Origin of the sequence: Micromonospora sp. NPDC005291, from assembly GCF_040607415.1 — a bacterium.
In the GTDB taxonomy this organism is placed as follows: domain Bacteria; phylum Actinomycetota; class Actinomycetes; order Mycobacteriales; family Micromonosporaceae; genus Micromonospora.
In genome coordinates this window covers 1-55,884 of the sequence record NZ_JBEXGR010000031.1, presented here as the reverse complement: position 1 = coordinate 55,884, position 55,884 = coordinate 1, and the positions used below count along the sequence as shown (strand labels likewise).

53 protein-coding genes, 3 tRNA genes and 3 pseudogenes (1 of these 59 only partly in view) are annotated in these 55,884 nt (G+C 69.7%); 32 read left to right on the top strand and 27 right to left on the bottom strand.

Annotated elements, in window-relative coordinates; genetic code table 11:
- The 4 genes and pseudogenes from ABZT18_RS29320 to ABZT18_RS29305 all read right to left on the bottom strand — a co-directional run.
- On the bottom strand, positions 1-17 hold the 5' end (the start) of the coding sequence (locus ABZT18_RS29320; protein ID WP_354997708.1) for a hypothetical protein. It extends 223 nt beyond the left edge of the window; 17 of the gene's 240 nt are visible here — the first part of the coding sequence; it begins with the start codon at positions 15-17; its stop codon lies beyond the left edge, outside the window.
- Positions 18-186: 169 nt separating this feature from the next.
- Positions 187-327 carry a hypothetical protein gene (locus tag ABZT18_RS29315; protein WP_354997709.1) on the bottom strand — a complete coding sequence of 47 codons (141 nt, stop codon included), beginning with the start codon at positions 325-327 and terminating at the stop codon, positions 187-189.
- A gap of 102 nt (positions 328-429) precedes the next feature.
- On the bottom strand, positions 430-2,922 hold the full coding sequence (locus ABZT18_RS29310) for an AAA family ATPase (RefSeq protein WP_354997710.1): 2,493 nt from the start codon (positions 2,920-2,922) through the stop codon (positions 430-432).
- 307 nt (positions 2,923-3,229) lie between these two features.
- Positions 3,230-4,028: pseudogene (locus ABZT18_RS29305) on the bottom strand (IS5 family transposase).
- Between the two features lie 511 nt (positions 4,029-4,539).
- On the opposite strand from ABZT18_RS29305, the gene ABZT18_RS29300 reads away from it, so the two are divergent.
- Positions 4,540-4,932: a hypothetical protein gene (locus tag ABZT18_RS29300; RefSeq protein ID WP_354997711.1), complete on the top strand. Its 393-nt coding sequence runs from the start codon at positions 4,540-4,542 to the stop codon at positions 4,930-4,932.
- Between the two features lie 429 nt (positions 4,933-5,361).
- On the opposite strand, the gene ABZT18_RS29295 is transcribed toward ABZT18_RS29300, so the two are convergent.
- Both ABZT18_RS29295 and ABZT18_RS29290 read right to left on the bottom strand, forming a co-directional pair.
- Positions 5,362-5,434 (bottom strand) — tRNA-Arg (locus ABZT18_RS29295).
- A gap of 35 nt (positions 5,435-5,469) precedes the next feature.
- A tRNA-Ser gene (locus ABZT18_RS29290) sits at positions 5,470-5,560 on the bottom strand.
- Positions 5,561-6,185: 625 nt separating this feature from the next.
- Between ABZT18_RS29290 and ABZT18_RS29285 the strand changes: the two genes are divergently transcribed.
- Complete coding sequence (locus ABZT18_RS29285) at positions 6,186-7,022, top strand: hypothetical protein (RefSeq protein ID WP_354997712.1); 837 nt, start codon at positions 6,186-6,188, stop codon at positions 7,020-7,022.
- A 4-nt stretch (positions 7,023-7,026) separates the two neighbouring features.
- Here the strand turns inward: ABZT18_RS29285 and ABZT18_RS29280 are convergent, their stop codons facing one another.
- On the bottom strand, positions 7,027-7,797 hold the full coding sequence (locus ABZT18_RS29280) for a CPBP family intramembrane glutamic endopeptidase (RefSeq protein WP_354997713.1): 771 nt from the start codon (positions 7,795-7,797) through the stop codon (positions 7,027-7,029).
- A gap of 145 nt (positions 7,798-7,942) precedes the next feature.
- Here ABZT18_RS29280 and ABZT18_RS29275 point away from each other — a divergent pair, with 145 nt between their 5' ends.
- Entirely contained in the window at positions 7,943-9,058 is a 1,116-nt protein-coding gene (locus ABZT18_RS29275; RefSeq protein WP_354997714.1) for a globin domain-containing protein, read from the top strand.
- A gap of 70 nt (positions 9,059-9,128) precedes the next feature.
- Here ABZT18_RS29275 and ABZT18_RS29270 read toward each other — a convergent pair whose 3' ends face one another.
- Positions 9,129-10,658: a peptide deformylase gene (locus ABZT18_RS29270; RefSeq protein ID WP_354997715.1), complete on the bottom strand. Its 1,530-nt coding sequence runs from the start codon at positions 10,656-10,658 to the stop codon at positions 9,129-9,131.
- Between the two features lie 328 nt (positions 10,659-10,986).
- Between ABZT18_RS29270 and ABZT18_RS29265 the strand changes: the two genes are divergently transcribed.
- Positions 10,987-11,769, top strand: coding sequence for a hypothetical protein (locus ABZT18_RS29265; protein ID WP_354997746.1), 783 nt, complete (start codon positions 10,987-10,989; stop codon positions 11,767-11,769).
- 10 nt (positions 11,770-11,779) lie between these two features.
- On the opposite strand, the gene ABZT18_RS29260 is transcribed toward ABZT18_RS29265, so the two are convergent.
- The gene (locus ABZT18_RS29260) at positions 11,780-13,615 is read right to left on the bottom strand and encodes a hypothetical protein (RefSeq protein WP_354997716.1); all 1,836 of its coding nucleotides are present in this window, start codon (positions 13,613-13,615) and stop codon (positions 11,780-11,782) included.
- 211 nt (positions 13,616-13,826) lie between these two features.
- Between ABZT18_RS29260 and ABZT18_RS29255 the strand changes: the two genes are divergently transcribed.
- On the top strand, positions 13,827-14,537 hold the full coding sequence (locus tag ABZT18_RS29255; RefSeq protein WP_354997717.1) for a class I SAM-dependent methyltransferase: 711 nt from the start codon (positions 13,827-13,829) through the stop codon (positions 14,535-14,537).
- 125 nt (positions 14,538-14,662) lie between these two features.
- Here the strand turns inward: ABZT18_RS29255 and ABZT18_RS29250 are convergent, their stop codons facing one another.
- Entirely contained in the window at positions 14,663-15,205 is a 543-nt protein-coding gene (locus tag ABZT18_RS29250; protein WP_354997718.1) for a YbhB/YbcL family Raf kinase inhibitor-like protein, read from the bottom strand.
- A gap of 143 nt (positions 15,206-15,348) precedes the next feature.
- Here ABZT18_RS29250 and ABZT18_RS29245 point away from each other — a divergent pair, with 143 nt between their 5' ends.
- From ABZT18_RS29245 to ABZT18_RS29235, 3 genes are all read left to right on the top strand, one after another.
- A complete protein-coding gene (locus tag ABZT18_RS29245; protein WP_354997719.1) occupies positions 15,349-15,504 on the top strand; it encodes a hypothetical protein in 156 nt (51 codons plus the stop codon).
- Between the two features lie 51 nt (positions 15,505-15,555).
- Entirely contained in the window at positions 15,556-15,804 is a 249-nt protein-coding gene (locus ABZT18_RS29240; protein ID WP_354997720.1) for a hypothetical protein, read from the top strand.
- Between the two features lie 930 nt (positions 15,805-16,734).
- Positions 16,735-19,494: a DNA methyltransferase gene (locus ABZT18_RS29235; protein WP_355252975.1), complete on the top strand. Its 2,760-nt coding sequence runs from the start codon at positions 16,735-16,737 to the stop codon at positions 19,492-19,494.
- A gap of 21 nt (positions 19,495-19,515) precedes the next feature.
- Here the strand turns inward: ABZT18_RS29235 and ABZT18_RS29230 are convergent, their stop codons facing one another.
- Together ABZT18_RS29230 and ABZT18_RS29225 are read right to left on the bottom strand one after the other, a co-directional pair.
- Entirely contained in the window at positions 19,516-20,211 is a 696-nt protein-coding gene (locus tag ABZT18_RS29230) for an HAD family phosphatase (protein WP_355252973.1), read from the bottom strand.
- Positions 20,208-21,074 (bottom strand): GntR family transcriptional regulator, encoded by an 867-nt coding sequence (locus tag ABZT18_RS29225; protein WP_354814720.1) that lies wholly within the window; start codon positions 21,072-21,074, stop codon positions 20,208-20,210. Before ABZT18_RS29225 ends, ABZT18_RS29230 begins: the two co-directional genes overlap by 4 nt.
- Positions 21,075-21,473: 399 nt before the next feature.
- Between ABZT18_RS29225 and ABZT18_RS29220 the strand changes: the two genes are divergently transcribed.
- The 12 genes and pseudogenes from ABZT18_RS29220 to ABZT18_RS29165 all read left to right on the top strand — a co-directional run bounded on the left by ABZT18_RS29220 (position 21,474) and on the right by ABZT18_RS29165 (position 31,029).
- Positions 21,474-21,719: a DUF6284 family protein gene (locus tag ABZT18_RS29220; RefSeq protein ID WP_355252970.1), complete on the top strand. Its 246-nt coding sequence runs from the start codon at positions 21,474-21,476 to the stop codon at positions 21,717-21,719.
- Positions 21,719-22,093 (top strand): RRQRL motif-containing zinc-binding protein, encoded by a 375-nt coding sequence (locus ABZT18_RS29215; RefSeq protein WP_355252967.1) that lies wholly within the window; start codon positions 21,719-21,721, stop codon positions 22,091-22,093. Before ABZT18_RS29220 ends, ABZT18_RS29215 begins: the two co-directional genes overlap by 1 nt.
- Positions 22,090-22,881 carry an ABC transporter permease gene (locus tag ABZT18_RS29210; RefSeq protein ID WP_355252964.1) on the top strand — a complete coding sequence of 264 codons (792 nt, stop codon included), beginning with the start codon at positions 22,090-22,092 and terminating at the stop codon, positions 22,879-22,881. The genes ABZT18_RS29215 and ABZT18_RS29210 overlap by 4 nt, the downstream gene beginning before the upstream one ends.
- A gap of 93 nt (positions 22,882-22,974) precedes the next feature.
- Positions 22,975-23,307, top strand: coding sequence for a hypothetical protein (locus ABZT18_RS29205; protein WP_355252961.1), 333 nt, complete (start codon positions 22,975-22,977; stop codon positions 23,305-23,307).
- The gene (locus ABZT18_RS29200; RefSeq protein ID WP_355252958.1) at positions 23,304-25,520 is read left to right on the top strand and encodes a cell division protein FtsK; all 2,217 of its coding nucleotides are present in this window, start codon (positions 23,304-23,306) and stop codon (positions 25,518-25,520) included. Before ABZT18_RS29205 ends, ABZT18_RS29200 begins: the two co-directional genes overlap by 4 nt.
- Before the next feature lie 142 nt (positions 25,521-25,662).
- Complete coding sequence (locus ABZT18_RS29195) at positions 25,663-25,911, top strand: hypothetical protein (protein ID WP_355252955.1); 249 nt, start codon at positions 25,663-25,665, stop codon at positions 25,909-25,911.
- Positions 25,908-26,198, top strand: a complete 291-nt coding sequence (locus tag ABZT18_RS29190; protein WP_355252952.1) for a hypothetical protein — start codon at positions 25,908-25,910, stop codon at positions 26,196-26,198. Before ABZT18_RS29195 ends, ABZT18_RS29190 begins: the two co-directional genes overlap by 4 nt.
- Positions 26,198-26,440, top strand: a complete 243-nt coding sequence (locus tag ABZT18_RS29185) for a hypothetical protein (protein WP_355252949.1) — start codon at positions 26,198-26,200, stop codon at positions 26,438-26,440. Before ABZT18_RS29190 ends, ABZT18_RS29185 begins: the two co-directional genes overlap by 1 nt.
- A 12-nt stretch (positions 26,441-26,452) precedes the next feature.
- On the top strand, positions 26,453-27,355 hold the full coding sequence (locus ABZT18_RS29180) for a bifunctional DNA primase/polymerase (RefSeq protein ID WP_355252946.1): 903 nt from the start codon (positions 26,453-26,455) through the stop codon (positions 27,353-27,355).
- Positions 27,352-28,949 (top strand): annotated as a pseudogene (locus ABZT18_RS29175) (YfjI family protein). Before ABZT18_RS29180 ends, ABZT18_RS29175 begins: the two are co-directional and overlap by 4 nt.
- 481 nt (positions 28,950-29,430) lie before the next feature.
- Positions 29,431-29,631, top strand: a complete 201-nt coding sequence (locus ABZT18_RS29170; RefSeq protein WP_203174352.1) for a helix-turn-helix domain-containing protein — start codon at positions 29,431-29,433, stop codon at positions 29,629-29,631.
- Positions 29,628-31,029: pseudogene (locus ABZT18_RS29165) on the top strand (tyrosine-type recombinase/integrase). The gene ABZT18_RS29170 and the pseudogene ABZT18_RS29165 overlap by 4 nt, the downstream one beginning before the upstream one ends.
- A 124-nt stretch (positions 31,030-31,153) precedes the next feature.
- On the opposite strand, the gene ABZT18_RS29160 reads toward ABZT18_RS29165, so the two are convergent.
- Positions 31,154-31,240, bottom strand: a tRNA-Ser gene (locus ABZT18_RS29160).
- A 108-nt stretch (positions 31,241-31,348) separates the two neighbouring features.
- Here ABZT18_RS29160 and ABZT18_RS29155 point away from each other — a divergent pair.
- Entirely contained in the window at positions 31,349-32,323 is a 975-nt protein-coding gene (locus ABZT18_RS29155; RefSeq protein ID WP_354997721.1) for an NAD(P)H-quinone oxidoreductase, read from the top strand.
- Between the two features lie 20 nt (positions 32,324-32,343).
- Here ABZT18_RS29155 and soxR read toward each other — a convergent pair whose 3' ends face one another.
- Positions 32,344-32,817 carry a redox-sensitive transcriptional activator SoxR gene (soxR, locus tag ABZT18_RS29150; protein WP_354997722.1) on the bottom strand — a complete coding sequence of 158 codons (474 nt, stop codon included), beginning with the start codon at positions 32,815-32,817 and terminating at the stop codon, positions 32,344-32,346.
- Between the two features lie 47 nt (positions 32,818-32,864).
- Between soxR and ABZT18_RS29145 the strand changes: the two genes are divergently transcribed.
- Complete coding sequence (locus ABZT18_RS29145) at positions 32,865-33,560, top strand: transketolase (RefSeq protein ID WP_354997723.1); 696 nt, start codon at positions 32,865-32,867, stop codon at positions 33,558-33,560.
- Between the two features lie 5 nt (positions 33,561-33,565).
- Positions 33,566-34,459: a transketolase gene (locus ABZT18_RS29140; RefSeq protein WP_354997724.1), complete on the top strand. Its 894-nt coding sequence runs from the start codon at positions 33,566-33,568 to the stop codon at positions 34,457-34,459.
- On the opposite strand, the gene ABZT18_RS29135 is transcribed toward ABZT18_RS29140, so the two are convergent.
- Complete coding sequence (locus ABZT18_RS29135) at positions 34,445-35,152, bottom strand: glycosyltransferase family 2 protein (protein WP_354997725.1); 708 nt, start codon at positions 35,150-35,152, stop codon at positions 34,445-34,447. The two genes, ABZT18_RS29140 and ABZT18_RS29135, sit on opposite strands and share 15 nt — an antisense overlap.
- 129 nt (positions 35,153-35,281) lie before the next feature.
- Here ABZT18_RS29135 and ABZT18_RS29130 point away from each other — a divergent pair, with 129 nt between their 5' ends.
- A complete protein-coding gene (locus ABZT18_RS29130) occupies positions 35,282-37,546 on the top strand; it encodes a glycosyltransferase family 39 protein (RefSeq protein ID WP_354997726.1) in 2,265 nt (754 codons plus the stop codon).
- A 237-nt stretch (positions 37,547-37,783) separates the two neighbouring features.
- Complete coding sequence (locus tag ABZT18_RS29125) at positions 37,784-39,385, top strand: ricin-type beta-trefoil lectin domain protein (protein WP_354997727.1); 1,602 nt, start codon at positions 37,784-37,786, stop codon at positions 39,383-39,385.
- 39 nt (positions 39,386-39,424) lie between these two features.
- Here the strand turns inward: ABZT18_RS29125 and ABZT18_RS29120 are convergent, their stop codons facing one another.
- From ABZT18_RS29120 to ABZT18_RS29095, 6 genes are all read right to left on the bottom strand, one after another.
- Positions 39,425-40,009, bottom strand: a complete 585-nt coding sequence (locus tag ABZT18_RS29120) for a hypothetical protein (protein WP_354997728.1) — start codon at positions 40,007-40,009, stop codon at positions 39,425-39,427.
- A gap of 56 nt (positions 40,010-40,065) precedes the next feature.
- Positions 40,066-41,520 (bottom strand): HAMP domain-containing sensor histidine kinase, encoded by a 1,455-nt coding sequence (locus ABZT18_RS29115; protein ID WP_354997747.1) that lies wholly within the window; start codon positions 41,518-41,520, stop codon positions 40,066-40,068.
- 19 nt (positions 41,521-41,539) lie between these two features.
- Complete coding sequence (locus ABZT18_RS29110) at positions 41,540-42,232, bottom strand: response regulator transcription factor (protein WP_354997729.1); 693 nt, start codon at positions 42,230-42,232, stop codon at positions 41,540-41,542.
- Positions 42,233-42,316: 84 nt separating this feature from the next.
- Positions 42,317-42,829, bottom strand: coding sequence for a hypothetical protein (locus ABZT18_RS29105; protein ID WP_354997730.1), 513 nt, complete (start codon positions 42,827-42,829; stop codon positions 42,317-42,319).
- A gap of 111 nt (positions 42,830-42,940) precedes the next feature.
- The gene (locus ABZT18_RS29100; protein ID WP_354997731.1) at positions 42,941-43,939 is read right to left on the bottom strand and encodes an aminoglycoside phosphotransferase family protein; all 999 of its coding nucleotides are present in this window, start codon (positions 43,937-43,939) and stop codon (positions 42,941-42,943) included.
- A 59-nt stretch (positions 43,940-43,998) separates the two neighbouring features.
- Entirely contained in the window at positions 43,999-45,171 is a 1,173-nt protein-coding gene (locus ABZT18_RS29095; protein ID WP_354997732.1) for an acetyl-CoA C-acyltransferase, read from the bottom strand.
- 118 nt (positions 45,172-45,289) lie between these two features.
- Between ABZT18_RS29095 and ABZT18_RS29090 the strand changes: the two genes are divergently transcribed.
- A complete protein-coding gene (locus ABZT18_RS29090; RefSeq protein ID WP_354997733.1) occupies positions 45,290-45,724 on the top strand; it encodes a PH domain-containing protein in 435 nt (144 codons plus the stop codon).
- Positions 45,725-45,731: 7 nt separating this feature from the next.
- Here ABZT18_RS29090 and ABZT18_RS29085 read toward each other — a convergent pair whose 3' ends face one another.
- Together ABZT18_RS29085 and ABZT18_RS29080 are read right to left on the bottom strand one after the other, a co-directional pair.
- Positions 45,732-46,643: a rhomboid family intramembrane serine protease gene (locus ABZT18_RS29085; protein WP_354997734.1), complete on the bottom strand. Its 912-nt coding sequence runs from the start codon at positions 46,641-46,643 to the stop codon at positions 45,732-45,734.
- A gap of 100 nt (positions 46,644-46,743) precedes the next feature.
- Positions 46,744-47,274 carry a peptidylprolyl isomerase gene (locus ABZT18_RS29080; protein ID WP_354997735.1) on the bottom strand — a complete coding sequence of 177 codons (531 nt, stop codon included), beginning with the start codon at positions 47,272-47,274 and terminating at the stop codon, positions 46,744-46,746.
- A gap of 84 nt (positions 47,275-47,358) precedes the next feature.
- On the opposite strand from ABZT18_RS29080, the gene ABZT18_RS29075 reads away from it, so the two are divergent.
- Positions 47,359-48,135 (top strand): hypothetical protein, encoded by a 777-nt coding sequence (locus ABZT18_RS29075; RefSeq protein ID WP_354997736.1) that lies wholly within the window; start codon positions 47,359-47,361, stop codon positions 48,133-48,135.
- A gap of 95 nt (positions 48,136-48,230) precedes the next feature.
- Here the strand turns inward: ABZT18_RS29075 and corA are convergent, their stop codons facing one another.
- From corA to ABZT18_RS29055, 4 genes are all read right to left on the bottom strand, one after another.
- A complete protein-coding gene (gene corA, locus ABZT18_RS29070) occupies positions 48,231-49,379 on the bottom strand; it encodes a magnesium/cobalt transporter CorA (protein ID WP_354997737.1) in 1,149 nt (382 codons plus the stop codon).
- Between the two features lie 315 nt (positions 49,380-49,694).
- On the bottom strand, positions 49,695-50,789 hold the full coding sequence (locus tag ABZT18_RS29065) for a PLP-dependent aminotransferase family protein (RefSeq protein WP_354997738.1): 1,095 nt from the start codon (positions 50,787-50,789) through the stop codon (positions 49,695-49,697).
- Positions 50,790-50,895: 106 nt separating this feature from the next.
- Complete coding sequence (locus tag ABZT18_RS29060; protein ID WP_354997739.1) at positions 50,896-51,354, bottom strand: ester cyclase; 459 nt, start codon at positions 51,352-51,354, stop codon at positions 50,896-50,898.
- Positions 51,355-51,459: 105 nt separating this feature from the next.
- The gene (locus ABZT18_RS29055) at positions 51,460-51,855 is read right to left on the bottom strand and encodes a CBS domain-containing protein (protein WP_354997740.1); all 396 of its coding nucleotides are present in this window, start codon (positions 51,853-51,855) and stop codon (positions 51,460-51,462) included.
- 113 nt (positions 51,856-51,968) lie between these two features.
- On the opposite strand from ABZT18_RS29055, the gene ABZT18_RS29050 reads away from it, so the two are divergent.
- The 5 genes from ABZT18_RS29050 to ABZT18_RS29030 all read left to right on the top strand — a co-directional run bounded on the left by ABZT18_RS29050 (position 51,969) and on the right by ABZT18_RS29030 (position 55,745).
- Positions 51,969-52,418, top strand: coding sequence for an NUDIX domain-containing protein (locus ABZT18_RS29050; protein WP_354997741.1), 450 nt, complete (start codon positions 51,969-51,971; stop codon positions 52,416-52,418).
- Positions 52,415-53,182, top strand: coding sequence for a hypothetical protein (locus ABZT18_RS29045; RefSeq protein ID WP_354997742.1), 768 nt, complete (start codon positions 52,415-52,417; stop codon positions 53,180-53,182). The genes ABZT18_RS29050 and ABZT18_RS29045 overlap by 4 nt, the downstream gene beginning before the upstream one ends.
- Positions 53,183-53,261: 79 nt before the next feature.
- Positions 53,262-53,993, top strand: coding sequence for a phosphocholine cytidylyltransferase family protein (locus tag ABZT18_RS29040; protein ID WP_354997743.1), 732 nt, complete (start codon positions 53,262-53,264; stop codon positions 53,991-53,993).
- On the top strand, positions 53,981-55,048 hold the full coding sequence (locus tag ABZT18_RS29035; protein ID WP_354997744.1) for an iron-containing alcohol dehydrogenase family protein: 1,068 nt from the start codon (positions 53,981-53,983) through the stop codon (positions 55,046-55,048). The genes ABZT18_RS29040 and ABZT18_RS29035 overlap by 13 nt, the downstream gene beginning before the upstream one ends.
- Complete coding sequence (locus tag ABZT18_RS29030; protein WP_354997745.1) at positions 55,023-55,745, top strand: CDP-alcohol phosphatidyltransferase family protein; 723 nt, start codon at positions 55,023-55,025, stop codon at positions 55,743-55,745. The genes ABZT18_RS29035 and ABZT18_RS29030 overlap by 26 nt, the downstream gene beginning before the upstream one ends.
- The last annotated feature ends 139 nt before the right edge of the window (positions 55,746-55,884 follow it).

Genomic DNA, 55,884 nt, shown 5'->3' with positions numbered 1-55,884 from the left:
TGGAGGCGCAGCACCACCAGGTCGAATCGCTTGGCGGCCTCGTCCTTTATGGCGGTGGGCAGGCCGGCGAGGTTGCCACCGGTCTCTTCCGCCGCCTCGGGGGTGAGCCGGTGCAGTGCTCGAATTCGACGTAGTACTCGACCAGGCGCCGCCGCGGGCGAGATCCCAGCGAAGGCCGGCCGCGCTCTACGCCCCGTCGGCCTCTGCCTCCGCGCCAGCGTCGGAAGGAACGCGCTGATCGAGGCGGTAGATCAGTACGTGCTGGGCCTTGAACAGCCGCTCGGTCGGCGACTCACCCACCTTGAGAGACTCCAGGTCCGCGATCATTTCCTTGTCGCCGAGATGCCCAGTCGGACGAACTACACCAAATGGCGCAGGTTTGACACAGCCATGCCGAAGCAGTGGGCACCGGCGGCCAACGGTCCTGGGTCACATCATCGATGAACCCAGCTTGATTGTCCGACGCTTGAAGGGAATCGGGCCACCTTCCAGGTGGTACAGCGCCAGGATGTTGAGGTCGTGGCGCTCGAGGGATCCGGTTGCCTCGACAACGCCGTTCGCGGCGTCCGAAGTGAGGGTGATAATCATTTCGGCATCGGCGGAGACGACGAGGCCAGGGCTGCGGGTGGCGAAGATATACTGCCGGCTGCCTCGCAGGTCACGAAGCTTCGCCACAAGGTATTCCTCGATCCACGGTGCGTGAAGCGCGTCCTCGGGCTGGTCGATGATCAGGGGGTCGTCGCCATCGGCGAGGGCGATGATCAGGATGGCGGTGCACTTCTGACCGTGGGCGAGCCGCTCGATCGGTACGTAGCCGTCGTTGTGGTGCTTGCGGAACTCGACAGAGAGGCCGTCGTGCAGGTCAAGGGTCTGCATCTGCAGAAGGTCCTCGATCATGCCTCTCTCCGTTACGTGCTCGAACAGGGTCTCGATGTGCTTGCGTTCGACACCGGTGGCGGTGCACACGCCGTCGACGTCCCCGTTGAGAAAGGAGCGGACCAGTTTGACCGGGGTGGACTTCTCGGAGATCTGCTGTAGGTGGCTGCGGACACGGGAGCCCTTGGCGATGGTGGTCAGGTCGGTCAGATAGGTCGAATCATCGTTCTCACGGAGCAACTTGATTCGGACAACCCCACCCATCAGCGTGTTGAGCGCCTTGATCCGATCCTCACGTCGGCGCCGTCGTGCCTGACGCGCTTCCAGCAATTCGGAGATCAGCTCTTCCCGGTACGCCGTGGCCGTGGTCAGGCTGGTTAGCAGCTCCTCGTTCAGCTGAGTCTGCAGCGTGTTGAGCTTGGCCTCCTCCGTCTGAAGCTCGATCAATCGGGTCCGCAGCGCGGCGAGTCCCCTGTTCTCGACGTCGATGCGGCCAACGGCCTCGGCGAGCTGGCGATCGAACTTCTGGTACCGGTCGAGCCACTCCTGCCGGATCGCGGCGAGTTCCTTGTTGACGACCAACATCGCCTCGGACAGCTGTGCTCTAGCCGCGTCGATCGCCTCGTCTAATTGGGTGTACGCCGCCTGTGCACGCTCGTAGAGATCTTGGTTCGCGGCGACGGCAGCTGAGGCCCGGAACTTCTCCCCGCTGGCTGTTCGATCGGCGAGCTTCAGTTCGGGTAAACCGACCAAGGTGTCAAAGAGTGCCCTCTCCAAGCTCCAGCTCGCCTGCATCTTGACGGTGTTGCCGTCAAACAGGTCGGACAGCTCTGCCAGCCGCTTCTCGACGTCCGGCAGAGTCTGCAGCTTCTGCCTGGCCTGCGCGATCTTCAATCCAAGCTCGCTGATGAGATGCCCGTTGTCGTTGAGCCGGGCGACTGCGTCTGCCTCGCGGATTTCGAACTCGGTCAGGTCGAGGGCGGCGTCGATGAGCGCCATCCGGCCGACCGGCGTCCGCGCGTACTCGATCACTTCGCTCTGCGAGAAGCCCGTGATTGCGATTCGCCCCGACAGCCCGGCCAGATGCTCAGTGTCACCGACGAACTCCGGTGGGGTGGAACGGTCCTCGAAGTACGCGCGACGTGCGATGCAACGCGCGTGGCCGCGCGTGAGCACGACCTCAACGGTCGAGCCGGAGGTGAGGGCGTACTTGAGCCGGGACTCAACCTCCTTGCGTACCTGTGGGAAGTCGGCCGCGTCGGTCTGCTGGTCGAGCGCGAACCGCACCAACTCGATGAGCAGGGACTTGCCGGCACCGGTCCCGCCAAGCACGCAGTTCAGGTCGCTGGAGAAGTCGAACTGCTGCCCGTCGAGGAACCCGCCGGTGACCGCCACGGACTCAATAACCGTGTGCTCGGGCACTGGAGGTTCAATGAGGCGTATCCGCAACGACGGGTCCGCCATCGCATGCCTTAGCCCGCACACATCGGGTCTCGATGCCTTGATCCAGCTCCGGCGGTGGCCGATGCCGTGGAGCACATGGACGCTCGCGCCGGGGGCGGTTGTGTCGGAGCTACGGACTACCGCCAGGTCGCGCTTGTCGGTCAGACGTGCCCTGACCTTGTCGGCCTCCGCGATGTCGACGACCTCCACTGCAGTGATGGCCGGGTCCAGCATGGTTTGGTTGACGTGGTCAGCGACGGGAATTCGCAGCAGGCCCTTTTCGCGATCGGCGTGCGCGGCTATCGCCAGCCCGCCCCGTGCGGCAACGCGCCTCGCCGTCTCGGCGAAGCCGGTGCGCAGGGACTTGTGGAGGTCTCCATGATCGGCCCGGGGGATTCCGAGCTCGACGAGGACGTCCTCGATGAACTGGGCCGGGGTGCCTTCCTCCCAGATGGCGAGCAAGTGCCCTTCGGACGTGCTGAGTTCCACGCCCGGGAGCACCACGAGCGGAGTACCTTGTGCGGCCTCGGCCACCTCGTCACACCAGCCGGCGGTGTTGTGATCGGTGACCGCGATCGCCTGCAGCCCTGCCGTGATCGCCACGTCAACGATCTGACGGGCTTCGGTGGCCCCGTACGTGTGGGGGTCGACGTCGCGCGACGCCGGCGTATGCACGTGCAGGTCAACGGCCCAGAACCGCGCAGGCCCATGCCTCCCGTCCGGCTGGGATGCGGCCAGAACGTGCCTGGGTGGGTCTGTTGCTGATGTCAAAACATCCGCTCCGGTCTGATCATTACTCCTGCATTGCCGATCGACACTGTCACGCTCAGCGAGCGCAGCAGAGGCACGACACTCGGCCGTAGGTACGAACGCGGCGGGCCGGCAGCATGGTTCCGTCGCCTTAGAACTCCTAACTCTTTGAGTGGTGGAGTCGGCGCCAGCAGATGATGGCGCAGGCGAGGGTGAGGAAGGCTTCGTGGATGTCGTCGCGGATCTCCCAGCGGATCCGGAGGCGGCGGAACCAATGCAGCAGAGCGATGGTCTGCTCGACGACCCAGCGTCGGGTGCCGAGTCCGGAGCCGTGGTCGGTGCCGCGTCGGGCGATGACTGGGGTGATGCCCCTGGCGCGAAGGTCGCGGCGGTAGCAGTCGTAGTCATAGCCACGGTCGGCGTAGATGCGTTTCGGTCGCTGTCTGGGTCGGCCGCGGATGCCTTTGATCGGCGGGATCTTGTCGACCAGGGGCAGTAGTTGGGTGACGTCGTGGCGGTTGCCGCCGGTCAGGGACGCGGCGAGGGGGATGCCGCCCGCGTCGGTGATGACGTGGTGTTTCGAGCCTGGCTTGCGGCGGTCGACCGGGCTCGGACCTGTTTTGGGCCGCCCTTGAGCGCCCGAACATGCGTGCCGTCGATCACCGCCCGGGACATGTTCAACTGCCCGGTGGCCCGGAGTTTGCCCAGTAGGACCTCGTGCAGTCGTTGCCAGACGCCGGCGTCGTTCCAGTCCCGCAACCTGCGCCAACAGGTCATTCCTGAGCCGAACCCCAACTCCTGGGGCAGGTACTCCCACGGGATCGCGGTGTGCAGCACGAACAAGATCCGCACAACACCTTGCGGTCATCCAGTGGCTTACGGCCGGGGAACCGATGCCGGCGCGGGGGTCGGGGTGGCAGCAGCGGTTCGATCTCGGCCCACAGGTCGTCCGAGACGATCCACGGCGGCTGCTCACCCCTTCTCACATCCAGGCAGAACGATCCTCACGTCCCGAGGACACGCCCAACATCATTTCGTTAGGAGTTCTTAATCGCCCGCAAGGACGGCCAGTTCGCCGCGCTGCTTGGCTTCGCGCAAGCCGGACTCGCTGCGGCGGTTGGGCTTCGACCTCGACATGAGCGTGAGGACCAAGCCGCGCGCTTATCCTCCAACGGGGTCGTGCTCGGTATGTTCAAGCGGACCCCAGCTGACCACCGGTGCCCGCAGCGGCCGGCGGTCCGCGTCGGTCAACGCGGCCTCCAGCGCACCGGTGTCCCAGCCGCGCTGCGCGAGTGACCGATATATGACCCCGTAACGGGTAGTGAATGATTGAGAGCAGCCGGTACGGTGCCCGGCATGACCCCACCGCCTCCCATCGACGCGCCGACGCCCGCGGAGTTCCAGCCGCCCTCCGCTGATGCGTACGCGCCAGCGCCCGCCGCTGAGGTACCCGGAGCACCGTCCGGACCGATGCGCAGGAAGCCGCCGCTGATCCTGGGCATCGTCGGTGCCGCCGGGGTCGTGGTCGCCGTTGCGGTCGGCACCCTGCTGTGGTTCCTGGGCCAAAACGACCTGACGCAGGAGCAGGCCCAGCGGGAGTGCCGCAGTGCTATGGAGCAGGAAGCCGACCAGCGCGCCGACAGGGTTGGCGACTCATCAACCGCCGATGGCGTGCTCATTTCGGTGACGGGCGTGGAGCTCCAGGAGGCGTGGGAAACAGACAATGGATGGTCTGTTAACGGCACCGCCAACATCACCCTCAACTCCCGATTGCTGGGTCAGACGCCGACCGGGGTCAACCTGACCTGTGAAGCAGTCGCGACGGATGATGGCGTCCGCACCACGGTAAAGAACCGGAACTAACAGCGGCACCTGCGAAGAAGCCGCCGCCCCACCTGCCTTCGGGCGGGCGGAGACGGCGGCTTCTCTCGTCATTTCCGGGCTGGTTGACCCGGCACCCCGTCCGTCCGCAGCCGGCACTCGATGTAGGCAAGGAGTTGCGACCCGATGTATGCGCCTGCGGGAGTCGGCGCGCACCACAAGCAGGTCAAGCTCTCGATCCAATACGGCGAGGCTCCAACGCCCGTCATATTTCCGGCGGCAGAGGGTAGCCCTCTGCCTTGAACTCGGCGGCTCGACCGGCGAGCTGGCTGCGAGATGCCAGTTCGGCGTCGACCAGAGCGCCTATGTCGGGACCGTGGTACTGCGGCGTGACCCCCGAGGGTCACGAAAACGCCCCTCCGAATCAACGATTGTCGATGACCGAAGGGGCGTTTTCCCTGGTAAACGCTGTGCGCCCGAAGGGACTCGAACCCCTAACCTTCTGATCCGTAGTCAGATGCTCTATCCATTGAGCTACGGGCGCTTGTGCTCAGCCAGTCTACACACCCGGCTTTCGCGCGGAGACTCCGGGATTCGAACCCGGGAGGGGCTTTAAGACCCCAACCGCATTAGCAGTGCGGCGCCATAGACCAGACTAGGCGAAGTCTCCCTGGTGGCCCGCAGACCACCGCGCCCGAGGATACAGGTCGGCACCCACCGGGAGCAAAACGACTTCCGGGGTACGCCCACCGTGGCCGCCCGCCCCCGTGTTTCGGCACTGTGCGGCGGCGTGATCGGGACTACGCTCCATCGATATGCAGGAGCAGCCGCCCAGCGAGTCGACCCGTCGAGAGCCTGCTGAGAAAGCGCGTCGGCGCTCCCCACGGGCCACCTTCACCCCTCCCACGGCCGTCGAGCAGCCCGCAGAGACGATGGAGACGGCGGCACCGCCGGCAGCCACTACGACCAGCCAGCGTCCTCGCCCGGCCAAGGCCGCCCCGGCAGTGCTCTTCCAGCCACCGGAGCCGGACCGCCCCCTGCCGCGACAGCCAAATCGCGTACCGAGCGACACGACCGGCGACGTGGGCGTCGACCAGCCAGATTCAGCGACTGACACAGCGGGCGTCGACCCGGCAAGCCCAGAGACCGGCGCAGCGAGCGTCGACCAGCCAAGCCCTACGGCAGGCGTCGAGCCAGCGGCCCAGGCACCGAGGGCCCGAACCACCCCTGCCCGCAAGGCCACCCCACCCGTTCGCAATGCCGCCACCAGGAAGGCAGCCGAGACACCCACCGATGTGACCCCGACCACGCCGGCGCCGAGCAAGCGCGCCGCGAGCCCGACCAAACGAGCGGCGGCCCCTCGCAAGAGCACCACGCCGAAGAAGCCCGCACCAGAGCCCTTGGCCGAGCAGCACACGGCAGTGGAATCCCCCGCCGAGCAGCACACGGCACTGGAATCCCCCGCCGAGCAGCAGGCCGTGCCGGCTCTGGGGCGTACCCCGGAATGGGAGCTGCGGGCGGTCGCCGCGCGCGTGCTCGATCACCCGGGCTTCGCGCCGGAGCTGTTGGCTCTGGCGGCGGTGCGGGCGCTCGGGCCCGACGCGGCCACCTGGGCCGCGCGGCTGCGCGCCCGGTATCCGGACGCCCCGGCGGACGGCCTGGCCCGGTTGGCGACCCGGCGGTTCGTCCGCTCGGCGGGCGCGGGCGGGGCGACCGCGGCGCTGGCCGGTTTCTTCGCGCCGCTGGCCGAGCTGACGGTGGTGCTCTGGACCCATTCGAACCTGGTGCTGCATCTGGCTGCGGCGTACGGCAGGGATCCGGCGCACCCCGACCGGGCCGCCGAGCTGCTGGTGCTCACCCGGGTGCACCCGGACATGGCGAGCGCGGAGGCGGCGTTGACTGCCGCACGGACGGCGGGTGACCCGGTCGAGGGGGCCTGGCCGCAGGCGGCGGAGGCGGCCTGGCGACTGGCCGCGCCGCTCACGGCGCAGGCCGGCGGCTGGGTTGCGGTGCGGCTGATGGCCCGACTGCTGCCGGGTGCGGCGGTGGTCGCGGCGGCGCTGGGTGACTCGGCGGCAGCCGACCGGCTCGCGGCCCGAACGGTAGCCGTCTACCGATCCAACCCGCGTTGACCGATCAGAGCCAGTCGAACCACTCGCGGGGCAGCAGCGCGTAGCCGACGAAGGCGACCACGTCGAGGAGGGTGTGCGCGATGACCAGCGGCATCACCCGCCGGGTCCGCAGGTAGAAGAGGCTGAACACGACGCCCATGACCGCGTTGCCGAGGAACGCGCCGAAGCCCTGGTAGAGGTGGTACGAGCCGCGGAGCAGCGCGCTGGCCGCGATAATCGCGGCCAGCCGCCAGTGCAGCTGGCGCAGTCGGGTGACCAGGTAACCGACCACGATCACCTCCTCCAGCACGGCGTTCTGCACGGCGGCGAGGATCAGCACCGGGACCGCCCACCAGACCTGCGGCAACGCAGCCGGCACGAGCGTGGCGTTGATGCCCAACTGGGCTGCCACCCAGAACAGGACCAGCCCGGGCAGGCCGATCAGCGCGGCCAGGCCGGCACCACGGGCCAGGTCCTGGCCGGGCCGCCGGGCGTCCAGGCCGAGGGTCCGCCCCGGGTCGCCGGGGTCACGGCTGAGCAGGTGTACGGCGAGCAGCACCGGCAGCAGCGCGAAGACGATGCCGAGCAACTGGTACGTGAGGTCCAGCCAGGGTCGGGCCGACGCTGAGGTGTTCAGCGAGGCGGTCTGCTTGGAGAGCGGACCGTCGGCGGTCAGCTTCGCGATGATCGAGACCACCGCGTAGACCGCGGACTGGCCGAGGGAGAGGCCGAGGACCAGCAGCGTCTCGGTGCCCAGCACTCGGCGGGACACCGGGCGGGTCAGCTCAACGGTCACCGCACCACTCTGCCCGACGGGCGGCACTGGTGACACGGCCGACCGGCCAGCATGAGCCGATCGCACATTCTGTGCGACCGGTAGACACTCTCCGTGGAGATTCTATGGGCGCCCGATCCGCTGCTGTCTGGAGAAGGAGCGTCCCGTGGACAACCTCGCGCGGTTGCTGAAGGAGAGCTGGACCCTGGTCGAAGAGGACCGGGTCCGGCTGAGCGGGCACTTCTACGCCCGGCTGTTCCTGCTCGACCCCACCCTGCGGCAACTCTTCCCGGTGCAGATGACCGGCCAGGGCGACCGCCTGCTGGAAGCGATCATCACGGCGATCCACACCGTCGACGACCCGGAGTCTTTCGACGAGTTCCTCCGGGCGCTGGGCCGCGACCACCGCAAATACCACGTCGACGAGCGGCACTACGCGACGATGGGCGTCGCTCTGCTGGACGCGCTGCGCAGCACCGCCGGCGACGGCTGGAACCTGGAGTACGACCAGGCGTGGCGCGAGGCGTACGCGGCGATCGCCGCCCTGATGGTGGCCGGGGCGGCGGCCGACGACGACCCGCCGTTCTGGCACGCCGAGGTGCTGACCCACGAGCGGTACGGCCCGGACACCGCCGTGCTGACCTGCCGGGCGTTGCAGCATCCGCTGCGCTGGCAGGCTGGGCAGTACGTCAGCCTGGAGGTGCCGCGCCACCACCCCCGGGTGTGGCGGAACTACTCGGTGGCGAACGCTCCGAACGACGACAACGTGCTGGAGTTCCACGTGCGGTCGCCGGGGGCCGGCTGGGTGTCCGGCGCGCTGGTGCGTCGGGTCCGGCCGGGTGACCTGCTCCGCCTGGCGGCGCCGATGGGGTCGATGACCCTGGACCGTTCCTCGGAACGGGACATCCTCTGTGTGGCCGGCGGGGTCGGCCTGGCGCCGATCAAGGCGCTGGTGGAGGAGTTGGCCACCTACAACCGGACCCGCTGGGTGCACGTCTTCTACGGTGCCCGGCAGGCAGCGGACCTGTACGGCCTGGCCGGGTTGCAGGAGCTGGTCGCCGTACACCCGTGGTTGTCGGTCACCGCGGCGTGCAGCGAGGACCCTGATTTCGACGGTGAGCTGGGCGACATCCCGGACGTCGTGGCCCGGTTCGGCCCGTGGACCACGCACGACTGCTACGTCTCCGGCTCGGCCCGGATGGTCCGGTCCACGCTGCGGGTGCTCGCCGCGGACGAGGTGCCGCCGCCGCACATCCGCTACGACACCTTCGGTGACCTCTAGACGTTCCTCCCCCCACACCGGGGCGCGTGCCCCTGCCCCCTGGGGCACGCGCCCCGGTCCCTCTCAATGGTCAGTAGCGCCAGGGGCGCCCGGTCTCGCGGTATTCCTCGACCGGCACCAGCGGTACGCCGGGTGCCATCCGGTCGACGTAGAGGCGGCCCTCCAGGTGGTCGATCTCGTGTGCGACCAGCCGGGCCATGCCGAACTCGAACGAGGTGATGATCCGGCTGCCGTCCCACCGGGCGTGCTCCACGTCCAGTCGCAGCGGCCGGGTCACCAGACCTCGGTGATCGAAGAAGGAGAGGCAGCCCTCGTACTGCTCGTCGGTGTCCGGGTCGGCGTCGACCACCCGGGGGTTGAGCAGCACGACCGGCTCGGCCGACCGGTCGGGGGGCCGCACCACGGCCGCCGCCCGACCGATGCCCAACTGCGGGGCGGCGACGCCCACCCCCTTGCTGAACGGGTGCAGCTCGTCGAGCCGGGCCAGGGCCGTGGTGAGCCGGTCGACCACGTCCCGGGCAACCTGCTCCTCGCCGGGCAGATCGAACAGGCGGACGCGCTGGCGGAGCAGGTCGTCCCCGCGTTGCACGATGCCGAGGCCGCGCATCCGGGCACTGGGCCGGACCCGGGCACCGCCGGGGCCGCCGTCCGGGTCGGTTTCCGGGCGGGCACGGAAGCGCCACTGCATCCGGTAGCGGGCGTTCAGCGGTGGATCGTCGGTCTGCCAGTCGTAGATCGCCCGGTCACCCTCGTCGTGACGCTGCGGTGCCGTCCGCAGCGGGCCCTCCTCCGCGGAGAGCGAGGTTTCCACGCCCCAGACCTGCGGATCGAGCGCCACCGGCAGGTCCAGGCGTACGGCGAGCTGCCGGGTGGGCAGCCGGACGGCCCGTTGGAACCAGGGGCCCCACTTCTCGTGCCCGACGCTGTACGCGTACTCGATGGTGGCCCGGTCGCCGGGGTAGAGCGGGAAGCGCCGCTCCCCGTTCTCGAAGAGCAGCCAGATCTCCTTGAACGCGTCCCGATCGTGTTTGGCCCGCCAGTGCATCGGCTCCGGGTCACCGCCGCCGTCGTCTCGCCGGGCCTGTAGTTGCAGCTCGGCGAACGTGAGGGGGTGCTCCCGGTGGTGCCGGTTGGAGCGGCCGGGGTCGTTCGGGTAGCGGTCGACGGCGACCCGAGCAAGGTAGCGGGTGACCGGTTCGGTGCCGGCGTTGTACAGCTGGCGGTGGATGACGCACCGGTATCCGGCGTCGGTGTGGGTGAGGGTGGCGAGTTCCCGTTCCACGACGAGGCCGGTGCCGGGTGGCAGCCACTGTCCGGGCAGGTACGGCTCGCGGTGCGGCTGACCCGCGCGGGTGTGCCGTAGGTCGTCGTACTCCCGGAAGCGCTGCCAGATCGCGCCGCTGGCCTCCAGGACGGCCTCGGCGCGACGGGCGAAGTCCTCGGTTGGGCGGTGTCGGCGCCCCTCGACGTGGCTCACGTAGGACGGGTCGAACCCCATCAGGACAGCCAGTTGCTTCTTGGACAGCCCTCGCCCGGTCCGTTGCCGGGCGAGCTCGGCCGCGAAGGATTCGACAGCCCGTTCGAGGGGTGAGGTCGTCATCGGCTTCCTCGTGGCCGGGGCTATAAGTTTCACGTTCTGTGCGCGAGCGCACACGCATCTGGCACCTTGCCGACACTTCGCTTGACAATCCACCGACGGTCGTCGATCGTGTGGCCGCGTTTCCCAGGGCTGACGTCGGGTAGTCCGCGTGCGGGAGCGCCGTTCCGCCGGGAGCCGAGTGACCGGGACCTCCCGATCTGACCAAGGTGAGGCTTCCCTTAGACCAAGGAGCTTGGTTAGGCTAGCCTTAGCTCAGGACGGCACCGGTCGTCCGCCGGGGCGCACTCCTCGGTCCTGCGGACGGGGGATGACTCAGGTGACAGCGGTGATGCCGAGGCGGGACGCCACCGCCACACCGCTCGCCCCCGTCACCGCGACGCTGCGCGCCATGTTCGGCACCGACGATCTTCCCGGGCTCGCCCGGGGCCTACTGGTCGACGACGAGTTCGGCTGGGCGCCCGCCACCACCCTGATCGACGGCAGTCGGCTGCCCGAGTTGCTGCGCGGCGCCGCCGTCCGCTGGGGCGGCACCCCCCATGCCTGCGCCGCGCTGGCCTGGAAGTCGTACAGCTACTGGACCGCACTGCCGGTCGTGCTGGGCTGGGCCTCCGCCCGGCGGGTGCCGCTGCTCGACCCGGCCGACGTGCTGATCCACTTCGAGGACCACCGACAGCTGCTCACCATGGGCCTGCGCCGTGGCACCACCGTGGCGGTGCTGCCGAGCGACCCGCTGGCGCTCGCCGGCCTGCCGGAGGTGCGGGTCGTCGCCGACGAGGCGGAGCTGCTGGCCGCACTGCGCGCCTCCCTGCTCGACGCTCACCTGGCGCCGCTCATCACGGCGATCCAGTCGGAGGTCCGGGTGGGCACCCGGACGCTGCTCGGCTCGGTCGCCTCCGGCATCGCGCACGGCATCCTGCGGGCCGCCGACGGCCTGCCCGGTTCGACGGTGCAGAGCATCGACACCCTGCTCGGCGCGCTCGACCTCACGGACCTGATTGAGCTGGTGCCGGGGCCGACCGGTGAGCCGACCGTGCAGCGGCGCACCTGCTGCCTCGCGTTCACCCTGCCCCGGCCGAAGGTCTGCCAGGGCTGCTGCGTCCGCCCGGCCTGAATTTCGTCGCTCAGTCGGTCAACGACCGGACGTCCCACACCCACACACCGCCGGTGAAGACCGGCTGGATCCCGGTCAGCTCGGTCATCCCCCGGCGCAGCGCGGCCTCGTTCTCGTGCGGCCCGAGGATGACCACACCGGCCCGCCAGAAGCGCAGGTCGTCGACCGCGCGGACCCGGCTCTGCGGGGTGATCGGCGGCACCGCCCCGCTACGCCGGATGGTGGTGAAGAAGCTGCTGGTGGGACGGGGCGGCGCGCCGAACAACGCCACCCGCGGCGCCTCGGCGTTCGGGCGGGTGTCCGGGCCGAGGAAGTAGCCGCGGGCCAGCGGCATGTCCAGACGGGTCGCCGCGGACCACCGCAGCGGCTCCGCGTACGTGTTGTCCGGCAGCGGCAGGGTCACCACACTGCGCCCACCAGCCACGTACGGACGCCACGCCCCACTGGTCACGAAGGTGGGGACCGGTTCGAGATGGTCCACGGGCAGCGGCGTGGGAACGATCGGCAACAGGGCCATCGTGAGCATGGTGGCGGTGACGAAGCGGATCTGACCCCTGGCGGCCGGGTGCGAGCTGGCCAGTTCGCGGGCGCGCTCGGCACCGTAGGCGAGCAGCAGCCCGATGATCGGAGTGATCGCCAACGCCCACCGCGTCGGCACCACCGAGTGCAGGATGGGCAGGTTCTCCAGCGCGGCCCAGGGGCCCGGCACACCCGTACCCCGGTTGTCGAAGCGGACCTCCCGACCCAGCGAGAGCACCGCGAAGAGCAGCCCGAGCCCGGCCAGCGCGAGCACCACGACCGAGCGGCGTAGCCACCAGACCAGGGCGATCACCAGCACCACCAGCGGCCAACCGAAGAAGCTGTTCTCCTCGGTCGGGTTCTTGGCCAGGCCCGCGGCGGTGCGCGGGCTACCGGCGAGTGACTCCCGGGAGTACGCGACGAACGAGGCCAGGTCACTGGAGTAGCCGCGGATCAGGCGGGACAGCCCGGAGTAGGCGTCCGGCCCGAAGAACTGCACGTACAGGGGGTACGCCAGCAGCAGCCCGGCGACCCCGGCGGCTACGGCAAGGCCGGCGATGAAGGGCCGGGCCCGCGACCGCAGCTCCGCCCGGCCGAGGGCGAGCACGCCGACGACCACACCGAGCCCGATCGCGGTCATCAGCAGGATCTCCAGGTTGAGGAAGGCCTGCCAGACGATCACGAGCGCGAGAAGAAGGCCGTTGCGCAGCCAGCGGCCCGGTTCACCGAGTCGCAGCGTGCGCCAGATGATCAACGGGACGACGAACTGCGACACGATGTTCGGGTGCCCATTGGCGTGCGACACCATGGCCGGCGCGAACGCGCAGAAGCCGGCGCCCAGCCACGCCGGCCCGCGGGCGCCGATCAGGACCCGGGAGAGCAGGAAGTACCAGGCCGTGGCGGTGGCAATCATGCCGGCGGTGAGAAAGACCAGGAATGCCGCCCGCGGACCGAAGAGCAGGGTGATCGGCGTCAGTGGCAATGAAATGGATAATACGGACGTATTAGCCATCAGATTCACGCCGTCCGGAACGTTCATCTGCTCGGAATGGAACGGATACGCGAATTGCGTGACGACCCGTGCACCGTGCGCCATCATCCATTCGAACTGTGACTGGTCGGATTGGTTGTCCCGCACGCCGCTGCCCGGGTCCAACCAGAGCCGACCGGTGACCCAGAAGCCGAGCACCACGAAGCTCAGCACGGCGGCCAGATCGGCCCACTTCCCTCTGCGGGAAGGCCGAGCGTCACCAGGCACCCCCTCCACGGACGACGCGGTGGCCGGGTCGTCGGTGCCGCTGGGCGCGTCCGATTCAGGAGTAGTCATGACAATTCATAGGGTAGTCAGGGTAAGGCGCTGCCGTGACATGTTTCGGGGTACTGCCGTACTATGTGCCGGGTTCGCCGACCGCCGATCACGAACCCACCCCCCGACCACAATTCGGCCACCCCGATGCCCCGATTCTTCTGCCGCTCAGCGGATGATTCACTCTGTCGGTCCAGGCACGGGTCGAGTTCATATCGTGAGGAATCGACGCATGGCAGAAATCACTGGGGATCAGCGCGTGCAGTCCGAGGTGCTGGAAGGCCTGGCTACCGCTGTGAACCACCGTCGCTGGTTCATCGAACTGGCGGTGCCGCACCTCGGCGACGACCCGATCGAGATCGGCAGCGGCCTCGGTGACTACGCGCTGGAATGGTCAGAGAGGCTGCCCCGGTTCACCGCCACCGAGGCCGATCCGGACCGGCTCGTGCAGCTCAAGGAGCGCCTCGCCGACCGGCCGAACGTCGACGTCCGGCAGATGCTGCTGCCACACAACGACCGGGGCCACTACAGCGCGGCGGTCTCGTACAACGTCCTGGAGCACATCGAGGACCACGTGGGCGCGCTGCGCAGCATGCGTGACCTGGTCCGACCCGGCGGCGCCGTGATCATCATCGTGCCGGCGTTCCAGTTCGCGATGGGCCCGGCCGACATCGCCACCGGCCACGTCCGCCGCTACACGAAGAAGACGCTCGAAGCGGCGATGACCGAGGCCGGCCTGACCGTCGAGAAGATCCACTACGCCAACGCCCTGGGGCTGATCGGTTACTTCATGGCCACCAAGGTCTTCCGGCTGATGCCGAAGGAGGGCCCGATGGTCAAGGTCTACGACACCGTCGTCCTCCCCGCCACAAAGGCGGCGGAGCAGCTCGTCCTCCCACCCTTCGGCCAGTCCGTCTTCGCGGTGGCCCGCGTCCCAGCCTGACCAGGGCCTGCCCGCCCGGGTCGATCATGGGGTTGTGGTGCCCAGTTTGGTGCATTCCGGGCTATTTGTCACCCACCACAACTCCATGATCGACGGGATTGGGCGGCGTTGCCCACCTTCCCGGGTTAGTCCTTGATCTGGTACGTCGGGCGGATCACCGCCCGGGCCAGCGTGTGGAACGTGAGGTTGAAGCCCACGTAGGCCGGGCTGGCGTCCGGGGTCAGGTCGAGGCGGTCGACGTCCACGGCGTGCACCGCGAAGACGTACCGGTGCGGGCGGTCACCGGCCGGCGGAGCCGCCCCGCCGTACCCCTGCTCGCCGTAGTCGTTGCGAACCGAGAACGCCCCACCGAGGTCGGCGCCCGCCGCGCCACCCGCGCCGCTGGGCAACTGCGTCACGTCGGCCGGCACGTTCACGAGCACCCAGTGCCAGAAACCGCTGCCGGTCGGCGCGTCCGGGTCAAAGCAGGTCACCGCGAAGCTCTTCGTCTCGGCAGGGAAATCCGACCAGGTCAGCTGCGGGGAGACGTTGTCGCCCCCGGTGCTGCCGTGCGCGTGCCGCGCGTCCATCGGCTCGCCGTTCTGCACGTCGTCACTCGTCAGCGTGAACGAGGGCAGCATCGGCAGCAGCTCGTACGGGTCCGGGGCGATCGGTCGTTCCAGGGTCATCGGGACGCGTCCTTCCGGTGTGCGGAGATACCAGCCCCTTCTTACCCCGCCGCGGCCCCTCCGACGACCCGAAGTACGCGCTGACCGACAGTGGTTTTCCGGAGCTACCGTTGAGTTCGGGCAACGTTCCTCAGGGGGACATCGTGGCCGGAATCTGGCGGGATTTCGTGGTAGCCGTCCTCACCGCGTTCCGCCGCCGGGACGAACGGGCCATCGCCGAGGAGCGCCGACGCGCCGTCGAGCGGCTGGCGGAGGAGACGATCCGCACCCACAGGCGGGTTGCCGACCCGCCGCAGTGACCAGGTCGGAGGGCACCGGATCGCCCCGGGGTGAACGGTCAAGATGACCTGATGGGGCGGATCTTGCGGGCACGGCCGGTGGCGAACCTGGAGACACACCGAACCACCCTGAGTCTCAGCGTCCGGTGCGTACGACCGGGGCAGCTTGTCGGCCCCGTTGCGGCGCTGCTGTTGATTCCCGTCGGCCGGCACCTGCCCGGCATGGCCGCCCTCGCCCTGCTCACCGCGTACCTCATCGCACTTCTCAGCTACGAGGCGTGGACCAGGCGCGGGTCCGGTGTCCCGTCCGAGAGGGCCTGACTGCTGGTCGGGAGGCGTTGGCCGATCAAGGGGGCGGAGGGTGTGGGATTCGAACCCACGAAGACATCGCTGCCTTACCGGTTTTCAAGACCACGAACCTCACGGCGCTGACCTGCTGGCATGCGAGCCATCACCGACTCTGCGACACGAATACGGCACATGGACTGCTCAGGCCGGGCGACCCGCTGCGTCCGCTGATAACCACTGCCAAAGCCCTGGCTGCCGGACCAGAACAGGACACCCTACGGGAGGCCCCCGTCACAGGGAGAAATACTTCCGCCTTGTGTAACGGACTTGCCACCCGCGCCGCGCAAAGCCACTACAGTCTCGGCGAGCGGCAGTGAGAACCGTCAGAAGTTTGGCGGCCCCGGGGTCGCATCCCCGGGGCCGCCTGAGGTTCCCACCTGCCGCAACTTCGTCCGTAACGACTCGTCAAGGTGGGCAACGTGCAAAGACTAGCCAGGCGACTGAGGCAAGACCAGCAGAACGCCAAAGTTCAGACCGAACAAGCTGCACTGAGGGGTGTCGTACTGGTGACCGTACTGGCCATCAGCGCGACCCTCGGAATCGTCCTGCTCAGCAGGCACGTCGTTGGGGAGGTCGCGCCAGCGGCGATCACCGCGATCAGTGCTACCACTCTGGGCGCCATCGCAGCGGTCGGTGTCGTCCTCGGGCGCAGGCCTCGTAACGGCTGACAAAGTGGGTGTCGCGGGTCAGGGCAACGTACCCTGACCCGCGCTACCTGTAGCAGAGACGGAACTCCGCCTCGCACGGTCGCGGAGGCGTGCGCTCACACGCACGCTGGGTAGGCGCGCTCCGCTCCGCGTGCCGTACCCTGGATCATCCCGCTACATCTGCCCGACCTCGGAGTTAGCTTTGAAGCCAACGACGCCGCCCCCATTTGCTGGCGCATCCGTTACTTGGGCAGAAATGAGGTCCCGCGCCCATAAGTTTACGCGCGACTGGGCAGGAGAGACCCGCGAGGCGGCAGAAGGGCAGACCTTCTGGAATGAATTCCTCCAAATATTCGGTGTGTCGCGGCGACGCGTGGCGGTATTCGAGCAAGCAGCGCGTCGAACTAGCACTGGCAACGCTGGCTGGATGGACTTGTTCTGGCCGGGCTATCTTGCCGTCGAACACAAATCGGCAGGAGCCAACCTGGAAAGGGCCATGGGCCAAGCCATTGACTATCTGCCTTCCCTGCCGCAGGAGCACCTTCCGCAGCTAGTGGTCGTATCGAGCTTTGAGAAGTTTCTAGTCCGCGACCTAGAATCCGGCATTGAAACTACATTTCCACTCTCAGAGCTCGTCGAGCACCTGGAACTGTTCGCGTTCCTCGCCGGCTACGACACACGGCATCAGTTTGAAAACGAAGAAGATGTAAACCTCGCAGCTACTGACCTTCTTGCGCGTTTGCACGACTCGCTAGAGGACTCAGGATATAACGGCCACGCTTTACGCGTTTTCATGACTCGATTGCTCTTCGTGCTCTTCGCTGACGACACTCAGGTTTGGGAGCGCGGCCTTTTTCATGACTATGTGACACTGAAAACACACGAGGACGGCCGAGACCTCGGCGGAGCACTGGGCCTCTTTTTCCAAGTACTCAACACGCCAGATGAGCTTCGGCAGCGAACTCTTGACGAGGACCTGCTTCGATTCTCCTACATCAACGGTGGGATCTTCAGCGAGCCCTTGCCGATTCCGGCGTGCAACAGGGAGATGCGAGCAAGGTTGATCGCTTGCATGAAGTTCAACTGGGGTGCCATCTCTCCCGCCATCTTCGGCTCCCTCTTCCAGAATGTTATGTCGCCGAGGGAGAGGCGCGCTCTGGGCGCTCACTATACTTCCGAGCAGAATATTCTCCGTACGATCAGACCACTATTCCTCCACCAACTGGAAGCCGACCTAGAGGGAGCAACTACCCTCCCCGCCCTAAAGCGGTTCCATGAGCGGCTTGGCGAGTTGACGTTTTTTGACCCAGCCTGCGGATGCGGCAACTTCCTCGTAGTTGCATACCGAGAGTTGCGGCGCATCGAGCTTGAATGCCTGCGCCGTATCCGGGCACGCGAGTCCCGGTCTGACCAAATGGTTCTCGATACCGCCCTCGTGGTGCGTACCCACGTCGGGCAATTCTATGGGATTGAAATTGAAGAGTTCCCAGCCAAGATTGCCGAAACGGCAATGTATCTCATGGACCATTTAGCCAACCGTGAACTCTCGACAGAGATGGGGATGTATTTCGTTCGGTTCCCCATCTCCGACACGGCCCATATTTACATCGGCAATGCTTTGCGCACTGACTGGAATCAAGTTCTTCCGTCAAACAAGTGTTCATACCTCTTCGGCAACCCGCCTTTTACGGGAAAGAAAGAGCGCAGCGAGGCTCAGCGTTCCGACATGCAGCACGTATTCGGATCATCGGGCGGTGTCGGCGTCCTGGACTATGTGTGCGCTTGGTATAAGAAAGCAACGGAGTACATCGGAGAAACGGGACACACGTTGTGCGCTTTCGTTTCAACGAACTCGATCACTCAAGGTGAGCAACCTCCTGTACTGTGGTCCGCGGTCGACCTTGCGAAATTTCCTATTTTCTTTGCTCATCGGACTTTTGAGTGGACGAGTGAGGCAAAGGGGCCAGCTCATGTTCACTGCGTGATCATTGGCTTCTCTCCTGCCGGGCGCATCGCTCCATCGGCACTTTTTGAGTACCCCACCCTTCGTTCAGCGCCCACAGAGAAGAAACCCAATCAAATTAACGGGTACCTAGTTGACGCTCCTGCGACCCTCGCAAAGAAGCGCCGGCAGCCCCTTGTTTCGACAGCCAAAACCGCTCGCGAAGGAAGTAAGCTCGGGGACTGGAAGCACCTTACGATTGAGCCTGAACAGATTGAAGAGGTGCGCCAGGACTCCATAGCAGCCAAATACTTAAGACCACTCATCGGTGCGGAGGAGATGCTCTACGGGTTGCAACGGTGGTGTTTTTGGCTGAGGGAAGCCAACCCCGTAGACCTTCGGAACTCTCCTGTTCTGAGAGAGCGCCTGAGCAAACTCCGGGAACGTCGATCCCAGAGCGACAAGCTCTCTACACGTCTAATGGCAGATAGGCCTGCCGAATTCCTAGAAACCCGCCAACCGTTAAGCGACTACCTATTCATCCCCTGTGTAAGTTCCAGTAGGCGGCAGTACGTTCCGATGCAGATCTACCCGGCGACAGTGGTCATTAGGACACCTAGCTTTGCTGTCGAGGGAGCCGACCTCAGCATTATGGGACAGCTTCAGTCAGCCATGTTCATGGCTTGGGTGAGGACAGTTTCTGGCCGGCTTAAGAGCGACTTTCAGATCGCTCCTGGGACTGTCTACAACACCTTCCCCTTTGCCCAGCCTGATGACAGCAAGCGAACGTCAATCGAAGAGGCAATGAGCAGTGTCCTTGACGTTCGGTCGCGATATGACGGAGCTACGTTGGCGGATCTCTACGATCCTCTGTCAATGCCCGGCCCGCTGGTGGCGGCGCACCGGGAGCTAGATTCCGCTGTTACGGCAGCATTCGGACGCCGACGGCCAAAAACTGATGCAGAACGTCTCGAATTGCTGTTCGAGAGGTACACTGCGCTTCTCAGCTCCGATATGTTGCCGCTCTCTACCTCCCAGACAACCCGGCGGGCGTCCCGAAGGAGAGCCTCCTAAATGTGGCCGACGCGGTGCAACTCAGCCACTGATGCGCTCGATCAGCGCGGCAGCTATCTCACCCATGCTCGTGATCACCGCGTCTGCTCCGGCCGCCCGGAACATCTCGACCTTGGCCGGCCGATTGGCATAGCCGATCACCCTCACTCCGGCCGCCCGCGCCCCGTCGATGTCCGAGAGCGAGTCGCCTACTAGAACGCACTGGCTCGGCGGCCGGCCAAGGGCGCGCACGGCTTGCAGGATCGGTTCCGGATTGGGCTTCATGCGGTCCGGGTCGGCGTATGCCCGGCCGATTACCGGCGAGACGTACCCGGCGAGCCGGTGCGCTGCCAGGTAGGCGGCCACCGCGCCGGCCGAGTTGTTGCTGACCGCCGCGACCGGCATCCCGGCTTGCTGGGCAGCCACGATGACCTCACGGCCGTATGGCGTCGGCTCGGCAAGCTCGACGGCCCGGCGCTCGGCCGCGCAGAGCGCATCCTCCACCGCCCGCGTGATGCCGTGGTCGCCGGCCGCGCCAGTGCGGCGTAGCACCTCAAGCGGGTCCGGCTCGCTGGCGAGGTCCGGCGGCACATCGACGCCATGTTGCCGCAGCACGTCGACCAGCTCGGCGGCAACCAGCGGCGCCGGGTAACCGGCGAAGATGCTGCACACCGGTCCGTCGAAGTCGAGCAGCACCGCGCCGACCTCGCCGAGCAGCCGACCGAGGTCGGCGTTCATCCGTCGTACCTGTAGGCGATGGTCGACCACACGGAGTCGAACCACTGGCGGGACGCCTCCACGAACTGCGTTCCGTGCGAGGCATCGTCGTCGGTCACCGCGTAGTGGAACAGCGGCACGTCCTTGCCCATGAGGTCGTAAATCGCCATCGGCTCGCCCTTGATCGAGACGGTGCGCTCAACAACCGGGTAGAAGCCATAGAAGACCTCTTCGCCGTTCAGGATGTAGAGCTTGAACAGCGGCGACGCCCGATGCATCCGCACATCAACGGTGGCCGACCGGATAAGCCCGAGGTCGCCCAGTTCGCCGACCTGATCGATGATTCCGTCTGCGGCCCGGCGGGTGATCCGCTCCGCGCGTTCGCGTACTGCTGGGTCGTCTGCCTGCGTCTCGGCCCGCGACGGCAGCGCCATCGGCACAGCCATGTCGGAGATCAGGACCCGCACCGCGATCGTCTCCGGCGCGAGTCGGCCGACGCGCACTTTGTCGAGTGCCTCGGCTAGCGCGTCGCGCAGCGTCTCACCGGAAAACCCGGCGAAGTCGATCGTCACGTGAGGTCGGTCAAACGAGGCTTCGATGTGAGGGCGCAGCTCAACCGCTCGCTGTGTCTGCGCGCGGACGAACGCGCCGCTGCCCTGCCGGGAAACGATCAGCCGTTCTGCCCGGAGCAGGTCCAAGGCTCGTTTGACCGTTTCTCGCGCCACCCCGTAGCGGGTGGCTAGCTCGGGCTGCGACGGCAGCTTGTCACCGGGCGCGAGTCGACGCGTGAGGATGGCCGCCCGCAGCTTGTTCGCGATCTGCTGCGAGGCCTGTTTGGGGTCGTCGGGGTCCAGCTCGCCGAGGAAGTCAAGGTTCTCGCTCACCCGCTCACGGTAGCGCTGACTAGCCAAGTTAGGAAAGTTCGCCGCGCCCTCTTGACCTGACTAGCCAAGCCGGCCTACCTTCATCACGTCGGACCTGGCTAGCCAGGCACGACAAGCCGAACGGAAGCCGGGGAAGGTGGCGCTTTGCGCTGCACGCTCACGGGCCGGTCGTGTGGTCGTTCATTGAGAACTTCACAGCAGAAGCGCCGCGTAGATCCGTCTGCGGCATCCCCGCCTTGAGCCACACCGTGGCCGACCCCGGTAGATCCCGGGCGAGCGGGGCGAGCGGGCCGGATCTGGCGCGCGGTTGCTTCTGCCTCTCATTCCCGTTCGGGGTGCGGCCGGTCTGGTCGCACCCCGGGCTTTCCCCCACGTCATTGACTACACCGGAGGTTCCCCGTGCGTACGCACCTTGCCCCCGTCACCGCCGAACCGACCGCCGCCGACCTCGCCGCGATCGACGCGGAGTGGCCGCTGATCGCAGCCGAGCTGGACCTGCTGGACGCCGAGATCACCCTGCTCTACGCCGAGGACCACGGCGGCCCGACCGAGCTGGACTGGCGTCGGGTGCGCCGGGCCGAGGCCCGCGTCACCCGCGCCGCCACCGAGACGACCGCCCGCACCGACCCGCGCCGCGCGGCCTGATGGCCCGCATCCGCGCCGCCTTTCACGATCCGGACGGAGCGCGGTACGGCATCCCTACCTACTGGTGGAAGGGTGCCCCGCCCGGCTACGCCACCCGCCGCCAACTGACCGCCGCCGGCCTACGCCCCGGCGGTCAACCCGTCGCCGCTCAGGTGCTCTGGCAAGGGGTCGGCGGCACCCGCACCGCCTACCTCTACCGGGTCGACCTCGCCGCCCCGAAGCGCACCGCGACCCCCGCGCAACGCGCCGCCATCGGCAAGGCACTCACGGCCCGCCGCACCTGCCGCACCTGTCACACGGTGCGGCCCTACTTCATCCCGCGCTCGCTGGGCGAATGCCTCGCGTGCGCCTTCCCCCAGGAGGACGCAGCATGACCGCCCCCACCATCAACGGCACCCGCTACCCCCAACCGATCGAAGACCTGTTGCCCGCCGCCCGCGCCCTGGACCTGCCGGACGGGGAGGTGTTCCCGTCGCGTAACCGGCTCATGCGGGAGTTCCGCATCGGAGCCCCGAAGGCCGGCGAACTGCTCGCCCTGCTCAAGACCACGCCCGCCGCCCCGCCGGCCGACACCACCGCGCCGGCCAGCCCGGACCCGACCCCCGCGCCGGCCGTACCCGAGGCCGCGCCGCCGGTCGTACCGGACCCGACGCCCGCGCCGGAGATCACCCCGCCCGAGCCGGTCGAGCAGGTCGCGCCGGTCAGTCGCCCGGACACGCCCACCCCGCCCGCGCCGGTCCGGTCGGCGGTGGTGTGGCCGGTGGTGCTGCTGGCCCTGCCCGCGTTCGTCGCCATCTGGTCCGGCTGGGTCGGCCTCGGCGGACTCACCGGATTCGGCATCGTGCACCCGCTTCCTGGCATCTGGGACAGCTTCTCCATCAACAGCGCGATCACCCTCCCGATCGGAGTGGAGACCTACGGCGCATACGCCCTCTACGTGTGGCTGTCCGGACGGGTGCCCGAACGGGCACGCCGGTTCGCCAAGTGGTCCGCCCTCGGCTCCCTCGCCATCGGCGCACTCGGCCAGGTCGCCTACCACCTGTTGGAGGCCGCCGGAGTGACCTCGGCCCCGTGGTGGATCACCACCGCCGTGGCCTGCCTCCCGGTCGCGGTGCTCGGCATGGGCGCCGCACTCGCGCACCTCGTCCGCACGCACGACTAGTTCCGCCCGGCGGCACGGCCCCTGGCTTCCCAACCTGCGCCGTGCCGCCGGCCCTCACCTATCCGGCACTCACACCTTCAGGAGAGAGCACTGATGTTGTCACCCCTGCGAGCGCTGCGGACAGCGGCGACCCGCTTGCGGCCCCGCCGCCCCTACTGGCTCGGCACCCCGCTGCGCGCCACGATCGCCCCCGCCGCGTGCGGCGGCTACGTCCTGCTCATCCACTACACGAACGGCGTCGAGTGGGTCAGCAGCCTGCCGACCCGCACCGAGGAATACGACCGGCCCGACGAGCGGGAGTTCACCGCCGTAGCCGCCGCCCTCGCCACGCGCGGCCTGACCCGCACCACGCCGTGGCAGATCGACCAGCACGCCCGCCTGTGCGCCCCCATCGCTGTCATCCGCACCGGGAAGGAGTCCCGATGAGCGCCCCGAACAACGAACCCGGCGACCGTTTCGACTGGCAGGCCGCCGAGAACGACCTGACCGACCCCACCACCGGCCCGGATGCCGAGGTGGTCGACCTGGACGACGCCCGCGCCCGCCGGGTACCGCGCCCCCGCCCGCCGGCCGAGGCGGACGACACCGAGCAGGACGACGCCGAGACGGTCGAGGACGCGCCGGAGCGCCTCGGTGGTCTGGTCGACGTGGTCGAGGACATCCCGCCGGAGGTGTTGGCCCGGCAGCGGGAGCGCCGGCCGATCCTGGCCGAATGGGCGCGCTCGTGGCGCGGTATGCGCGCCGCCGTGCGGCACCAATCGAAGGATGCCGGCTACGTCACCGCCTACCACGCGGTGCGCCTGCCGAAGTACGCGGCGAAAACCGCCGTGTGGGCACCGGTCGGGCTGTTCCGCGGCCTCGGTCGGGCGTTGCACTGGGCCAGCGCGGAAGAGGGCAACTGGCACCTGCGGCAGGCCGCCGCGACGCGTGGTGAGGCGGACGTGTGGCTCAAGTTGGACGCCCGCCGGCAGCGCCAAAGCGTGTGGCGGTGGTGGGTGCTCGCCGCCGGTGCCGGCGCGACCGTGGCCGGGGCAATCGTGCTCGCGGTCGGGCCGCCGTGGTGGCGCTACGTCGCTCTGGCGGTGGTGGTGCCGCTGCTGGCGACCCTCGGTCGACCGGCAGACAAGCCGCTGACCGACCGGGTCACCGAGGGCACCCGGTACCGCAAGTTGACCGCTGACCTCGTGCGTCGGGCGTTGACCTCGTTGCAGATGGCCGCGATCAACTCGGCGGTTGCCAAGGACCCGAAGGCGATCAGCTTCCCGGTGGACATCCACCGCGACGGCCCCGGGCACCTGGCCGTGGTCGACCTGCCGTATGGGGTGGAGGCCGCCGAGGTGGTTGCCCGGCGCGGCCGGCTGGCCTCGGCGATGCGGCTGCCGCTGGATCAGGTGTGGCCGGAGCCGGCACCAGGTCACACGGGGCGGCTGGCGTTGTGGGTCGGGTATGAGCCGGCGTCGCAGATGACCCAGCCGCCGTGGCCGCTGCTCTCGGCCGGCGCGAAGGTGGACCTGTTCAAGGCGTTCCCGTTCGCCACCACCCCGCGACTGGACGTGCTGGACGCCGAGCTGATGTTCCGCAACTGGCTGTTCGGTGGTCAGCCTGGCTCGGGTAAGACGTTCGCGTTGCGCACGCTGCTGCTGGCCGCGTCGCTGGATGCGCGCGCCGAGATCCGGGGCTACGAGTTGAAGGGCGTCGGTGACTTCGCCGTCCTTGAGCAGGTCATGGCCGAGTACGGCAACGGCTTCGACGACGAGACCCTCGCCCGGTGCTTCGCGTTCATCGAGTGGCTGTACGAGGAGTGCCGCCGCCGGTCCAAGCGCATCGAGCACTACGCCCGGTTGGGCAAGGCCCCGGAGAACAAGGTCACCCCGGAACTGGCGTCGCTCAAGGGGTCCGGGCTTCACCCGCTGGTGGCCTGGTTCGATGAGCTGCAAGAGCTGATGACCAGCAAGTACGCCAAGGAAGCCGGGGAGATCCTGGAGAAGGTCATCAAGCTGGGCCGGGCGCTGGGCGTGATCATCCTGATCGGTACGCAGATCCCCGACAAGGACAGCTTGCCGACCGGAATCACCCGCAACGTCAACAGCCGATTCTGCCTCTCTGTGGCTGATCAGACGGCCAACGACATGATCCTCGGGACGTCGGCGTACAAGCAGGGCTACCGGGCGACGGTGTTCGTGCCGGTCGATGAGGCCGGGTGGGGCATCCTGCGCGGCTTCGGACCGAAGCCTTCGGCGGTGAAGTCCTACTACGTCAACACCACCGAGGCGGCTCGCATCGTGACCCGCGCCGTCGCGCTGCGCCAGGCCGCCGGCACCCTGCCCAAGCCCGACGAGCAGACCCGCGAGGTGGCCCCGGTCGCGGACGTGCTCGGCGACCTGGCGCGTATCTGGCCGGGCGACGAAAAGGCCGTGTGGAACGAGACGCTGTGCGCGCTGCTGGCCGAGCTGCGGCCCGACGTGTACGGCGGGTGGGAGGCGGCGCAGCTCACCACCGCGCTCAAGCCGCACCCGCTGGTGAAGGTCGGCGACGTCGGGCGGCGCATCGACGGCAAGGCCACCACCCGACGTGGCATCAAGCACCCCGACCTGCTCTCCGCGATCGCGGAGCGTGACCGGAAGCGGTCCGCCGGCTAACCCGCCGCGAGGGTGCTAGCGCTAGCGGCCCGTCCTGCTAGCGCTAGCACCTCCGCTAGCACCCGATCCGAATCATGAGCTGCGACCTAGCAGATAGCAGCTCACGGCCCCGTGCACCCAAAAACCGGCCCGGGAGGCACCTGTGAACCCCCACCTGACCGCCGCTATCGTCCTCGCCACGATCCCCGCCCTGATCACGCTCGGTTACGCCGTCCTGTGCTGGGTCAAGCCCGTCAAACCCTGCCAGCGGTGCGCCGGCACCGGCCACATCACCACCCGCGTCCTGCGCCGCCCGCGTGCCTGCCGCCGCTGCGATCGAGGCCACCGGCTACGCACCGGCCGCCGCGTCGCCAACTACTTCCGCCGTCTCCGCACCGAGGCGCACCAATGAACCGCCGCAGCGGGCACACCGACTGGTGCGGCAAAGACCACCGCTGCGGTCTCGGTGAACACCGATCCGAAGAGATCGTGGTCAACGTTGCGGGCCGCTCCCGCGCGGTGCTGGTGCGTGTGCGCACCGCTGCCGGCCGCGAGCACGCCGAGGTGCGCGTCAGGGTGGCGCTCGCCCCGTCCGAGCTGGCCGCGCGCCGGCAGTTGGTCGGGTTGCTCGGCGACCTGCGCCAGGCCGTGACCCGCGCTGCGGTCACCGCTCGGCCGCGACCGAGGCGGGCCGGCTGATGGAGGTGTGGCTCAGCGGCACCCGCGCCGAGCTGGACGCCGCCACCGCCGTCCTCGCTGACCTCGGGCACGTCATCCAACAGGGCCAGCGGTGGCCGATGGGCGGCGTCGACGCCGGCCGCTACCGCCTTTACCTGCGGCTCTCCGTCACCACCGCCGCCGCCCGTCACCGCCCGGCACCCGACGCCGGGGGTGAGCTGATCGACCTCACCGCCGCCCGCGCTCTGCGTCGCCCCGCCTGAACAGGAGCACTCATGTCTGATCTGCTCACCGCCGCCCTCGGCCACGCCGAACGCGGCTGGCACGTCTTCCCGCTACGCCCCGACGACAAGCGACCCGCGTTCCCCGACCACCCCGCCGACCAGTGCACCGGCCGCGACCGGCGCTGCCGCACCGCCGGTCACCACCTCGGGTGGGAGGCACGCGCCACCACCGACCGCGACCGCATCCGCCGGGCATGGTCGGTACGCCCCTACGGCATCGGGTTGGCCTGCGGCCCGTCCCGGCTCGTGGTGGTCGACCTGGACAACCCGAAGGACGGCACCACCGGCCCGACCGGGCTGGACACGCTCGCCGCGTTGGCCGCCCACCACGGGGCCGGCATCGACCCGACGTACACGGTGACCACCGGGGGAGGCGGCACCCACCTCTACTACCGGCACCCCACCGAAGGGCCGGCATTGCGCAACACGGCCGGCACGCTCGGCCCGCTGGTCGACACCCGCGCCCATGGCGGCTACGTGGTCGCCGCCGGCAGCACCGTGGCCGGTCGGCCCTACCGGGTCGACCTGGACACCGACCCCGCGCCGCTGCCCGGGTGGCTGGTCGCCCTGTTGGCACCGGCGCCGCTACCGCCGCAACGCCCGGTGGTGGTCGACCTACCCACCGACCGCAGCGGCGCGTACGTGCGGGCCGCGATCAGCCGGGAAGCCGACCGGGTGACCACAGCGCCGGCCGGGGAGCGCAACCGGGCGCTCTACATCGCTGCCGTGGCGCTCGGGCAACTCACGGCTGGTGGGTCGCTCACCGAGACGGACGCCTCGGGAGTGCTGGAACAAGCCGCAGCATCGGCCGGGTTGGGCAGCGTCGAGACGGCACGCACCATCCGATCCGGGCTGGCCGCCGGCAGCAAGCGACCCCGGCAGGTGGCCGCATGAACGCCGCCCGACTGCACCTCGTCACCGACCACCCCGACGCCACCGGCGAACCGGTCACGGGCGGGCCGCTGTGGGATGTTCCAGTGCCCTTGACCGGGCCGACCACCGCGCCGCCGCCGTTCCCGGTCGACGTGTTCCCCTCCTGGTTGGGCGACATGGTGACCGGCGTCGCCCGCTTCACCCAGACCGATCCCGCGATGGCCGGCACCCTCGCCGTAGCCGTGCTCTCCGCGTGCGCGGGTGGCCGCCTGGAGGTAGAGCCGGTCGGCGGGTGGCGGGAACCGGTCAACGTGTTCGCCGCCGTCATCGCCGGCCCCGGCGAACGGAAGTCACCCGTGCACCGGGCCATGACCCTGCCGCTGTTCACCGCTCAAACCACGCTCGGCGAGGCGATGCGACCGCGGATCGCGGAAGCTGCGGCGCTGCGGGACATCGCCGACCGGCACGCCGAACAGGCCAAGACCCAAGCAGCGAAGGCCAGCGACCCGGGCAAGCGCGACGAGGCCGCCGCCGAGGCGGTAGCCGCCGCGATCGCGGCCGAGGCGATCACCGTTCCCGGCCTGCCCCGGCTGATCGTGGACGACGCCACCCCGGAAGCCCTCATCGGCCTGATGGCCGCCAACGGCGGACGCATGGCAATCATCAGCGATGAAGGCGGGATCTTCGACACCCTCGCAGGCCGGTACTCCGGTGCCCCGAACCTTGACCCCTACCTGAAAGGCCATGCGGGGCAGCCGATGAGCAACGAGCGGCAGACCCGCGAGGGAGCCTCGGTCGACAAACCCGCGCTGACCGTGTGCGTGATGGCGCAACCGACCGTGCTGCGGAAATTCGGCGGCAACGCTGACCTCGCCGGGCGCGGCCTGCCGGCCCGGTTCCTGTTCGCGCTGCCCCGATCCCTCGCTGGGTATCGCCTTGTCGACACGGAGCCGGTGCCCGAGCAGGTGACCGCCGGCTACCGGCACCGGGTGCACGACCTGGCCGCCACCCTCGCCGAGTGGGAAGACCCCGCCGTCGTCACCCTCACCCCCGAGGCGGGACGGGTGCGGCTGGCCGCCGCTCAGGAGGTGGAGGCGCAGCTACGGCCCGGCGGCACCTTGCACGACATGAGGGAGTGGGGCAACAAGCTCTCCGGCGCAACGCTGCGCCTGGCCGGATTGCTGCACGTCGCCCACCACCCCGCCGACGCGTGGCGACGCCCCATCGACGCCGACCGGATGACCGACGCCGTGAGGCTGGCCGAGTTCTTCGCCGCGCACTACCGGGCAGCGCTCACCACCATCGGCAGCGACACCGCGATCGAGAACGCCCGCTACGTGCTCGGCGTGCTCACCAGCAAGGGCATGAGCACCTTCACCCGCCGGGAGGCGCACCGCCGGGTAGCCCGGAAGCTGCCGAAGTCCGATGAGGTCACGGCCGTGCTCAACGAGTTGATCGCCCTCGGGTGGGTCCGCAACGGGCCGGACGGCCGCTACGAGCTACATCCCCGCGCCGCTGGAGAGGACTCGGAAACGCTGACACGCTGACAATCGTCACGCCCGGCGACGTTTCCGCAGCTCAGAGCACCCGGGAAGGTGTCAGCGGCCCGTGCTGACAGCCGCTGACAGGCGCTGACAATCCCCGTCGACACCCGTGAGGTGTCAGCGCTGTCAGCGCCTGTCAGCGCACCCCGCTGACAGCTTCACACCCTCGCTGACCTGCGGAAACGTCGCTAGCAAGCCCTGCTGTCAGCGTGTCAGCGCTTCCCGGCCTCCCGCCGCCGCCTGCCGGCATCGACCACCGGCCGACAACCCCGCGGAAACGGCCCGCTGAGAGCCCTTGAGAGCGCTGGGCCCTATGCCTTACCCCAACCCTGCCCAGATCTTGGCCCCACGGCGCTCTCAGTGGGCCGCCCTACGCCGTTCTGCCGCACCGCCATCCGAACACTCCACAAGCGACCCGGACCGACCGGAAGCCACTCACCGCGCCGATCAGCCCGCAAGACACCCCGCTGAAACAGCCGCAGCGCTGATCACCCCCGCCCGCCGGGCTGTTCCAGCGCCTTACCTCCACCCCGCACGAGGGAGGCCCCGTCCATGACCGCGCGCCGCACCCCGACCGGCAACCTGCTCACCCTCGCCGAAGTCCTGGACGAACTACGCGTACCCCGGTCGACCTTCTTTCGCTGGAAAGCCACCGGCCGCGCACCCCGAACGATCAAGTACCCCAACGGCAGCCTGTACGTCCGCCGCCGCGACCTAGACAACTGGCTCAACGACCACGAAGAGGCAGCATGAGCAGCTACGACGTACGCATTCATGCGATCCTGGCTAATGAGCTATCGGGCAAGAAGAAGTCGTATACGGTTCGATGGAAGGTCGCTGGCAAGCCGTTTCGGAACACGTACGCCACTCGGGCACTCGCCGAAAGCTTCCGCTCAAAGCTGGTGGTAGCGCAACGCGAGGGCACGGCATTCGATGAGAAAACCGGGCTACCGGAACCGATGGCCCGGGAATTGAACAGCCGGAATTGGTATGACCTGGCGGTCGCGTTCGTGGACATGAAGTGGCCGCGTGCCGCAGCAACGCAGCGCAAGAGCATTGCCGACGCACTCACCACGGCCACGCTTGCCCTGCTCGCTACGTCGCGCGGCGCACCGGACGACGCCGAGATCCGCCACGCTCTCTACACATGGACCTTCAACAAGTTGCAGCGCGACCGTGACAAGGGCTCACCGCCAGAGAAGCTGGCCCCGGCTATCCGATGGCTCGCCGCGAACACGCTGCCGCTAACCGACGTGGCAAACCCTGCCACCACCCGAAAGGCACTCGACGCGCTCACGGTTCGGATCGACGGCGGTCCGGCCGCAGCAAACACCGTCGCAAGGAAGCGGGCCGTTCTCTACAGCGCCTTAAAATACGCCGTTGAACTCCGGTACCTCGACGCACACCCGATGGATTTCATTCAGTGGCGAGCGCCGAAGAACACCGATCAGATCGACCGGAAGGTGGTGGTAAATCCCGAGCAAGCCCGTTCCCTGCTCTCGGCAGTACGGAAACGCGATCCTCGACTGGAAGGCTTCTTCGCCTGCATGTACTTCGCCGCGCTCCGTCCCTCCGAAGTGATCCACCTACGCGCCGACGAATGCGAGCTACCCGAAACCGGGTGGGGGTGGCTTCATCTCAGCGGCTCTACACAACAGGTGGGCGAGGATTGGAGCGACAGCGGCCAGTCGCTGGAAGATCGGGAGTTGAAGCACCGCGCCAAGAAGGCGACCCGCGACGTGCCGGCCTGCCCGGAGTTGGTCCGCATCCTGCGGCATCACGCCCAGGAACACTGCCGCGACGCCAACGGCCGGATGTTCAACGCCGCTGGTGCGCGACCGGCCCCGGTGTCCAAGAGCACGTATTTGCGTGCCTGGCGGCAAGCACGCGAGGCAGCGTTGACACCGGCTCAGCAGCGCTCGCCACTGGCGCACCGGCCGTACGACCTGCGGCACGCCGCCGTGTCGCTCTGGCTCAACGCCGGGGTACCGGCTACGCAGGTTGCCCAATGGGCCGGGCACAGCGTGCACGTGTTGTTGAAGGTCTACGCCTCGTGTATCGACGGACAGGACGAGGTCGCGCGCAAGCGGATCGAGGGAGCGTTGGGCACCGACGACCAGGCCGAGAGCGCCGGGTGACGCCGACACGTAGACGACACGACCAGTGAGACAGAGCGGCACCGGGCGAGACACAGTGAGACTGATTCACCATCGATAAACGCACCCCCTGACCGGCGTTCGCGCTGGTCAGGGGGTGTTTTTGCTGTCCAGGTGGGCGGAGGGTGTGGGATTCGAACCCACGAAGACATTGCTGCCTTACCGGTTTTCAAGACCAGCGCCATCGGCCACTAGGCGAACCCTCCCCGGCCGGCACCCGCAGGTGCACGGCCACGCATAGTCTGCCACGGCTCGCTTCGGGCGGCCCGGCGTCCCTCCCTGCGGCGCGGTGGGGCGTCGGGTAAGACTGAGTCATGCGAGCCATCACCATTCCGCAGCCCGGTGGACCCGACGCGCTGGTCTGGGCCGAGGTGCCCGACCCTGAGCCGGGCCCCGGCGAGGTGATCGTGGATGTGCGCGCGAGCGGGGTCAACCGCGCTGACCTGCTGCAACGGCAGGGGCACTACCCGCCACCGTCGGGCGCGTCCGCGTACCCCGGGTTGGAATGCTCTGGGGTGATCACCGTGGTTGGCCCGGAGGTCTCCGGGTGGGCGGTCGGGCAGCAGGTCTGCGCGCTGCTGTCCGGCGGCGGGTACGCCGAGCGGGTCGCGGTCCCCGCCGGGCAACTGCTGCCGGTGCCGGGCTGCGACCTGGTCGACGCCGCGGCGCTGCCCGAGGTGGCCTGCACGGTCTGGTCGAACCTGGTCCAGGTGGGGCGGCTCAGCGCGGGGGACACGCTGCTGGTGCACGGCGGGGGCAGCGGGATCGGCACGTTCGCGATCCAGCTCGGGGCAGCCCTCGGCGCTACCGTCCTGACCACGGCTCGGGCTGCCAAGCACTCCCGACTGCGTGAGCTGGGCGCGTCGCACCCGATCGACTACCGCGAGCAGGACTTCGTCGAGGAGGTCCGGCGAGCCACGAACGGCCGCGGCGCCGACGTCATCCTCGACATCATGGGCGCGTCCTACCTGGGCCGGAACGTCTCCGCTCTGGCCACCGGCGGTCGGCTGGTGGTGATCGGGATGCAGGGTGGGCGCAAAGCCGAGTTGGATCTCGGCGCGCTGTTGACCAAACGGGCGAGCGTGGCCGCGACGTCGCTGCGCTCCCGCCCGCTCGCGGAGAAGGCGGAGATCGTCCAGGGCGTACGGGACGAGGTGTGGCCGTTGGTCGAGGCCGGGACGATCCGACCGGTCGTGGACCGGCGGCTTCCGATAGCCGATGCGGCAGAGGCGCACCGGCTCGTCGAGTCGAACGATCACTTCGGCAAGGTGCTGCTCACGCTCGGATAACGCGGTGGGGGTGCCGGCCGTCAGGCGGGCGCACCCGCCGGGCTCGGGTTGTCCGTCGGTCGGGGCAGCATCAGGCGGGCACCCGGCCCCTCGCCGGCCAGCGCGTCCCCTGGGTTGTTGAGCGTGCAGCGCTGCAGGGACAGGCAGCCACAGCCGATGCAACCGTCCAGGTCGTCACGGAGCTTGGTGAGCAGGCGAACCTTCTCGTCCAACCGGCTCCGCCAGCTCGCGGAGAGCCGCGCCCAGTCCTGCGGGCTGGGCGTGCGCGCGTCGGGAAGCGAGTTCAGTGCGTCGCGGATCTCGTCCAGCGAGACGCCGACCTGCTGGGAGATCCGGATGAAGGCGACCCGCCGCAGCTCGGAGCGGGCGTACCGGCGCTGGTTGCCGCCGGTACGGTCGGCGCGGATCAGCCCGAGTCGCTCGTAGTAGCGCAGCGCCGACGGCGCCACGCCGGAGCGGACGGCCAGGTCGCCGATCGTCAGTAGATCCTGCATCACCAGGTCCTTGAGTTGAAGTGCACTTCAACTCACACAGTAGTGACATGGCCACCACACTGACCACCGACACCGGCTCCCGGCTCCCCGGGCTGATCCGACGACTGACCGGCGACGAGAAGCACGCACCCAGCGCGCACTCCACCATCGACGTGCTCCAGGTGCTCTACGACCGGGTGCTGCGCGTCACCCCCGACACCGCGGACGACCCGGAGCGGGACCGGTTCCTACTCTCCAAGGGCCACGGACCGGCCGCCTACTACGCGGTGCTCGCCGCGCACGGCTTCATCCCCGACGCCTGGCTCGACGACCTGGCCGGGCCGGAAAGCCGGCTCGGCCATCACCCGGACCGACTGCTGGTGCCCGGGGTCGAGATCGGCTCCGGCTCGCTCGGCCACGGGCTCGGGCTGGCCGTCGGCACCGCCCTCGGGCTGCGGGCCCAAGGACTGGTCAAACCCCGGGTGTACGCGCTGCTCGGCGACGCCGAACTGGACGAGGGATCCAACCACGAGGCGATCGCGTACGCGGGAGCGACAGGTCTGGAGAGCCTCACCGCGATCGTGGTCGACAACTCGTCGGCCACGCACGGCTGGGCAGGCGGCATCGCCAGCCGGTTCACCGTCAACGGCTGGACCGCCGACACCGTCGACGGCCGGGACCACAACGCCCTGTACCCGGCGCTGACCGGGCACCAGCCACGACGGCCACACCTGGTGGTCGCCCGCATCGACAGCAAGGGATGACCATCATGCGTGCCGCCTTCATCGACACCACCACCGCGCTGCTCGACGAGGATCCACGCACCGCACTCGTGCTGGCCGATATCTCGGCCAGCCAGTTCGCGCCGGCCGGTCACCGGCACCCGGACCGGGTGCTCAACGTCGGCATCCGCGAACAACTGATGATCGGTGTGGCCGGCGGGCTCGCCCTGACCGGGCTCCGCCCGATCGTGCACTCGTACGCGACGTTCCTGGTCGACCGGGCGTACGAGCAGATCAAGTTGGATCTGGACCATCAGGGCGTGGGCGCGGTCCTGGTCAGCATCGGCGCGTCGTACGACGGGTCGAAGGAGGGCCGGACCCACCAGTCGCCTGGGGATGTGGCGCTCTTCGACTCTCTGGGCGACGGTTGGACGGTCCGTGTGCCCGGCCACCCGCACGAGGTCACACCGTTGCTCCGTAACGCGGCCACCACCGACGATCCGGTCTACCTGCGGCTCAGCGAGCAGCGCAACACCCAGGCGTACCCGGACGCCGACCGGCTACGGGTGCTCCGGCAGGGCGGGACAAACGCGCCGCTTGTGGTGGCTGTCGGGCCGATGCTCGATCCCACGCTGGCGGCGACCGAGGGGATGGACGTGACGGTCGCGTACACCCACACTCCCCGGCCGTTCGACACGCCGGGGCTGCGAGCGCTCGCCGGGACCGACGTGGTGCTGGTCGAGCCGTACCTGGCGGGAACGTCGAGCGCGGTCGTCAGCCACGCCCTGGCGGACGTGCCGCATCGGCTGCTGGCTCTGGGAGTGGGTCAGACCGACCTGCGACGGTACGGCGATCCGGCTGATCACACCCGGTGGCACGGCCTGGACGCCGACGGCCTGCGGCGGTCGATCAGCGCGTTCCTGGGATCAGCGCGCGGCTGAAGCGGCGGGACGGCGGCGGGCGCGCTCACGACCGAGGATCCAGATCGCCTCGACGCCGTCCTTCCAGGTGATCTTCTTGCCCTCTTCACGGCCACGCGCCCGGTAGCTGATCGGCACCTCGTACGGCCGGATCCGCTGGCGCAGCAGCTTGCCGGTCACCTCGGCCTCCATGCCGAAGCCCCGCGAACGCACCTCAAGCGACCGGTAGAGCGCCACCGGCATCAGCTTGAAGCAGGTCTCCAGGTCGCCGATGTACGAGTTGAACAGCACGTTGGCCGCCATCGTGACGCCCTTGTTGCCCATCACGTACCAGAAGCTGTAGGCGCTGTGGCTGCCGAAGGTGCGATTGCCGTAGACCACCGTGGCCCGCCCGTCGAGCACCGGGGCGAGCAGCTTGGGGATGTCCTGCGGGTCGTACTCCAGGTCGGCGTCGAGGATGACCATGTAGTCGCCCTCCGCGCTGTCGACAGCCGTCTTGATGGCCGCACCCTTGCCGGCGTTGCGCTGGTGGGTGACGACCCGCAAGCGAGCGTCGTCGGCGCGACCGAGGACCTCACCGGTGCCGTCCCGGCTGCCGTCGTCGACGACGATCAGCTCGATCTCGCAGGGATAGTCAACCGCCAACGCCTGCTTGAGGGCATCCGCGATGCGTTCTTCCTCGTTGTAGACCGGCATCAGGATCGAGAGCTTCACGGGAATCTCCACGGTGGCGACAGCAGGTCGGCGACAGCCTAGCCTAGCCTGGCTGGTTGGCCCACCGCCTGCCCCCACCGTCGGGCAGTCGGCGGGGCGGCCTCAGCCGGATGGTGTTTACTTCCGGCCATGTCGGCTGCCGGCTCCCTGCTCGCGGCGGTTCCTGCCGCCGCGGTGCTCCTGCTCACGGTCGCCACGAGGCCACGCGAGGTGGGTGCGGTGGCACCGCTGCGGCTCGCCGCGGTGCGCGCCGTACTGCTCACCGGGGCGTACGCGGTGCTCGTCGTCGAGGTACTCGGCGCGTTGCACGCGCTGACCCGGCCGGCGTTCGTCGCCGCGTGGCTGCTCTTCCTGGCCGCCGCCGCGACAGCAGCCGGTCTGCGGTGGCGGGCGACCCGACTCGCGCAGCCGTCCACCGCCACGCCGCGACCGGTGCCGGTCGGCGCCGTGGTGTCCGGTGGCAGCCCCGAGACATCCGCCCCGGCCGCCGAACGCGATGCGGCCGGACCCGATCCCACGCCGACCCGGGCCGGTCGGGGACCCTCCGGCCTGCTCGCCGTGGCGGTTCACGCCTGGCGTACGGCGGGTCGGGGCGAGCGGCTGCTCGCCGGGACGGTCGGCGGGCTGGTCCTGGTGGAGTTGCTCGTCGCGCTGCTGGCCGAGCCGAACAACTTCGACTCGCAGACGTACCACCTACCCAAGGTGGAGCACTGGGTGGCCCAGGGCGACCTGGATTTCTGGCCCACCGCCATCCACCGGCAGGTGACCATCCCGCCCGGAGCCGAGTATCTGCTGCTGCACCTGCGTCTGCTCACCGGCGGGGACCAACTGCACAACCTGGTGCAGTGGGCTGCCGGAGTGGTCTGCCTCCTGGTGGCCGCACGGATCACCGCGCAACTCGGTGGCGGCCGACGGGCTCAGTTGCTCACCGCGTTCGTGCTGGCGACCACGCCGATGGTGGTGCTCCAGGCGACCAGCACGCAGACCGACCTGGTCTGCGCGGCGTGGGTGGTCTGCGCGGCGACCCTGGTGCTGGACGGGCTGCGTCGGCAGACCGGCTGGGGCACGCTGCTCGGACTGGGGGCCGCCACGGGGCTGATCGCGGTGACCAAGACCAGCGGTCTCATCGCGGTCGGCCCGCTGCTGGTGCTCTGGGGGTTGGCCCAGCTCCGGCTGGCCCTGACCGATAGCGCGACCCGGGCGGGCGCTGGCCGGGGTCGGCCGGTCGGCCGAATGGCGCGCACGGTCAGCGGTTCGGTGCTGATCCTGCTGGTCGCGGCCGTGGTGGTCGGCCCGTTCCTCGCCCGGGTGACCGTCGAGTTCGGGCATCCGCTGGGACCACCCCGGCTACGCGAGTCGATCCCGATGGAACGGCACGATCCGCCGTCGATCCTGGTCAACATGCTGCGAATCGGGCACACCGCGTTCGACACGCCGCTGGCACCCCTGCGCCGAGCCGGTGCCGAGGCGATCATCGACGGCGCGGGCGTGATCGGGGTCGACCCGCAGGACCGGGCGATCACCTTCGGCCGGGAGATCTTCCCGGAGCCGGCCTGGTATCCGGACGAGGACCGGGTGGCGTTTCCCCTGGCCGGGGCACTGGCGGTGATCGGCGCGCTGGTCGCGATCGCCCGTCCGCGCCGGATCGACCCCGGGCAGACCGGTCCGCTGCGTGCGTACGCGGTGGTGGTGCTGACCACCGTCCTGCTGCACACCTCGATGATCAAGTGGCAGCCGTGGGGCAACCGGCTGATCCTCTACGCCCTGGTGCTCGCGGTGCCACTGGCCGGGCTCTGGCTGGACGCGCTCCTCCGCCGCCACGCCGACGCGGCCGCGAGCACGGCCGGGACAGCGGGCACGGCCGGGACAGCGGGCACGGCCGGGACAGCGGGCACGGCCGGGACAGCGGGCACGGCCGGACGGGCGGGGCGACGGTCGGTGGCCACGCTGGCGGCCGTCACCGTGCTGGCCACCTCGGCGCTGGCCGGGGTACTCGCGCTGTCCTACGGCTTCCCACGACGGCTGGTCGGCGACGGCTCGGTCTTCACCACCTCGGACTGGGACACCCGGTTCCTGCGGCGCCCACAGTGGGCCGACGAGTTCCGCTGGGCCGCGTCGGCGGTTCGCTACAGCGGTGCCCGACGGATCGGGCTGGTGCAGCAGAACGACAACTGGGAGTACCCGTGGTGGCTGCTGCTGCGGCAGCCGGATGGACGCTCGCCGGAGCTGGTGGCGTTGCAGTCGGTGCTGCCGGACCGGCCGCCGGCCGACCCCTCTTCGGTCGACGCGATCGTCTGCACCGGCAGCCAGCCGGCCTGCGCGAAGCTTGTTCCGGCCGGCTGGCGGCTGGAGTTCCGCGGCTACGTCGGCTACGCGCTACCGCCCGGCCGGTAGCAGTGATCGACACGGTGTCGGCGATAGCGGGGTGTCCTGCTGGCCCGGATACCCCGCTATCGCCGACCTGGAGTCGATCAACCAGGCCATCGTGCCCCCGGCCGCCCGGATAGTCCGATCCGGGCGGTTCTGCATCCGGCGCGCAAGAACCCGAGACGCATTCACATCCATTGATCGGCACGTTACCTTCTGGTAACTCAATCGACGTCCCGCGATTGAGCCGAAAGGAGTGCGTCGATGCCTGCTATCCCCGCCGGGCCCGAACGCGCGACCCGACGGCGGGCCATCACCGTCGCCGTCGCCGTCGCTGCTCTCGTCCTGCCGATGCTCGCCGGAACGGCCGCCCCCGCGGCCGCTGCCGACCGGCCGACCGTCCAACCACTCCCCGCCAACCTCGAGGCCATCCGGGCCGCCGAGGCGACCGCCCTCTACGGCAGCTCCGCGATCCGCCCGATCGAGCAACGCCGCACCGCGTTGATCACCATGGGCGACAGTCAGATCTCCGGGGAGGGGGTCGGCAACTACGTGCCCGGCACTCACCAGGATGGCAACTGGTGCGACCGCTCGTACGACCAGGCGGTGTTCCGCACCGGCATCCCGTCGGACACGCGTTACAACATCGCCTGCTCCGGCGCCACCCCGTGGAACCTCATCGCCGGTGGCCCCACCCAGCACAACGAACTGAACCAGGGCGACTATCTGGGGATCAAGGCGCGCAACACGCACGTGAAGCTGATCTGGGTGGTGGTCGGCGCGAACGGCGACGGCACCATCCAGTTCGGTCCGGTCGCCACCGACTGCGCGATCGGCCGGGTCTTCCTCCAGGGCACCTGCTACTCCACCTACACCGACCAGTGGACGATCCGCACCGACGGCAGCCGCCGCGCGGTGGCTGACGCCCTCACCGACATCCGACGGACCATGACCAACGCCGGCTACCTGCGGTCCGACTACGAGCTGGCGCTCATGTCGTACCCGAGCCCGGCCAGCCCGGACGTGGAGGACAACCCGAACTTCCCCGGCTGGTACTCCGGCGGCTGCCTGCTCTACCTGGCTGACGCCGCGTTCGCCCGGAACAAGGCGGTGCCGTTGTTCGAGTCGGCGCTGCGCGCGGCGGCCACCCAGACCGGCACCCGCTATCTGGACGCCAGCAGGCTTTTCCACGGCCACGAGGTGTGCACCGACAACACGTCGGTCCGCGGCCTCAACATCGAGATTGGGATCTGGAACGAGAACGCCGCCCGGCAGTCGTTCCACCCCAACGCGCGGGGGCACGGCATGTTCGCCCAGTGCATCACCCAGTTCTGGAACTCCGGGCAGAACCAGGCCACCTGCGTCGACCCGGCCAGCACCGGCAGCGGTGTGCTCTACTCCGGCCTGATGCAGTTCAAGCAGTTGCGCAACCTGGCGACGAACACCTGCGTCGACGGTAAGGGCTACGACTCCCGCAACGGCACCGCCCAACAGTCGTACGGCTGCCACGGCGGGCGCAACCAGGGCTTCTGGTACGACTCGGCCCGGCGGTCACTGCACTCGGAGCTGTCCCACGACCGCTGCCTGGACGTCTCCAACAACTCGATGACCGCCGGCACCGCGGTCAACATCTACGACTGCAACGGCACCGCCGCCCAACAGTTCGTCTTCGTCGGCAACCAGATCAAGCCGGCCAGCGCCAGCAACCTCTGCGTGGCGTTCGACAACCCGTCGTCGGGCACTCCCCGGCTGCGGCTGGCCACCTGCTCCACCAGCACCCGACAGCAGTTCTCGTTCGAGGCCCGCACCGCCGCCAACCCGGTCGGCTACGGTCACGACGACTTCATCGGCTCCCGCGTCTACTGACGAAGGAAGGGGCCCTGGCGTCGACCAGGGCCCCTTCGCTCACTTGGCGCGGGGGATGAGGATGAGCCGAGCCACGCCCTTGTCGCCGTCCTTAGCGCCTGCGACACCGAGCTTCGCGCCGACCTTGACCTCGCTGGGCTGCACGGTGGCGCGACGCTCGACGACCCGCAGGTCGTCGCCGAAGGTCCACGTCATCGTGAAGCCGTCGGTGGACTTGACGGTCATCGAGTCGCCGTCGATCGCGGTCACCTCGCCGCGCTGCACGGCTACGGTCTTCGTACCGTCCTTGGTCTGCACCACCGCCTCACCGTGCAGGGTGTTCTTCCGCAGCAGCACGCGGGCCTGGCGGCGCTTGCGCCACTCCTCGCCGCGCTTCTCCCGCGCGCTGGGGGAGGCACCCGGCGCCGGGGTGGCCGGCGCAGCGAGGGTCTGCACGTCCAGGTCGTTCGCGTCGAAGCCCATCGCGGCCAGTGCCTGGCCCTCCACGCCCATCGCGGCGGCGACCTCGACAGCGGCCTCCCGGGCGGGCTGGCTGGCCACCTCGGCCGCACCGCAGCCGCTGACACCGAGCGCGACCGCCGCGAGCAGTGCCGTGGTGCCGGTGGCGATTCCCCAACGTGACATGGTTTTCCCTCTCGTCCGTGGAGCCCTCAGCATTCCTTCCGACGACGAGCGGAGCGTCAGGCCGATGTTCGGGCCAGGTAAGGATCCCCGGGCAGCCGGACCGTGAAGGCGGCGCCGCCCTCCGGTGCGTGCCCCGCAACGATCTCCCCGCCCAGCCGGCGGACCAGCCCGGCGGCCAGCGCCAACCCCAATCCGCTGCCCACCTTGCGCACTCCCCGGTAACGCTGGTGCAGCGCACCGCGTTCGAACGCCACCGCCAGGTCGTCGTCGGTGAAGCCGGGTCCGCCGTCCCGGACCTCCAACAGCCCGCCGGAGGCCGGGCCCGCGCCGGTCGGCCGGACCGCGAGCACCACCGGCGACCCCGGGGGTACGACGCGCAGTGCGTTCTCCAACAACCCGTCCAGCACCTGCCGGATCCGCCCCGGATCGGTGTACGCGGGCACCGGCTGACCGGGCATCTCGACCCGGAACGGCACGCCCACCGCCGCGCACCGGCCGGACCAGGTCGGCTCCGCGTCCATGGCCAGCCGGGTCAGGTCCACCGGCACCGGCTCAAGGGGGAAGTCGGCGGCCTCCAGCCGGGCCAGCGCCAACAGGTCACCGATCAGCCGGTCCAGGTGTTGGGCCTCGGCCAGCACCGTCCGGCCGGTCTCGACCGTGTCGTCCGCGCCGAGCACCCCGTCGGCGAGCGCCTCGGCGTAGCCCCGGATCGCGGTCAGCGGGGTGCGCAGTTCGTGCGACACGGAGAGCAGAAACTCCCGCTGTCGCCCCTCGCTGGTGGCCAGTGCGGCGGCCAACCCGTTCAACGCCTCGGCCAGGTCGGCGACTTCGTCGGGCGGCTCGACCGGCACCCGGACCGCACGGTCGCCGGCACGTAGCCGGGCGGCGGCGTTGGCCGCGACGCGGATCGGCCGGGCCAGCCGACGGGCCAGCAGCAGTCCGGCCACCACACCGGCGGACAACCCCGCCAGGAGCGGCAACCAGAGGCTGAGCAGCACCCGGGCCCACAGCCCGTTTGCCGAGGGGCGGGAGAGCACCACCCCGTTGCCGTTGGGCAGTGCCCGGCCCTCGACCAGGGCCCGTTCGCCGTTGACGGGGCGGCGGACCGACACATTGCGACCCTGCTCGATCCGCTGCACCACCCGGGGTGGCAGACCTGGCCGGTCGACCGTCCCACCCCGGATCAGGTACGCGTCGATGCCCTGGTTGCGCAGTTGCTGGATGAGCCGCTCCTCGTCGGCGCTGCGACCCCGGTCCAGTCTCGTCCGCAGCACCTCGGCGGCGAGCCGGGCCTGCGCGGCGAGCGCCTCCTGATCGCGTCGCTCCGCGCCACGGATCGCCAGCGGCACCGCGACGATCGCGGTGACCAGCACCGACACCAGCGCCACCGCGCAGGTGACCAGCACCGCGCGGGCGGTCAGCGTACGGCCGAACCGGCTACGTCGAGGTGCGGCCGGCGGACTGGCGCCGACCACCGGCAAGGTCATGGTCGGCGAATCGGCACGCGGCATCGGCTGCTGGGCAGGGTTGTCAGGCATCGACTGCGTACCCCACGCCGCGATAGGTCCGGATCACGCTGGCCGGGCCGAGCTTCGCCCGCACCTGCGCGACGTGCACGTCGACCGTGCGGGTGCCGGCGTGCGCCGCGTAGCCCCAGACCCCGGCCAGCAACTCCTCCCGGGTGAAGACCCGGCCGGGCCGGGCCATCAGGTGGGCCAACAGGTCGAACTCGGTGGAGGTGAGCTGCACCGGGGTGCCCGACGCGGTGACCGTTCGGCGGGCCGGGTCGAGCGTCACCGGGCCGACGACGCGCGGCCGGTCCGCGCCCTCGGGGCCGCCGGCGGAACGGCGCAGCACGGCGCGCACCCGGGCGACCAACTCCCGAGGGCTGAATGGCTTGGTGACGTAGTCGTCGGCACCCAGTTCCAGGCCGACGATCCGGTCCACCTCGTCGTCCCGGGCGGTGAGGAAGATGACCGGGGTCCAGTCACCGGCCTCGCGCAACTGGCGGCAGATCTCGGTGCCGGGCAGGCCCGGCAGCGCGATGTCCAGGACGCACGCCACCGGACGCAGCCGACGGGCGGCGCTCAGGCCGGCCGCACCATCCCGTTCCAGGTGGACACCGAACCCGTCACGGGTGAGGTACAGCCGGACCAGGTCGGCGATGGCCGGCTCGTCCTCGACCACGAGGACGAGCCCGCGGTGCGGCGGTTCGACGGTCACCGGCCCATGATTGCCGACCTGGTGGGCTCGGGGCGATCGGTGCGTGTTCGAGTTCGGTAAAGGCGATGCAAAGCCCGTGGAGCGTCAGCTCACGACGGCAGGGCGGAACACACTGGGCCGCGCGGCGGCCGGCGCGTCGCCGATGGTGGCGACGATCCGTTCGCGGGGCGTCCGCAGGCGGGTCCGGAACGCGTGGTTGAGCAACGCGTCGAGCTGCCAGACCCTCTTCGGGTGACTGGTACGGATCAGGAACCGCTCACGGATCCCGTCGATCGCGGTGGCCGCCAACTCGACCGAGTGCAGCCGGGGGTCCGGGCTCCAGGTGACGTTGCTCAGCTCGCGCAGCTCGGTGTTGAGGTGCAGGCGCAGTCGGTGCAGCAGTCGGGTCTGCTGGGTCACCACCAGCCTGCGGTGGGTGAGCAGCAGTAGGTAGTCGCCGGTGACCGGGCGGTCGGGGCGGCTGCAACGGGTGACCAGGATGGTGGCGTCACCGGAGCCGACGCAGCGCCGGAAGACCGGCATGTGCCGGCTCACGGTCTGCACGGCCAGGCCAGCCTCAGCGGCGGCCGGAAGGAACGTTCGGGAGAAGACGTCCATGACCTGCCCAACGACCTCCCCAGCGGGGTGACGTGGGTCACGCCGGCTTTTTGGAAGTTCCACGCGGCGGGTCGCACTGCCTGTCCGACTTCCGACTCGGACGGATCATGGTCAGGAGTCGGGCGGGAACAGCTCCTCCAGCCAGCCGGGGACCGCGTCGGCGTACCCGGTGCGGGACTCGTCGACGGTGTCCAGGGCTCGACGCCAGGAGAGCGACCGGCTCACCGGGCCCAGGCTGATCGCGAGGTCGGCGGCCTCGACGAGGGTCCGCCGGTCGTACCGGTCCGTCCACGCCTCCAGGTAGGCGTCGCGCAGCCGAGCCAGCCGGGCGTCGTCGGCTGCCAGCTTCTTGGCGTACCGGATCGAGCGCAGGGTCACCAGCAGCGTGCCGAACGGGTGCGCCACCGAGGCGTCACCCCAGTCGAAGTAGCGGTACCCGCCCCGACCTGCAAAGACGTTGCCGTCGTGCAGGTCGTCGTGTTGCACCGTGGCCGGAACACCGAGGTCGGCGAGCCGGCGGCACCGTTCGGCGTACGACGGCACCTCGGCCCGCAGCCGCTCGTACATGTCCGGGCTGAGCCCGCCCTCGCCACCGATCAGCAGCGACTCACGATCGTCGAGCAACCCGGCGAACAGCCCGGCCAGCACTTCGGGGCGGTGGTCCGGCACGCCCAGGGCGACCATCTCGTCGGCACGCGGCGCGGTGGCCAGCTGGAGCGCGGCGTATCCGGGCAGCGCCCGCTCCCAGTGCGCCAGGTCGGGGTCACGCCCCAGCACGTCGCGCAACGACTCGCCGCCGTCGGGCAGCAGCGACCAGCCCTCCTCCGGGTCCACCGCGATCGGTGTCAGCACCCGCTCGGGCGTCAGCTGGGCGAGCGTCGCGATCAGGACGGCCTCGTGCACCGTGCCCGGGTTGTTGGCCTTGAACCAGACCGGGCCGTCGTCAGTGGGCACCCGCCAGACCAGCGACCAGGGACGCACCCGGGGCTCCACCAGCCCGGTCACCCGCCGGCCGGTCCGGCTCAGCTGCGCGTCGACCCAGGACCGGGCCCGCACCTGCCACTGCTCGCTGGACCAGTCGGGGGCGCGCTCACCGGCGATCGTCGTCACGCTCGGCACCATAGGCGGCCCTCCCGGACCGGGGCGAGGTGTTTTCCCGGCCGGGGGCGTCAGACCAGCTCGACGATGGTGGCGTTGGCCATGCCGCCGCCCTCGCACATGGTCTGCAGGCCGTAGCGGATCCCGTTGTCCCGCATGTGCTGGAGCATGGTGGTCATGATCCGGGCACCGGAGCCGCCGAGCGGGTGACCGAGGGCGATCGCCCCGCCGCGCGGGTTGAGCCGCTCCGGGTCCGCCTCGGTCTCCGCCAGCCAGGCCAACGGCACCGGGGCGAACGCCTCGTTCACCTCGTACACCCCGATCTCCTCGATGCCCAGCCCCGCGCGGCGCAGCGCCTTCGCGGTGGCCGGGATGGGCGCGGTGAGCATGGTGACCGGGTCGTCGGCGGCGACCACGGCGGTGTGGATCCGGGCAAGCGGCCGCAGGCCGTGCCGGCTGGCCCACTCGGAGGTGGTCACCGCGAGGGCCGCGGCGCCGTCGGACATCTGGGACGCGGACCCGGCGGTCACCACACCATCGGCGCGGAACGGGGTGGTCAGCTCGCCGAGCTTGTCGAGTGACGTGTCCCGGCGGATGCCCTCGTCGGCAGCGAACTTGCCACCGTCGGCAAGCGGCACCGGCGTCAGCTCCGGATCGAAGGCGCCGGCGTCCTGCGCGGCGGCCGCCTTCTCATGGCTGGCCAGCGCGAACTCGTCGAGCTGCGTACGCGAGAGGCGCCACCGCTGAGCGATCAGCTCGGCGCCGACCCCCTGGTTGAACGGCAGTGGCGCGTCGTCGGCGAAGCCCTCCACGCCCCGGTAGCGGCCGCGCAGCTGGTCGCTGAACGGCATGCCGCCGGCCACGCTGGAGCCCATCGGCACCCTGGTCATCGACTCGACCCCACCGGCGACCACCAGATCGGCCTGACCGGAGAGCACCGTCGCGGCGGCGAAGTGCAGTGCCTGCTGGCTGGAGCCGCACTGCCGGTCCAGAGTGGTGCCGGGCACCGTCTCGGGCCAGCCGGCGGCGAGCACGCCGTTGCGGGCGATGTTCCACGATTGCTCGCCGACCTGGGACACGCAGCCCCAGAAGACGTCGTCGACCTGGGCCGGGTCGAGCCCGGTGCGCTCGGCGAGGGCGCGCAGCACGTGCGCTGAGAGATCGACCGGGTGGACACCGGCGAGGCTGCCCTTGCGCCGTCCAACCGGAGTGCGTACCGCGCCGACGATGACCGCGTCACTCATGTTTACTCCCCGGTAACTTGGGCTTTCCCGATCCTACGTCGTCCATGGACCGATCGTCCGCCCAGCCGTCGAGGTGCCCGCACCCCCGACGCCCGGCTGCCGCTGGCATGCTGGGCGGGTGGATGAGACTTCCCCGGTGCGGCAGTGGCGGGTGCCGGCGAGCCTGCCCGCGGTGAAGCTGGTCGGCGCGGCCCTGCTGGTCGCGCTCGGGCTGCTCCTCGCCGACGGCGACCCGGTCCGGCTGGCGCTGGCCGTTCTGGCCGCCGCCGTGCTGGCCGGCTGGGCGGTACGCGACCTGGTTGTGCCGGTCCGGTTGGCGGTGGACCCGACGGGGCTCACCGTTGTCCGCGGGTTCGCGAGCCGGCGGCTGCTGCCCTGGTCGGCCGTCGAGGCGATCGCCGTGGACCGTCGGCCACGGTTGGGTCTGAGCAGCGAAACCCTGGAGATCGACGCGGGCAGTTCGCTGCACCTGTTCGGCCGGTACGACCTGGGGGCCACCCCGGAAGAGGTGGCCGCCGAGCTACGTGCCGTCCGCCCGGACACGGCTGAATAGCCCTCGATCAGCCGAGCAGTTGGGTGGTGCGGAAGAGGACCAGCGCGAGCAGGATCAGCAGGATGATCGCGCCACCGGCGACCTGCACCAGCGTGCGTCGGCTCCGCGGCGCGTACGCGAGCACCAGCGCCATCGCCCCACCGACCACCAGGCCACCCAGGTGCCCGGGGATCGAGATGCCCGGCACGGCCAGCGTGAACACCAGGTTGATCACCAGGATCGGGATCACCTGCGAAATGTCCCGGCCCATCTTGCGCTCGATGATGATCAGTGCGGCGAAGAGACCGAACACGGCGGTCGACGCGCCGGCGGTGGCCGAGTTCTGGGCACTGAACACGTAGGCGGCCACGTTGCCGCCGAGGCCCGCGATCAGGTAGAGCGCGGCGAAACGCACCCGACCCAGGTTGGCCTCCAGCGACCGCCCGAGCACCCACAGCGCCCACATGTTGAGCAGCAGGTGGATCACGCCGTAGTGCAGGAACATCGCGGTGACCAGGCGGTACCACTGACCATCGGCGATGCCGCCGAGCGTGCCGTCGGGGAAGACCGCCAGCCCGAGCACCGACCCCCAGTTGGTGAGCGGCGTGCTCCCGCCCATCAGACCGCCGAAGCCGGAGCCGCCCACCGCCGCGTCCCCGCCCCGGTCGGAGGCGATGGAGAGCAGCATGAGCAGCACGTTCAGGGCGATCAGCGCCTTGGTGACGTAGCCGTGCCGGCCGGCCGTACCGCCACCGAAGGCGGTACGCGCCGGCCGGATACTACGACGTCCCTCGTTGACGCACTCGGGGCACTGATGCCCGACGGACGCCTCCCGCATGCAGTCCGGACAGATCGGCCGGTCGCAGCGGGTGCACCGGACGTAGGTCTCCCGGCCGGGGTGCCGGAAGCAGACCGGAGTGGTCGGCGGCGACTCGCTCACCGGGCCGACCCTCCGGCCGCCACCGCGCGGTCCACCGGCGTCAGCCGGTGCGGTGCTCCCCAGCGCTCAATCATGCGAGCAAAGGTACCTCGCCGGCCGATCAGGCAGCAGACCGCTCGATCTCGACCCGCTCGATGACGACGTCCTGGAGGGGACGGTCGCTCGGGCCGACCGGGGTGTTCGCGATCGAGTCGACCACCTTCGCCGACTCCTCGTCGGCGACCTGGCCGAAGATGGTGTGCCGGTTGTTGAGGTGCGGCGTCGCGGACACGGTGATGAAGAACTGCGAACCGTTGGTGCCCGGTCCGGCGTTCGCCATCGCCAACAGGTACGGCCGGTCGAAGCGCAGGTCCGGGTGGAACTCGTCGGCGAACTTGTAGCCCGGCCCACCCCGACCGGTGCCGGTCGGGTCGCCCATCTGGACCATGAAATTCCTGATCACCCGGTGCGAGATGGTGCCGTCGTAGTACGGACCACTGCCCGGCTGACCGGTGCTCGGGTTGGTGTACTCCCGGTTCCCCTCGGCCAGGTCGATGAAGTTGCGGACCGTCTTCGGAGCGTGGTTCGGGAAGAGCTCCAGCCGGATCGGGCCAGCATTGGTGTGCAAGGTGGCGTAGACAGCCTCGGCCACGGGTACTCCTCACTCGTTGGTCAGTTCCATGCGGATCCTCCCATGTGCCCGATCTGGCATCGCGGAGGCATCCGAAGGTGGAGGATGACGAAGGAACAACTCCCAGGAGGTAGGACCGTGTTTGGAATCGGGCGGCGTAAGTCCCAGGGGCAGTTGGCCAAGGCCGAGCTGAACCAGAGCATCAGCCACCTGGTGCAGGCAGCCAACCACGCCGCCAAGGGCGCTGGCGCGACCGTCGGTCCGCGCGTCCAGGTGGCCCGGGGCTACGTCGGGCCGGCTGCGACGAAGGTGCGCGACCGCGCGTCGACCGGCTGGGGGACGACACTCACCACGCTGGCACCGCTGGCCGCGGTGGCCCGTGACGGCGCCGCGCAGGCAGGGCCGCTCACCAGGAAGGCCAGGTCGAAGAACATGCGGATCACCGGCAGGAAGAAGCAGCCGCGCCGTCGCGGCTCGATGATGACCGGCCTGTTGGCAGCGGGTGCCATCGCCGGCCTGGCTGGCGCGGTCGCCCTGCGCCGCCGCCGGGAGCAGCAGGAGTGGGCCGAGTACGACCCGACCCGCACCCTCGAGCCGATGCGCGACGAGGTCGACTCGATCGAGGTACGCACGCCGACCGCCACCAAGGGGACTGACGGGTCCGCCATGACCGGCACGGCGGGGATGACCGGTGCCGGCAGCTCGGCGGTGGCCGGCGGCGACAGCGCCAGCACCACCGGCGCGGCCAAGCCGGGCGGCGTCCGGCCGACCGACAAGGTCCCCGCCGTCGCCGAGGGCGCCAAGGACGTCTCCGGGCGTCCGGCCGACGACCTCACCAAGGCGCTGGGCAAGGACACCGCCCGCACCAACGGGCGCCGCTGACCGCAGCGGTCACGGATAAGCGCCGGCGAGGCGGGGGTCACCCCGCACCGCCGGCGCTTCCACGTCCGGTGGTCCGACGACGCCGGGCCGGCCGGTCAGAGCCAGCCGTTGCGGCGGAACCAGCGGTAGAGAGCCAGGGAGACGCCGAGCATCAGGGCCAGTACGACGGGATAGCCGTACGTCATCGTCAGCTCGGGCATGTTCTCGAAGTTCATCCCGTAGATCCCGGCGATGGCTGTCCACACGGCGGCGATGCCGGCCCAGGCGGCGATCTTGCGCATGTCGTTGTTCTGGTCGACGGTGACCTGGGCCAGCCGCGCCTGGAGGATCGAGTTCAGCAGGTCGTCGTAGGAGTTGACCTGCTCCACGGTGCGGCTCAGGTGGTCCTGCACGTCCCGGAAGTAGCGGCGGATCTCCTTCGGCACGTCCCGGTTGACCTGCGAGGTCAGCGTCATCATCGGCCGTTGGAGCGGCACCACGGCCCGCTTGAACTCCACCAGCTCGCGCTTCATCTGGTAGATCCGCTGGATCCGCCCCTGGCCGTTGCGGTCGAAGACCTCGGCCTCCAGCACGTCCAGGTCATCCTCAAGCTGGTCGGCGACCTCCAGGTAGAGGTCGACCACCCGGTCGGTCACCCCGTACGCCACCGCCCACGGGCCGTGGAGCAGCAGGTCCTGCTTGGTCTCCAGATCGGCGCGGATCGGTGCGAGCCGGCAGGCATCCCCGTGCCGGACGCTGATCACGAAGTTCGGGCCGATGAAGAGCATCACCTGCCCGGTCTCCACGACCTCGGAGTTCTCGGTCAGCTCAGCGTGCTCGCAGTATCGAGCGGTGCGCAGCACCAGGAAGACGACGTCGCCGAACCGCTCCAGTTTGGGGCGCTGCTCGGCCTTCACCGCATCCTCGACGGCGAGCTCGTGCAGCCCGTACGTCTCCGCGATGGCGGTCATCTCGGCAAGCTCCGGTTGGTGCAGACCGATCCAGACGAAGCCGTGGTCCTCGCGGGGGGCCGCGGCCAGGGCGTCCGCGTACGTCCAGTCGCCGGGTTGCCGCTTGCCGTCGACGTACAGCGCGCAGTCGACCACCGCGCTGCGGTCGGTGCCAGCGGCGGGCGGGACGGGCGGCGAGCCGTCGGCGTTGAGGATCCGGGTCATCGCCCGGACCGGGGAGGGCCACGCCCGGGGTCGCAGGACCCGACCGGTGGTCGACGGTTCCGTCCGGTCCCGCTTTGTCCGATCCGTCATCGCGTCACCTCCCGCGCTCAGCTGCGGCTTGCAGGCTACGCCGACTGCGGTCGAGGCCACGTGTGACGGCTGTCGCTTGGGGGCGACGCCGGGCGGGCCGGGCCGCATCGGGGGGTGCGGGGACGACACGGCCCACCCGGCGCCTGTGGGGGCGGGGGTTGTGCTGCCGCGTCATCCTGGTCGCGACCAGCCCGGAGGCCAGGCGGTCAACTACGTCTGACGGGTGACGCTTGCAGCATTGTGGGCCGCCGGCCGCCCGGGCGGGAGTCCCGGGACGGCCGGCATCGTCGTTCTGTCAGGAACCCGACAGATGAATCAGCTGCGGACGGCCTGGACGGCCTCCGCGAGCCGGCGTACGCCCTCGTCGATCCGGTCGGCGGTCACCGCCGAGAAGGCCAGCCGAAGGGCGTGCCGCCCACCATCCAGCACGAAGTCGCTGCCCTTGACCACGGCGACCCCGCGCTCAGCCGCTGCCGGGGCGAGCTGGTCGACCAGCACGTCCTCCGGGAACTCCACCCAGAGGAAGTAGCCGCCGTCGGGCTCCACGAACCGCGCCTGCGGCAGGTGCCGGCGCAACGACTCGGCGAGTATCCGGGACCGTTCGCCCAGCGCCGCCCGGACGGTCTCGATCGAGCGGTCGATGTCACCGGAGACGCAGAACTGGTGCACGATCGCCTGGGACACCATCCCCGGCGAGATGTAGAGGCTGGTCGCGTTCTTGGCGATGGAGGAGATCAGGTCGGCCGGGCCGATCAGGTACCCGACCCGGACACCCGGGCAGACCGTCTTGGTGAAGCTCGACGCGTGCACCACCACGTTGCGGGTGTCCAGCGAGAGCATCGACGGCAGCGCCTCGCCGCGGAAGCGGATGTCCGCGTACGGGTCGTCCTCGAAGATCGTGAACTCGTACTCGGCGGCCAGGTCGAGCAGCTCCCGACGCTTCTCCTCCGAGAGTGTCATGCCGGCCGGGTTCTGGTAGTTCGGGATGACGTGCGCGAGCCGGGGGCGGACCCCGGACTCCAGCAGCTTGCGCAGCTCGGCGGTGTCGAGGCCGTCCGGCTGGACGGAGATGCCGTGCAGCTCACTGCCCATCCGCTGGAGGTTGAGCAGCGTCCGGTCGTACGTCGGGCGTTCCACCACCACCGCGTCGCCGGGACGGACCAGGTGGTCGAAGAGGAACGCGTCGGCCTGGAGCGACCCGTTGGTGACCAGCACCTGGTCGGCCTCGACCCCGTGCTTCTCGGCGATCCACTTTCGCAGCGGAAGGTAACCGACGGAGGTGCCGTACGCCGTCACCCCTGCGGGGTCGGCGTCGAAGGCGCGTACGGCGGCGGCCTTGAGCCCCTCGACATCGACGATGTCCAGCGAGGGAGCCCCACGGGCAAAGGAGATCAACTGCTCGGCGGTCATGGATGTTGAGCGTACGGGCGGCGGCGGGGGACGCGCGGACGGCACGGCGATGTCCGCATCCTGAGCCACCGGGTCGGGTGACCCGACTCCACCGGTCGGCGGCAGATCAGACCGGAAGGGCGAGCGCGTCGTGCTGCGCCGACCGGGAAAGTCCCTCCAGCTGCACGCCGAGCGCATCGAGGAGCTGGCTCCAGTCGAAGTAGGAGCGCCAGGCGATGATGCGACCCTTGCGGGCCCGAACCACGTCGGCCACCTCCCAGCTCACCGTCCGGCCGGTGGGCGCGACAGTGCCGTACGGCGAATGCAGTGTGCCGGTGTGGGTGCCGGTCAGGCGCAGTTCCACGGCCGCGCCACCGCCCGTGCGCACCGCGCCCAGCGGGTCGAGCCGCAGGTCCGGGAAGGCGCCGGTCCAGGTCCGCAGCAGCGCGGGCAGCTCGATCGGACGGACCGTCACGCCCGGCATGGCGTAGAACGCCTCCGGGGCGTAGAGATCCGGCAGACGGGCCACGTCCCGACGCAGGAGCATGGCGTACTGCTGCTCGACCAGGCGCTCCGCGTCACGCATCGGGCCCTCCCCCGCGGGCTCACGGCATCTCCGCGCCCGCAGGGGATCCCTACCCGCCTGTTCAGCCGGGCACACCTTGCGCGCGCCGAGATTCCGGCCCGCCGGTCAGGTCGCGGCGATGGCGGCTTGGTCCTCCGCCCAGACCCGCATGATGTCCCGGACAGAGATCACCCCGGCCACCTCTCGGCCGTCCAGCACCACCAGGTGCCGGAACCCGCCCCGGGCCATCGCGGCGGCAGCCTCGGCCACCGTCCACTCCGGGCCCGCGTAGACCACGTCCCAGGTCAGGTGGGCGCCGGTGCGTTCCACGTCGCAGTCCAGGCCAGCGCCGATGGCCTTCAACACGTCGCGCTCGGTCATGATCCCGACCCCCTCGGAATCCGGGTCGATCACGACCGCCGACCCGACACCGCGGGCCGACATCATCCGGGCCGCCTGGCGGAGCGTGTGCTCCGGACCGACGACGAGGACCTGGCTGGACATCGCATCCCGTACCTGCATCACGCATCACCCCTTTGGGACGGTGGCATTCGGTACCGACATGGTGGGCTGTGGATGTTTCCGGGACAAGGCCGAACATCGCCGTTACACCTGGCGCTCGCTACTGTCGAACGGTGTCCACCGAGCCCTTGCGCTGCGCCGGCGCGCTGATCGTCGACCACGACGGCCGCATCTTCTTTCAGCGCCGCTCGCCGCACCGACGCCTGTTTCCCAACTGTTGGGACATCGTCGGCGGTCACCTGGAGCCCGGTGAGGAGATCGACGAAGCGCTCAGCCGGGAAATCACCGAGGAGACCGGCTGGTTTCTCTCGCACGTCCTCGGCCAGGTGGGTGAGTACAGCTACGTCGGCAACGACGGCCTGGCCCGGATCGAGCACGACTTCCTGGTCCGCGTCGACGGCGACCTCGACCGCCCGACGCTGGAGGCCGGCAAGCACACCGAGTACCGCTGGCTGGCCGAGCACGAGGTGACCGTGCTGGACGAGCACCGTGACGTCAACGACGGGCTGATCCGGCGGATCGCGGAAGAGGGCTTCGCCGTCCTGCGGTCGATCGGTCTGTGAACACCGTCGAGCTGTCGCCGCACCGGTTCGCCGGGCTGCTCGCCCCGGCCGTGGACCGGACCTTCCGCGCCGGCATGCTGGCCGGCCGCGACGGTGGCGGCGCCGAGCTGACCCAGAGGTACGGCGGAGTGGCGGCGACCGGCTTCCTGGTCGATCTGCGCACCCGGCTGGCCGCACCCGGTGGCACGGTCGACGGGCCAGGGTTCGCCGCGATCACCCGGTACCACGATCCGGCCGCCTGCCAGCGGGCCGTGGACAAACAGGTGGCGTACGGGATGCTCTACCGCGACCCGGACGGCTCGCTCTGCGCCACCGAACGGGGTACGGCCTACCTCACCGAGCTGTACCAGGTGCACGCCGAGGTCACCGAGGAGCTGTGGGCGGGGCACGACGAGCGGGTGTCGCGGCTGGTGGCAGCGCTCGGCCGGCTGCTGTCGTACGCCCTGGTGCTGGCCGACGAGGAGGGGGACCGGGGCGGCTCGGCCTTCGTCGCGATGGCACCCCCGTACGAGCCGGACGGCACCCCGTCGGGTGTGCTGCTGCTCAACCGGCTCGGCACGCTGCGCTACCACCGGGCCGACGCGCACGCCGCCGCCTGGGCCGCAGCCGGGCACACCGCATCGAGCGTCGCCGCCCTGCCCGCCGGCCCCGAGCGACTCGCCATCGAGCTGGAGACCGACCGACGGGCGGCCGGCCCGTACGCCGCGCTCGGCGCGGAGGAGCGGCTGACCATGCTCGCCGACCTGGCGGCGTTACCCGGCTGACCCGGTTGACCGGAGCGGCACTGCCACCCGGCGCTATCCTCCAGCGGTGACGGGGAGCAGGACGAGGGAGGATGTCGCGATGATCGGAATGGTGCTCGCGGCCGGAGCAGGACGCCGGCTGCGCCCGTACACCGACACCCTGCCGAAGGCATTGGTGCCGGTGGACGGCGAGACCACGATCCTGGACATCGCGCTGGGCAACCTCGCCGAGGTCGGGCTCACCGACATCGTGATCGTGGTCGGCTACGCGGCGGACACGGTCCGCGAGCGGCAGGCCGACCTGGAGAAGCGGTACGGGGTCACGCTCACCCTGGTGCAGAACGACAAGGCCGAGGAGTGGAACAACGCCTACTCGCTCTGGCTGGCGCGCGAGTACTTCGCGCGAGGGGTGCTGCTGGTCAACGGCGACACCGTGCACCCGGTGAGCGTGGAGAAGACCCTGCTCGCCGAGCGCGGGCCGGGCATCCTGCTCGCCGTGGACACACTCAAGCCGCTGGCCGAGGAGGAGATGAAGACCACCTTCGACGCCGCCGGCCAGCTCACCCGGATCACGAAGATCATGGACCCGGGCGAGGCGTACGGGGAGTACATCGGCGCCACGCTGATCGAGCCGCAGGTCGCGGACGCGCTCGCCGACGCCCTGGAGACGACCTGGCGGCGTGACCCGAACCTCTACTACGAGGACGGCTACCAGGAGTTCTCCGACCGGGGCGGCGAGGTGCGGGCGGCGCCGATCGGCGATGTCCCGTGGGTCGAGGTCGACAACCATGCCGACCTGGCCCGTGCGCGGGAGATCGCGTGCCGCTACTAGCGCGGAGCGTCCTGACCCCGCTGCACATCGACGTGCGCCGAGGGGCGGTCGCCGACCTCGGTGCGATCCTGGCCGACGGGCGGATCTCCTCCGGCGGTGACGTCGCGGTGGTGGTCGGCCCAGGTCAGGGTGCCCAGATCGCGGAGCTGATCCGACCGTCACTGCGGACGGCCGACGTGTTCACCGTCACCGGGGGGACCCTGGACGCCGCCGACGACCTCGGTGGAAAACTCCGCGCCCGGTCGTACGACGCGGTGGTCGGGATCGGCGGCGGCAAGACCATAGACGTCGCCAAGTACGCGGCCACCCGACGAGGGCTGCCGATGGTGTCGGTGGCGACCAGCCTCGCCAACGACGGGATCGCCTCCCCGGTGGCCAGCCTCATCACCGACGGGATCAAGGGTTCCTACGGGGTGCACATCCCGATCGGGGTGATCGTCGACCTGGACTTCGTGGACAGCGGCCCGGACCGGCACAACCGCGCCGGCATCGGTGACGTGATCAGCAACATCAGTGCGCTGGCCGACTGGGAGCTGGCCCGCCGCGTACGCGGCGAGCCGGTCGACGGGCTGGCCGCCTCGCTGGCCCGGGCGGGCGCCGAAGCGGTGCTCAACCACCCCGGCGACATGACCGACGACGCGTTCGTCACCGTGCTGGCCGAGGCGTTGATCTCCAGCGGCCTGGCGATGGCGGTTTGCGGCACCAGCCGTCCGTCCAGCGGCGGCTGCCACGAGATCATGCACGCGGTCGACGCGCTCTTTCCCGGCACCGCCTCACACGGCGAGCTGGCCGGTCTGGGTGCGCTGTTCTGCACCTGGCTGCGCGGGGATCTGCGCCGCTTCGGGGAAATGTCGGCCTGCCTGGCCCGGCACGGTCTGCCCCGACTCCCCGCCGAGGTGGCGCTCACCGACGACCAGTTCGTGGAGGCGGTGCAGTTCGCCCCACGTACCCGGCCGGACCGGTACACCATCCTCGAACACCTGGCGCTGTCGCCTACCGAGACGCGGGAGCGGCTGGCAGACTACGCCGGTGCAATCCGCGACCAGCTTGGCTGACCCCCGTCCCACCGTCGCCGACTTCCACCGGGTGAACCGGGGCGGCGGCCTGTTCAGCGAGTCGATCAGCCAGTGGCTGGGCGCCGTCTTCGCGCTGGTCGCCCAGCGGCTCGGGCTGCGCCCGACCGCGCTGACCCTCACCAACCTGGTGCTCGGGCTGGCCACCTCGGTCACCGTGGTGGCACTCGCTGGCCCGGTCGCCGCCGGCGACGTACCGGCCTGGGTGGTCGGTCTGCTCGCCCTGGTCGGCTGGCAGGTGGCGTACTCCCTGGACTGCGCCGACGGGCAGTTGGCGCGGGTGACCAACCAGGGCAGCGCGGCCGGCGCCCGGATCGACATCCTCTGCGACGTGGCCGCGCAGATAGCCCTCGTGGCCGCCCTGGCCGCCACCGCGGTGGCGCAGGAACCGTCGACCCCGACCTGGCTGGTGGCGACCTTCGCGGGCACCTGGATGGTCAACCTGGTCACCTCGGTGATGCAGGCCGGCCCCAACGCGGCCAGCATGGTCACCTCGACCTCGCTGCCCGTCCGCCTGGTGAAGCTGGTCCGCGACTACGGTGCGGTGATCTTCGTGGCCGCCCTGGTGCTGGCCGTGGCCCCCGCGCTGGTCCTCTGGGTGATGGTCGCGTTCACCATCGTCAACGGCGGTTTCCTGCTCGCCAGCATCGCCTTCTCGGCCCGCGCCTCTCTCCGCTGACCGCCCCCACCCCTGAGCCGCGTCGATCTAGGGAAGATTGCTGTTAGTTGATCTCCAACAACAGCGATTCGCCCTAGATCGACGCCGTCGTGGTCCGGGTGATCCTCGTGCCGCCGTTCACCGGCTCCAACTCGAACAG

Bases quoted from the DNA above. Each gene is read 5' to 3' on its own strand.
- ABZT18_RS29180 (WP_355252946.1), top strand. From the start codon at position 26,453: ATGTCTGATCTGCTCACCGCCGCCCTCGGCCACGCCGAACGCGGCTGG.
- soxR (WP_354997722.1), bottom strand. From the start codon at position 32,817: ATGCAGGATCTACTGACGATCGGCGACCTGGCCGTCCGCTCCGGCGTG.
- ABZT18_RS29155 (WP_354997721.1), top strand. From the start codon at position 31,349: ATGCGAGCCATCACCATTCCGCAGCCCGGTGGACCCGACGCGCTGGTC.
- ABZT18_RS29200 (WP_355252958.1), top strand. From the start codon at position 23,304: ATGAGCGCCCCGAACAACGAACCCGGCGACCGTTTCGACTGGCAGGCC.
- ABZT18_RS29040 (WP_354997743.1), top strand. From the start codon at position 53,262: ATGATCGGAATGGTGCTCGCGGCCGGAGCAGGACGCCGGCTGCGCCCG.
- ABZT18_RS29205 (WP_355252961.1), top strand. From the start codon at position 22,975: ATGTTGTCACCCCTGCGAGCGCTGCGGACAGCGGCGACCCGCTTGCGG.
- ABZT18_RS29055 (WP_354997740.1), bottom strand. From the start codon at position 51,855: ATGCAGGTACGGGATGCGATGTCCAGCCAGGTCCTCGTCGTCGGTCCG.
- ABZT18_RS29300 (WP_354997711.1), top strand. From the start codon at position 4,540: ATGCGCAGGAAGCCGCCGCTGATCCTGGGCATCGTCGGTGCCGCCGGG.
- ABZT18_RS29145 (WP_354997723.1), top strand. From the start codon at position 32,865: ATGGCCACCACACTGACCACCGACACCGGCTCCCGGCTCCCCGGGCTG.
- corA (WP_354997737.1), bottom strand. From the start codon at position 49,379: ATGACGGATCGGACAAAGCGGGACCGGACGGAACCGTCGACCACCGGT.
- ABZT18_RS29065 (WP_354997738.1), bottom strand. From the start codon at position 50,789: ATGACCGCCGAGCAGTTGATCTCCTTTGCCCGTGGGGCTCCCTCGCTG.
- ABZT18_RS29120 (WP_354997728.1), bottom strand. From the start codon at position 40,009: ATGTCACGTTGGGGAATCGCCACCGGCACCACGGCACTGCTCGCGGCG.
- ABZT18_RS29170 (WP_203174352.1), top strand. From the start codon at position 29,431: ATGACCGCGCGCCGCACCCCGACCGGCAACCTGCTCACCCTCGCCGAA.
- ABZT18_RS29095 (WP_354997732.1), bottom strand. From the start codon at position 45,171: ATGAGTGACGCGGTCATCGTCGGCGCGGTACGCACTCCGGTTGGACGG.
- ABZT18_RS29140 (WP_354997724.1), top strand. From the start codon at position 33,566: ATGCGTGCCGCCTTCATCGACACCACCACCGCGCTGCTCGACGAGGAT.
- ABZT18_RS29115 (WP_354997747.1), bottom strand. From the start codon at position 41,520: ATGCCGCGTGCCGATTCGCCGACCATGACCTTGCCGGTGGTCGGCGCC.
- ABZT18_RS29240 (WP_354997720.1), top strand. From the start codon at position 15,556: ATGGGGCGGATCTTGCGGGCACGGCCGGTGGCGAACCTGGAGACACAC.
- ABZT18_RS29210 (WP_355252964.1), top strand. From the start codon at position 22,090: ATGACCGCCCCCACCATCAACGGCACCCGCTACCCCCAACCGATCGAA.
- ABZT18_RS29260 (WP_354997716.1), bottom strand. From the start codon at position 13,615: ATGACTACTCCTGAATCGGACGCGCCCAGCGGCACCGACGACCCGGCC.
- ABZT18_RS29060 (WP_354997739.1), bottom strand. From the start codon at position 51,354: ATGCGTGACGCGGAGCGCCTGGTCGAGCAGCAGTACGCCATGCTCCTG.
- ABZT18_RS29190 (WP_355252952.1), top strand. From the start codon at position 25,908: ATGAACCGCCGCAGCGGGCACACCGACTGGTGCGGCAAAGACCACCGC.
- ABZT18_RS29235 (WP_355252975.1), top strand. From the start codon at position 16,735: ATGAGGTCCCGCGCCCATAAGTTTACGCGCGACTGGGCAGGAGAGACC.
- ABZT18_RS29315 (WP_354997709.1), bottom strand. From the start codon at position 327: ATGATCGCGGACCTGGAGTCTCTCAAGGTGGGTGAGTCGCCGACCGAG.
- ABZT18_RS29105 (WP_354997730.1), bottom strand. From the start codon at position 42,829: ATGGACGTCTTCTCCCGAACGTTCCTTCCGGCCGCCGCTGAGGCTGGC.
- ABZT18_RS29270 (WP_354997715.1), bottom strand. From the start codon at position 10,658: ATGACGACCTCACCCCTCGAACGGGCTGTCGAATCCTTCGCGGCCGAG.
- ABZT18_RS29265 (WP_354997746.1), top strand. From the start codon at position 10,987: ATGCCGAGGCGGGACGCCACCGCCACACCGCTCGCCCCCGTCACCGCG.
- ABZT18_RS29130 (WP_354997726.1), top strand. From the start codon at position 35,282: ATGTCGGCTGCCGGCTCCCTGCTCGCGGCGGTTCCTGCCGCCGCGGTG.
- ABZT18_RS29075 (WP_354997736.1), top strand. From the start codon at position 47,359: ATGACGAAGGAACAACTCCCAGGAGGTAGGACCGTGTTTGGAATCGGG.
- ABZT18_RS29255 (WP_354997717.1), top strand. From the start codon at position 13,827: ATGGCAGAAATCACTGGGGATCAGCGCGTGCAGTCCGAGGTGCTGGAA.
- ABZT18_RS29230 (WP_355252973.1), bottom strand. From the start codon at position 20,211: ATGAACGCCGACCTCGGTCGGCTGCTCGGCGAGGTCGGCGCGGTGCTG.
- ABZT18_RS29125 (WP_354997727.1), top strand. From the start codon at position 37,784: ATGCCTGCTATCCCCGCCGGGCCCGAACGCGCGACCCGACGGCGGGCC.
- ABZT18_RS29250 (WP_354997718.1), bottom strand. From the start codon at position 15,205: ATGACCCTGGAACGACCGATCGCCCCGGACCCGTACGAGCTGCTGCCG.
- ABZT18_RS29185 (WP_355252949.1), top strand. From the start codon at position 26,198: ATGGAGGTGTGGCTCAGCGGCACCCGCGCCGAGCTGGACGCCGCCACC.
- ABZT18_RS29215 (WP_355252967.1), top strand. From the start codon at position 21,719: ATGGCCCGCATCCGCGCCGCCTTTCACGATCCGGACGGAGCGCGGTAC.